The sequence below is a fragment of the Kitasatospora sp. NPDC047058 genome (assembly GCF_040643935.1).
GTDB lineage: Bacteria > Actinomycetota > Actinomycetes > Streptomycetales > Streptomycetaceae > Kitasatospora.
This window is the reverse complement of record NZ_JBEYVJ010000014.1, coordinates 1-54,655: the sequence shown is the minus strand read 5'-3', so window position 1 is coordinate 54,655 and position 54,655 is coordinate 1. Positions and strand designations below refer to the sequence as shown.

The following is a 54,655-nucleotide window of genomic DNA, read 5'->3' as shown; positions in this document are numbered from 1 at the left end:
AATCAGCGGGTCCGGGGTTCGAGTCCCTGGCGGCGCACAGACAGCCGGAAGGCCCTTCGCGAGAGCGAAGGGCCTTCCGGCGTTTCCGGCAACCGTCGCGCTGCCGTGCCACGGCGCCCCGGGGTGCACCCGGAAAGACCCGGTGCACCCCGGAACCACGCCGGCCCCCGCCGCGACCCGCTCAGTGCGGGATGGCGGCGATCAGCTCGGAGGCGCCCTGTCGCTTGAGGGCGAGGGCGGTCGCGGTGCCCAGGTCCTCCGGGCTGAGCGAACCGGCCCACTCGTGGGCGTCCAGCACCTGCTTGCCGTCCGGGGAGAAGACCCGGCCGCGCAGCGAGAGGCGGCCGTCCGGCTCGGCCTTGGCGTAGCCGGCGATCGGCGAGTTGCAGTGACCCTGGAGGACGTGCAGGAACATCCGCTCGGCACCCGCCTCGCGCCAGGTCGGGTGGTCGCCGAGGCCGGTGACCGCCTCGATGGTGGCGGTGTCGTCCTCGCGGCACTGCAGGGCGAGGATGCCGGCCCCGATCGGCGGGCACATCGACTCCAGCGACAGGACCTCGCTGATCCGCGCCTGCTCGCCGATCCGCTCCAGCCCGGACACCGCGAGCAGCAGGGCGTCGGCCTCACCGCCGGCCAGCTTGGCGAGGCGGCTGTTGGCGTTGCCGCGCATCGGCACGCACTCCAGGTGCGGGTGGGAGGCGGCGAGCTGGGCCCGGCGGCGGACCGAGGAGGTGCCGATCCGCGTGCCGGCCGGCAGCTCGTCCAGGGTGAGCCCGCCGGGGTGGACCAGGGCGTCGCGGATGTCGTCGCGGCGCAGGTAGGCGGCGAAGACGGTGCCGGCCGGCAGCGGGCGGTCGGCCGGGACGTCCTTCAGGCAGTGCACGGCGAGGTCCGCCTCGCCGGCCAGCAGGGCCGCGTCCACCTCCTTGGTGAAGGCGCCCTTGCCGCCGAGCCGCGCGAGGTCACCCATCCAGCGGTCCCCGGAGGTGGTCACGGGGACGACCTCGGTGCGCAGCTGCGGGTGCAGGGCGGCGAGTTCGGCCCGGACGCGCTCGACCTGGGCGAGCGCCATCGGCGAGGAGCGGGACACGATGCGGATCAACTCAGCGGTGGGCATGTGCCGATGATAGGCCGTCACATCTGCGCCGGTTGCCGCAGCTCACCCGCGGCGGGCCGGGAACCCGTGGGTGCGGGCGGCGATGACCACGGCGAGGACGGGCGCCAGCAGGGCGAGGACGGTCCAGGGGAAGGAGCCCGCTCCGTAGCGGTCCAGCAGGATCCCGCCGACCACGCCGCCGGCGGCCATCGCGGCGTTCCAGAGCGTGACCAGCATCGCCTGGACGGCGTCGGCCTGGTCGCCGCCCGCCCGGCCGGCGGCGGTCTGCAGCAGGGTCGGGGCGCCGCCCCAGCCGAGCCCCCAGAGGGCCACGGCGGCGTAGACCGCGGCCGGGCTCCCCGCCAGGACGGCCAGCGCCGTGGCGGCCAGGGCGATGAGCAGGACGGAGGCCACGGTCAGCGCGCGCAGCCGCCGGTGGATCCGGACGCCGGTGATCCAGATGCTGAGCAGGGAGGCGGCGCCGAAGACCAGCAGGACGACGTCGGTCGAGGCGCCCATGCCGAGCCCGTCCAGGAACGGCGCGACGTACGCGTACAGGACGGTGTGCGCCAGTACGAGGACCAGGGTGACGAAGAGGACCGGCACCACCCCGGGGACGGAGAGCGCCCGCAGCACCGGCGTGCGGCCCGCCGCCCGCTGCCCGGGCGCGTCGGCGACGGTGGCGGCGATCCAGCCGACGACGATCACTGCGAGGGCCGTCATCAGCAGGAAGACCACCCACCAGCCGAGCACCCGCCCCAGGAAGGTCCCGGCGGGCACGCCCAGCGAGAGGGCCACCGGGATGCCCGTCATCACGATCGCGATCGCCTTGCCCTGGAGGTGCTCGGGCGCCAGCCGCCGCGCGAACCCGGCCAGCAGCGCCCAGGCCAGCCCGGCCGCGACCCCGGCGACGAACCGGGCCGCCATGGTCAGCGCGTACTGGCCGGAGAGCGCGGTGACGGTGTTGGCGAGGGCGAACCCGGCCATCGCGGTGACCAGCAGCCGCTTGCGCCGCCATCCGGCGGTGGCCGAGGTCAGCGGGATGGCGGTGGCCGCCGTCCCGATCGCGTAGATGGTGACCGACTGGCCCATCGCGGACTCGCTGACGCCCAGGTCGGCGCCCATCGCGGGCAGGACGCCGGCCGGCAGGGTCTCGGTGAGTGCGGTGACGAAAACGGCGGTGGCCAGCGCCAGCAGGGCCGGCAGGGGAAGTGTCCGCGGTTCCACGGCTGTTGGACGTTCGATGGTCGACATGACCGCTATGCTCGAACCCTCACACTGATGTGAAGGTCAATCCCGGTCACGAGGTGGATTCGGATGCGCATCGGAGAGCTGTCGGAGCGGACCGGCGCGTCCCGCAGGCTGCTGCGCTACTACGAGGAGCAGGGGCTCATCATCGCCGGGCGCTGCGCCAACGGCTACCGCTTCTACGACGAGTCCTCCGTCGACCGGGTGCTGCAGATCAGGGGCCTGCTCGACTCCGGGCTGCCGACCAGGATCATCAAGCAGATCCTGCCCTGCCTGAACAAGCCCAGGGTCATCCACTTCCCGGACGCCACCCCGGAGATGATCGCCACCCTGGAGGGCGAGCTCACCGGCATGACCCGGCGCATCGAGTTCCTGACCCGCAACCGGGACGCCATCGCCGAGTACCTGGAGGCGGTCCGGACCGGGCCCTGAGGCGGGGCGCCGGCGGGCGCCGGACGGTGGGGAGGGACTGTCCGGCGCCCGCCGGGGCGGGTCAGCGGCGGAAGTAGCCGTCGAAGTTCTTCGAGAACTCCCGGCCGCCGTACTGGTCCCAGTTGACGGACCAGGTCATCAGGCCGCGCAGGTCCGGCTGGGCGCCGGCCTTCGGGACGTACGTGCCGCAGTTGGTGAGCCTGGTGAGACAGTCGAGGGCCTTGTTCACCTCGGCGGGGGCGACGTAGCCGTTGCCCGCGTTGGTGGTGGCCGGCATGCCGATGGCGACCTTGCCGGCCGGCAGCGGCGGGAAGACGTTGGCGGTGTTGCCGGCGACCGGGAAGCCCTTGAGCAGCATGTCGGTCATCGCGACGTGGAAGTCGGCGCCGCCCATCGAGTGGTACTGGTTGTCCAGGCCCATGATGGAGCCGGAGTTGTAGTCCTGGACGTGCAGCAGGGTGAGGTCGTCGCGCAGGGCGTGGATGACCGGCAGGTAGGCGCCGGCGCGCGGGTCCTGGCCGCCCCACGGGCCGGAGCCGTAGTACTGGTAGCCGAGCTGGACGAAGAAGGTCTCCGGCGCCATGGTCAGCACGAAGCCCGGGCCGTACCTGGCCTTCAGCGTCTTCAGTGCCGAGATCAGGTTGACCACGACCGGGCTGGTGGGGTTCTTGAAGTCGGTGTCGCCGGTCTGCAGGGACAGCGAGTGGCCCTCGAAGTCGATGTCGAGGCCGTCCAGGCCCCACTTGTCGATGATCGCCGAGACCGAGCTCACGAAGGCGTCGCGGGCGGCCGTGGTGGTGAGCTGGACCTGGCCGTTCTGGCCGCCGATCGAGATCAGCACCTTCTTGCCCTTGGCCCGCTTGGCGGCGATGGCGGCCTTGAAGTCGGCGTCGGACTCGACGGCCGGGCACTCGGTGGCCGGGCAGCGGTTGAACCGGATGTCGCCGGAGGTGACGGAGGTCGGCTCGCCGAAGGAGAGGTCGATGAAGTCCCAGGAGTCCGGGACGTCGGCCATCCGGGTGTAGCCGGCGCCGTTGGCGAAGCCGGCGTGCAGGTAGCCGACCAGGGAGTGGCCGCCGGCGGGCGGCGCGGTCGGGCTCGCGGTGCCGGTGGGCGTGCCGGTCGGGGTGGGCGTGGGCGTGCCGGTCGGGGTGGCCGTCGGGGTGGCGGTGGGCGACACGGTGGGTGTCGGGGTCGGCGAGGGTGCGCCCGGGCCGTCCAGCGAGAGGTCGTCCGCGTAGTAGGTGCCCTGCCCGTACCAGCCGTGGGTGTACACGGTGGCGCTGGTCTGGGTGGCGCCGGTGGTGAAGCTCAGGGCGAGCTTCTGGTACCCGCCGCCGGTGCCGGGCGTCCAGGTGCTGGTGCCACCGCTCACGCCGAGGTAGACGTACGAGCCCTTCACCCAGGCGCTGAGGCTGTACGTGGTGTTGGGGGCGACCGTGACGGTCTGGCTGCACTGGGCGGTGTCGCCGGCCGAGGCGGCCCCGGCGAGGGCGTAACCGCCGCCGTGGGACTGGCCGCTGACGACGCTGCCGGTGCCGCCGCTGCAGCTCCAGGGGTTCAGCGCGCCGCTCTCGAAACCGCCGTTGGCCAGGAACTCACCGGCCGAGGCGGCGGGTGCCAGCCCCAGGGTCAGGCCTGCCGCGGTGGCGGCGGCGACGGCCGAGGCGGTGCCGGCGGCGAGCAGCGTGCGCGGGCGGCGGCGGACGGGCGGGGCGCCGACGGACGGGACGGGTGCGGGCACGGGTGTTCTGCGCATGCGGGGGACTCCTGCGGGGGCGCGGATCGTGGGGGACGTCCGAGGGCACGGCGAAGGTCGTGCCAGTGGGGGTCGGCCCGACCGCGCACCCTGGTTGGACTAGACCACTGAAGTGGATCCGCCGGTGCGGTGTCAATGGTCCGGACCGGTACCGGACCACCCGGGGCGGCGTCCGGTTGCCGGGCGTGACACCCCGTCGAACCATGGAGAGGTGACGGCACCCGGCTACCTCCGCTACCCCCACCTGCGCGGGGGCCTGCTGACGTTCACCGCCGAGGACGACGTCTGGGTCGCGCCGCTCGACCCGGACGGCACCGTGGGCCGCGCCTGGCGGGTCAGCTGCGACCGCACCCGGGTCAGCCACCCCCGGCTCTCCCCCGACGGCCGCACCCTCGGCTGGACCGGCTGGCAGAGCCTGACCCCCGAGGTCTGGACCGCACCCGTGGACGGCGGGGAGGCCGTCCGGCTCACCTACTGGGGCAGCCAGGACACCCGGCTGCCCGGCTGGCTGCCGGACGGCGAACTGCTCGCCGTCACCTCGTTCCACGAGCCCTTCGGCCACTACACCTGGGCGCACGCCCTGCCGCCGGACGGCGCGCCCGGGCGCCGGATGCCCTGGGGGCCGGTCGGCGACGCCCAGATGGACCGGGTGCACACCGTGCTGCTCACCGGCTCCGCTCCGCACGAACCCGCCGCCTGGAAGCGCTACCGGGGCGGCGCCACCGGGCGGCTCTGGGTGGACGGCGAACGGATCCTGGACGGCCACCGGGGGCACTTCGCCTCCCCGATGCCGGTCGGCTGTGCCGAGGGCGACCGGGTCGCCTTCCTCTCCGACCACGAGGGCGTCGGCAACCTCTACTCCTGCCGCCCCGACGGCACCGGCCTGCGCCGGCACACCGACCACGCCTCCTACTACGCCCGCGAGGCCGCCACCGACGGCACCCGGATCGTCTACCAGCACGCGGGCGACCTCTGGCTGCTGGAGAGCCTGGACGCCCCCCACCCGCACCGGCTGCACGTCCCGCTCGGCGGCGCCCGGGCCGGCCGGCGGCCCTACCAGGTGGGCGCCGCGTCGCACGTCAAGGACCTCGCCTGCGACCAGACCGGCCGCGCCGGGATGATCACCGTGCGCGGCAGCCAGTACTGGCTGACCTACCGGGACGGCCCCGCCCGGGCGCTCGCCGACACCCCGGGCGTGCGCACCCGGCTCCCGGTGGTGCTCGGCCACACCGGCGAGGCCGGCTGGATCACCGACGCCGAGGGCGAGGACGCGGTGGAGGTCGTCCCGCTGCCCGGCCACGAACAGGCCCCCGCCCAGCACGGCCACCGGCTACTCGCCGCCGGCCGGCTCGGCCGCGTCCTGGAGCTCACCGCCACCCCCGACGGCGCCCACCTGGCCGCGGCCTCCTCGGACGGGCGGCTGCTGCTGGTCGCCACCGCCGACGGGGCCGTCCGGGAACTGGCCGCCTCCGGCTACGGCCCGGTCTCCGGCGCCCGCTTCTCCCCCGACTCGCGCTGGATCGCCTGGTCCCAGCCGGTGGCCGGGCGCTCGCTGCGCCGCATCCGGCTGACCCGCACCGACGCGCCCGCGCCGATCACCGAGGTCACCGACGGCCGGTTCGAGGACGAGCAGCCGGTCTTCACCCGGGACGGCCGCTACCTGGCCTTCCTCTCCTGGCGCGGCTTCGACCCGGTCCACGACGTGCACACCGGCGACCTCTCCTTCCCGCTCGGCTGCCGCCCCTACCTCGTCCCGCTCGCCGCCGGCACCCCGTCCCCCTTCGCCGCGCCGGCCGAGGACGGCGGCGCCCCGCGCGGCGACGGCGGTGGCGACGGCACCGTGCACGTCGACCCGGAGGGCATCGCCGAGCGGCTGGTCCAGTTCCCGGTGATCGCCTCCAAGTACTCGGCCACCGACGCCGTCCGCGGCGGGCTGGTCTGGTTGCGCTGGCCGATCTCCGGCACCCTCGGGCAGACGTTCACCAACCCCGACGACACCTCCGGCCGCCCCTCACTGGAGTACTTCGACCTGGCCCGGGGCTCCCGCTCCACGCTGGCCGACCGGCTGGACGGCTACGCCGTGTCCGGCGACGGCGGCTCGGTCGCGGTCTACTCGGCCGGCACCCTGCGGATCGTCCCCGTCACCTCCCCCTCCGCCGGGACGAGCGTGGACCTGCGGCGGATCACCCACACCGTGCGCCCGGCCGACGAGTGGCGCCAGGCGTACGCCGAGGCGGCCCGGATCGTCCGGGACCAGTTCTGGGACCCGGGGATGTCCGGGCTGGACTGGCCCGCGCTGGTCGCCCAGTACCGGCCGCTGCTGGACCGCGTCGCCGGCCCGGACGACTTCGCCGACCTGCTGCGCGAACTCCTCGGGGAACTGGGCACCTCGCACGCGTACGTCACCCCGTCCCGCCGCGGCGAGGGGCCCTCGCTCGCGCAGCAGCCGCTCGGGCTGCTCGGCGCCAACGCCCACCGCGACCCCGACGGACGCTGGCTGGTCGACCGGGTCCTGCCCGGCGAGTCCTCCGACCCCCGCGCCCGCGCCCCGCTCGCCACCCACCGCGTGCACGACGGCGACGAGCTGCTGGCGGTGGCGGGGCGCCCGCTGGACCCGGTCCGCGGCCCGGGCCCGCTGCTGGCCGGCACCGGCGGCACCACCGTCGAACTCACCCTGCGCAGCGGGTCCGACGGCCCGGTCCGCCGGATCGCGGTGACCCCGCTGACCGACGAACGGCCCATCCGCTACCAGGACTGGGTGGCCAAACGCCGCCACCTGGTCCGGGAGTTCAGCGACGGCCGGTGCGGCTACCTGCACATCCCGGACCTCGGCGGCTCCGGCTGGGCCCAGTTCAACCGGGACGTCCGCCGCGAGCTGGACAAGCCCGCACTGGTGCTGGACGTCCGCGGCAACGCCGGCGGGAACGTCTCGGAACTCGTCCTGGAGAAGCTCACCCGGCCGGTGCTGGCCTGGGACTTCAGCCGCGGGCGGCTGCCGGTGCGCTGGCCCCGGGACGCCCCGCGCGGGCCGGTGGTCGCGCTCGCCGACGAAGCGACCAGCTCGGACGGCGACGTCATCATCACCGCGATCAAACTGCTCGGGCTCGGCCCGGTGGTGGGCAACCGGACCTGGGGCGGGGTGGTCGGCATGACCGGGCGGCACACCCTCGGCGACGGGACGCAGATCTCGGTGCCGAAGAACGCCTCCTGGTTCACCGGCGGGCTCGGCTGGTCGGTGGAGAACCACGGCGTGGAGCCGGACGTCCACGTGCTGCGCACCCCGCAGGACTGGGCCCGGGGGCGGCACACCGAGCTGGTCACGGCGGTCCGGCTGGCGCTGGAGCTGCTGGAGGACGCGCCGGCCGCCGTCCCGCCGCCGGACGACACGCCGCGCCCGGACCTGCGGCGGCCGCCGCTGCCGCCGCGGGGGTGACCGCCCGGACACACCCTGCCCGGACACACCGCACACAGCGCCGGGACACACCGCGGGGGCGCGCCCGTGGCGGGCACGCCCCCGCGGCGGCGGTCCCGGCGCTCAGTCCCAGGGGTCGCCCTCGGCCGTCATGTCCTCCCGGGCCCGCTCCTCGGCCTCCCGCTCGGTGAGGCTCGTGGCCTCGTGCACCTCGCGGGCCTTCTCGATCTCGGGGCCGAACGCGTCGGCGGCCTCGTCGTGCGCGAGGGCGGCACGCTGGGCGGCATCGGTCATCGCGGTGGTGTTCTGTTCGTGGCTCCCGCCGAGGGAGGACCTGGCCTCCTCGCCGGCATCGTGCCCCTTGTGGCGGAACCTGTCGAAGATGCCCATGACTCCTCCTCCGGACGCATTCCGGGCTGTCCCCCACTCTCACACCGGTACCCGGCGGGCGCATCCGCACGCCCGGGCCGCGCGGCCGTCGTGACGGCCGGGTCCTTGGTCCCGGGTGGTGGCACCCGAAGGGCCGTAGCGGGCGGCGGGCGGAGGGTGGAGGCGTCCGCCGGTCCCGTTCTGTACCTTCCCCCTGGAGTCCTGCCGTGACCGTCACCCCGGCCTACCGTCCCGCCCCGGTCCCCCGCCCCGCCGCCGACGAGCACCACGGCGGGCCGCGCCGCCTGGTCGGCCCGCTCGCCGCCCTGGACGGGCGGTTGGCCGGACCGCACGACCTGCTGCTGATGCAGTGCCCCAGCTCGCTGCGGCCGCTCGGCGGCGGCGGGCTGCCGGACTGGGCGCGGCGGGTGCTGCGGGCCCACCCGTGGGTCACGGTCGGCCGGGCGCCCGCGGTGGCCGGCGGGCCGGCCGACACCCCGCATCCGGTGCGCTGCACCCGGGACGTCTCCGCCGCCCCGGAGACCTGGCTGCCGGTGATCGTGCGCGGCCCCGAGCGCGGTCAGCACCTGGACGCGCTGGCACCGCGGGCGGCGGTGGCCCGGACGCTGCGGCCCGAGCAGCTGGCCGGGCGGGAGGCACTGCTACCGCCCGGGCGGGTGGCGGCCGTCCCGGCGCTGGCCGCGCTGTCCGAGGCCGGGCGGCTGGTCACCGAGCACCGGCTGGCCTGGGGGCCGATCGGCGCGGTCGGCTACGAGCTGGGCACGGGCGTGCCGGTGACCGGGCCGCTCAGCCCGCTGCGGCTGGTGCTGCGCGCCCCGCAGCCGGTCAGCCGGCGGGACGCGCTGATGCTGCGGCGGGCGCTGAGCCGGCTGCCCGTGCCGGTGCAGGCGGAGCTGGAGACCCGGTACGGCGCGGTGCTGCTCGCCGAGTACGCGGCCGGGACGGTGCTGCTCACCCTGCTGACGCCGGAAGGGCCCCGGGAGGTCCGCGATCCGTGGTTCCCCCGGGGCCGGTAGCGTCCGTGCGGCTGCGCCGCGGGTCAGCCGCTGATGCTGGGCGCGCCGGTCTCCAGGTGTCCGGTGAACCGCTGCGACCAGGTGGCGTCGGCGTCCACCGTGACGGTGAAGTCGTACCAGCCGTTGGTGTAGGCGACGGCGTTGAAGTAGTCGGTCACGCTGCCGCCGGCCGGCACCTGGTACGTCCAGGGGCCGTCGGTCCGGTAGTTGGTCGAGGCGATGGTGAAGGTCAGCGGCGTGCTGCCGGTGTTGGCGAGCGTGAAGTAGACCGCCGGCTTCCCGGTGCCCGGCTCGACGGCGTAGGAGGCGGTGACGGCGGCGTTCCTGCCCGCCTTGGTGGCGTCGCCCTTGAAGCGGCGCAGGAAGCGGTTGGGGCCGACCACGGACAGGTCGTACGGGCCGCCGCCGAAGCCGGTGCCGCAGTTGAAGAAGTCGCTCTGGCTGCCGCCCGGGTCGACGGTGTACTGCCAGGGGCCGCCGCTGCGGTAGGCGTTGGCGTAGGCCGCGAAGTGCGCCGACTTCGTGGCGGCCGCGCCCTCGTTGGCCATCTTCAGCCAGACCTTCATCACGCCGCCGGAGCCGAACTCCAGGTGGTCCAGGTTGGCGTTCGGCTGGTAGGGCAGCGCGCGGGCCGGGCGGGTGCCGGCCTCCTGGACGGGCAGCTGGTTGTTCACCGGGGCCGGGTTGGGCAGCGGGCCGCAGGCGGACAGGCCGATGGTCTGCGAGGTGTCGGGCAGCGCCGGGAGGCCGTACACCGGGTTGGCGAAGTCGAACATGCCGGTCAGGTCGCCGCAGACGCGCCGGCGCCAGTCGGTGATGTTCGGGCAGGTGGCCGGCTTGCCGATGGCCGCCGTCCACTTCTCCAGGAAGCGCAGCACCGAGGTGTGGTCGAAGACCTCGGAGTCGACCCAGCCGCCGCGGGTCCACGGGGAGACGGCGATCATCGGGACGCGGAAGCCGAGGCCGATGTTGGTGCCGCCGTAGAACTCGCCCGGGGTGCCGGCCGGGGCGGCGGGCGGCGGGACGTGGTCGAAGAAGCCGTCGTTCTCGTCGTAGTTGAGGAAGAGGACGGTGGAGTTGAAGACGTCCGGGTCGGCGGCGAGTGCGTCGATCACGTTGTGGACGAAGTGCGCGCCGTCCGCCGGGGTGGCGTACGGGTGCTCGGAGACCTCCTGGTTGGGGACGATCCAGGAGACCTGCGGGAGGGTGCCGTTCAGCACGTCGCCCTTGATCGCGGCGACGATGTCGTCCGGCGTCCGCCCGGTCACCCGGGGGACGGAGCCCATGCCCTTGACGGCGAGCGGGCTGCCGGCCGGCGCGTCGGCGAACTGCGTGAAGTAGGCCAGGGCGTTGTCGCCGTAGTTGTCGGCCGCGTTCTGGTAGACCTTCCAGCTCACGCCGGCGTTCTCGAGCGCCTCGGCGTAGGTCTGCCAGCGCAGGCCCTTCTCGTCGCCGCCGTCGTACGCCGGGCCGCCCGCGGCGCCGGCCGGGTCGATCTGGCCGGACCAGTGGTAGGTGCGGTTGGGGCCGGTGGCGCTGATGACGGAGCAGAAGTAGGCGTCGCAGACGGTCCAGTTCTCGGCGAGCGCGTAGTGGAACGGGATGTCCTCGCGGGTGAGGTAGCCGAGCGTGCGGACGTTGCCCTTGGCGGCGACCCAGGAGTCCAGCTTGCCGCCGTTCCACGCCCGGTGCTGGTCGGACCAGCCGTGGGCGAGGTCGCCGTTGCACTGCGCGAGCCGCTCCGGGTCCGCGCCGCCGGCCGGCTTGGTGGCGCTGAACTGCCACGGGTACTGCCGGCCGAACAGGCCGTTCGGCTGGTTGAAGACGCTGTAGCCGCCGGCGATCTGGATCGCGCTGCGGTCGGCGAAGCCGCGCACGCCGCGCAGCATGCCGAAGTAGTGGTCGAAGCTGCGGTTCTCCTGCATCAGGATCACGATGTGGCGCGCGTCCGCGATGGTGCCGGTCTGCGACAGCGCCGCCGAGGGCGCGGCGGCGGGCGCACCGGGCGCCGCCCCCGCACCGGTGGTACCGGCCACGGCGAAGCCGGCTGCGGCGGCTCCGGACAGCGCGACGAACTTCCTACGACTCAGCTCGGCCATCAGCCCAGCCCGTCCCTTCACTGGCGATGTTGTGCACACAAGTTGGGGCCCATCGATCGCGCAGCATCATCCACCGGCTCGCACCGCCCCACCAGGGGCCGGGAACAGGGTTGGCGGACTGTTCGTCCCGTCGTCACCGGACGACGCCCGGCTGAACGCCGGGGCTTCAGTCCTTCACGGTGATTCCCAGGGCGTGTGCGAACTGGGGCGCCAGTTCGAGGAGTTGGGTGGGGCTGATGACGGCGCCCCGGAGGCCCTGGTGGCCGTCGGGCAGGCCGAGGCGGACGGCGCCGCGCAGGTCGGTCCTGGTGTGCCCGGCGCCGCGCAGCCGGACCTCCTCCAGGGTGGAACCGGGGAAGGAGACGTCGGTCAGCCTGGCGTCGCCGAAGTCCACGTCGCGCAGCAGGCAGTCCTCGAAGACGACGTCGCGCAGGACGGCCCCCCGCAGGTTGACCGCCTCCAGCTTGCAGCCGCGGAAGACCGTGCGGCGCAGTGCCGAGCCGTGGGCGGCGACGCCGGCCAGCACGCCGCCGGTGAACGCGGTGTCCTGCCACTCGCTCTCGCTGAGGTCACAGCCCACCCAGCGGCCGGCCTGCGCCCAGACCTCGTTGAACCGGGCCTGGCGCAGCCCGACCCCGCTGAGCGAGACGCCCGTGAAGGCGCACTCCAGGAAGGCCGCCCCGCCGGCCGACTCGTCGGTGTGCTCGCCGCCGTCGAAGTGCACGGTGTCGTAGCGCCCGTCGCTGCGCAGCGGGCCGGTGTGCGCGCTCAGCAGGTGGGCGTACGGCAGGTCGGCCAGGCGGTCGGGGACGGACAGCGGCATGGCGTGGCACCTCGCGGTCGGGCGAGCGGGGCTCGCTGGACGGGTCTCGTCCGCATGCTCGCACGCACCACCGACAGGGCCCGGCCGCCCGGGGTGGGCGGCCGGGCCGGTGTCGGTGCCGGTGTCTCCGGGATCAGCCGCGCGACCAGAGGGAGTTGACCCGGCTGCGCTCGGCCGAGTTCGGGTACGGGTTGGTGCAGGACGTGCCCGGGCCGCCGCCGGACATCAGCTCGCTGCACGGGCCGGAGTAGTGGTCCGGCAGGCCCAGCACGTGCCCGGTCTCGTGGGCGGTGACCCGGGTCGAGTTGTACTGCCGGTTCTGCTTGTAGTCCAGGAAGATGTAGCCGCGGCCGTGGCCGTCGGTGCTGGCGTACGAACCGCGCGCGTCGTTGCCCTCGTAGTAGCGGAAGTCCGCGGCCGAGCCGGACCGGAGCTGCACGTTGCCGACCGAGCTGTTCCAGATCTGGGCGCTCTGGGCTATCTGGTTGCGGAACGTCGGTGCGCTGCTCGCGTCGTACGTGACCACGACGGCCTTCACGAACGGCGCGGCGGCCTGCTTGGCCAGCGCCGACTTCATCACGGCCTCGAAGAACGCCTGGTTGTCCGCGTCCTCGGCGGCCGAGCCCGCGTACGAAGACGCGGTGTAGCCCTGGGCCGGCGCGGCGGCGGCCGTGGTGGGCAGGGCGGCCAGGCCGGCCGAGAGGGCCAGGCCGAGGGCGGCGGAGAGCGTGCGGGACAGACGGTTCATGTGGGGGCTCCTGTTCGCGGGTGCCGCGGCCGCTGTTGGGGACGGGCGCGGTGAACGGGTGAACGGGTGGACTGATGAACGGGTGAAAGGGACGGACGCGGTGGAACGGCCGGTCCGGGTGGAGCGGTGCGGAACGCGGCGGTGGTCAGCGCGCGGTCGCGGCCAGCCCGGACTGCCACAGGGAGTTGACCCGGCGGCGCTCGGCCGAGTTCGGGTACGGGTTGGTGCAGGAGGGGCCGGGGCCGCCGCCCGACATCAGCTCGCTGCACGGGCCGGAGTAGTGGTCCGGCAGGCCCAGCACGTGCCCGGTCTCGTGGGCGGTGACCCGGGTGGAGTCGTACTGCTGGTTCTGGCCGTAGTCGAGGAAGATGTAGCCCGACCCGTGGCCGTCGGTGCTGGCGTACGAGCCGTTGTCCGGGTCGTCACCCTCGTAGTACGAGAAGTCGGCGTTGGAGCCCGCCTGCAGCCGGACGTTGCTCACCGAGCTGTTCCAGATCTGGGCGGACCGGGCTATCTGGGTGCGGAAGGTCGGCGCGTTGCTCGCGTCGTACGTGACCACGACGGCCTTGAGGAACGGCGCGGCGGCCTGCTTGGCCCGGGCCGACTTCATCACGGCCTCGAAGAAGGCCTGGTTGTCGGCCTTCGCGGCGCCGCCCTTCAACGAGGGCGCCGGGGCGGTGTAGTGCTGGGCGGCCGCGCCGGTGGCGGGGGCCGCGCTCGCGGTCCCGGGCAGGGCGGCGACGCCGGCCGCGAGGGCCAGGCCGAGGGCAGCGGACAGCGTCCGCGGAATGCGGTTCATGTGGGGGCTCCGATGACACGAACGCCGCGGCCGGTGGGGGCCGGCCGCGGGTTACCGGATGAACGTCTGCTGCCCCAGAGCTTCGGTCAGCGCGGCGGCCCGGCGGATGATGTCAACCGGCGATAGCCCGGGCCAATCTCCCCCGGACGACGGGGGTCGCGAACGGGCCGCACCCGGCCCTGACCCGCCCGCGGACGGCAGCGGAACGGGCGCCGTGACGACGCCCGGAACGACGCCGAAACGACGCCCGGACGACGCCGGAACGACGCCGGAGCGGCCCGACCGTCTGTCATGTCCCTGGCGCCACACCCATTCGCCCGTTATGCTCCCGATGTGGAGCTGGACGTGAGACACCTCCGGGTGCTGTGCGCGATCGCCGACACCGGCAGCCTCCGCAAGGCTGCGCTGCAGCTCGGCATGACCCAGCCCTCCCTCACCACCCAGCTGCACCGCATCGAACGGGCCGTCGGCGGCACGCTGTTCACCCGCGAGCAGACCGGCAGCCGGCCCACCGCGCTCGGCCACTCGGTGCTGTCCCGGGCCAGGCCGGTGATCGCCGAGATGGCCGCGCTGGTCGCCGCCGCACGCCAGGAGGCCAGGGAGGCCGCCGGCGGCGAACGCGCCCGCCGGCTGCGGATCGGCAGCGTCGGCAGCCGGGCGGTCGCGGCCTGGCTGCGCCGGGTGCACGAGCGGCTGCCCGAGACGGACACCACCATCCACATCGACATCTCCGCCAACGCCCTGCTGCGGATGGTGGCCGCCGACCAGCTGGACGTCGCGTTCGTGCACGAGAGCGAGGGCTTCCCGCTCCGGGTGCCGCCGGACGCCGAGCACCGGGTGCTGATGGCCCGGGAGCCGCAGTTCGTCGCCCTCGCGGCCGGCCACCCGGCCGCCGCGCGGCCGGTGGTGGACCTCGCCGACCTGGCCGAGGACACCTGGATGGTCGACCCGACCGCCGACCACGAGTACGCGGCGATGCGCCGGGTGTTCACCGAGGCCGGGCTCAACCCCCGGGTGGTGCAGGTGCGCGACAACGCGACCGCCGCCGAGCTGGTCGCCTCCGGCGAGGCCGTCCGCCCCTGCCAGCCCACCGCCGCCCCCGGGCCCGGCACGGTCGTCCGGCCGGTGCACGGCGACCCGCTGGCCGTCCGGTTACTGCTCGCCTGGCGGCCGCGCGCCCTCAGCCCGCCCGCCCTGGACGCGCTGTACGGGGAGCTGCGCGCCGCCTACCTGGACCTCGCGCAGGTCAGCCCGGCCTACCGGGCCTGGCTCGCCCGGCACGACCAGGCGCTCCCGCACCTGCTCGGCCAGTCCCGCGGCGCGGGCTCCCCCACCGCGGGGCCCCGCGGCGAAGGCTCCGGCGGCGCAGGCGCACCCGACGCGGACCTCCTCGGCGAAGGCTCCCCCGACGAGAGCCGTCCCGGCGAGAACCGGCCCGACGAGGACCGGCCCGGCGAGGGCGTCCGGGTGGCTCAGGCCGGGCCGGCCGCCGCCCGGGCCGCGCGGGCGTGCAGGGCGACGCCCACCGCCACCGTGGCCGCGGTGACCAGGCCCGCCGCCAGGACCCCGGAGTCGCCGGCCGCCGTGCACGCCAGCACCGCGAACGCGGCGATCGGCAGCAGCGTCTGCTCCACCCCGGTCTTGACGTGCCTGGCGTGCAGCAGCCAGACGGTGAACAGGTAGAGCGCGGTCGGCACCGTGACGGTCGCGGTGGCGGCCGTGGCGGAGATGTGCGCCTTGTGCACCGCCGACTCCACCGCCACCTCCAGCCCCGCGCCGATCGCCGCCGCCGCACCGAACACCACGTAGTGGCCGTAACCCCACAGGAACGCCTGGCGGTTGGAGCGCAGGTGGTCGTGGACCGGCCGGGCGAAGTAGATCCACCAGGCCGAGAAGCAGATCAGCAGGCCCCCGACGGCGACCGGCACCAGCCGGCCCAGCCCCTCGTGCTCGTCGACCGCCGACTGCACCGCGACGGTCGCCGCCGCCACCGTCTCGCCCAGCACGATCAGGGTGAACAGGCCGTACCGCTCGGCGATGTGGTGCGGGTGCCAGGGGGTCTGCATCCGGAGCTCGGCGATCACCGGCACCGACAGCTCGGCCAGGATGCCCAGCGGGATCACGTACGGCCGGACGTCGTGCGGCAGCGCCACCACCACCACCCAGGCGATCTGGCAGACGGTGATCCCGGCCGCGTAGCGCAGCGCGACCCCGCGCGCCAGGCCCTCCTCGCTGGCCGCCGCGCGCAGCCACTGGGTGACCATCGCCAGCCGCATCACCACGTACCCGACCACCGAGAGCGTCAGGTCCTGCTCGGCGAACATCCGTGGCACGCCGGCCGCCAGGATCAGCACCCCGGCGATCTGCACCAGCGTGGTGACCCGGTACGGCACGTCGTCGCAGTCGTACGCGGAGGCGAACCAGGTGAAGTTCATCCACGCCCACCAGATCGCGAAGAACGCGAAGACGTACCCGGTGAGGCCGTCGCCGTAGTGGCCGGCGGCCAGGTCGTGGGCGAGCTCCCGGCCGGCCTGGCCGACCGCGACCACGAAGCAGAGGTCGAAGAAGAGCTCAAGCGGGGTGGCGACCCGGTGCGGCTCCTCCCGGCTGCGCGGGACCATCCGGCGCACCGGGTGGTGGTCGGGGTGGTGCGGGCGGGGAACTGCGGCGGATTCGCTGCTCATGGTCGGTCTCCGGGGTCCGGGACGGGCGGGCTGCGCCGTCCCCCGCCGCATCCTGGCAGCGGCCCGGTCCGGGCGCACGCACCGGCGCGGCCCCCGTACGGCGTGCGGGCAGCCCTCCTCCCGCGCCCGGGCGGGACACGCTCGGCCCGCTGCCCGGCCCGCTGCCGCCGGGGCGGCGAACCGCCTACCGGGCCACGCGCCGGACCGCCTACCGGACCACGCGCCGGACCGCACGTCGGCCGCCCGCGCCACCCGATGTGCCGTGCCGTCAGCGAGAGTTGACGGCCGGGTGCGCGAACCGGGTGACAGCCCGGCGGGTTTCCGGGCGCGCCCGCGCCGTACCGCGCGCAGCCCCACCGGCCCCGCTAGATTCATCCCCGGTGTGAAGGCGAGCGGGTCCGGAGCGGACCTCACGACACGGGCGGCCTGCGGGCATCGCGGAAGGTCAAGGCCGGTGGCAGGAGATCGGGGGCGGCAGAGCCGTTCCTCCCGTGTCCGCACCACCGGCCTCGTGATCACCGCGCTGCTCGCCAGCGCCTGCCGTGCCGCCGCGCCGGCCGCACAGCCGTGACCGCCCGGCCAGTCGCGCCCGCCGCGCCCGCCGCACCCGCCGCACCCGCCGACGGGGCTACTTCTCCCAGCCCACCCGGGTGTAGTCGACGCCCGCCAGGCCGAACGCACCGTAGTTGGCCAGCCCCTTGCGGACCGCCACCACGGTCGGCCGCTGGTACAGCTCGACGGTGTGGCCGAGTTCCCAGATCTTCGCGTCCGCCTCGTTGTAGAGCTTGGCCGCCTCCACCGGGTCGACCGTGCCGGCCGCCTTCTTGAGCAGCCCGTCGATCTCGGGCGTGCCGAGCTTGGAGAAGTTGCCGAACACGTTGTCGCCCTGCGGCAGCCGGAAGTTGGTGAGGCTGGTGGAGAGCGGGAACGAGTCCGTGTTGCGCCAGCTGGCGATGTCGAACTTCCCCTGGTTGACGTACTTGGTGAAGAAGTCGTTGGCCGGCACCTTGTCGATCTCCACCTTGACCCCGGCCGCCAGCCACATCGCCTGGGCGGCGGTCGCCAGGTCGACCTGGGCCTGCGGGGTGGACTCGTTGAGCACGAAGTGCAGGGTCAGCGGCCGGCCGTCCTTGGTGCGCGGCTGTCCGCTGCCGGCCTCCTTCCAACCCGCCTCGTCCAGCGCCTTCTTGGCGGCGGGCAGGTCGAACCTGGCCCACTCCCCGGAATTGTCCCGGTAGCCGGCCTGGTTGGGCATGAAGATGTGGTTGCCGAGCGGCTTGAACTCGACCGGCACGCCGTTGTTGGCGATCTTGATGAGCGCCGAGCGGTCCAGCGCCTTGCCGAGCGCCTGGCGCACCTTCCGGTCCTCGAGCGCGCCGCCGCCGCCGAACGAGAGGTGCACCTCGTCCCACGGGCTGGCCGTCCGGATCACCGCGTCCTTGGCTTCCTTGAGCTGCCCGTACGCCGTGGCGGCGCCCGCCGCGGCGACGTCGATCTCGTTGTTGAGGAACGCCTGCGTGGTCGCCGACTGCGACATCACCCGGAAGGTGATCCTGTCCGCCTTGGGCTTCGCACCCCACCAGGCCGGGTCCGGGACCAGCGTGATGGTCTGCGCCGTCTTGTCCGCCGTGCCGATCTTCAGCGCCCCGGCCGTGATCGGGATCCTCTCCACCCAGCCCTTGTTGAAGTCGTCCGCGGTGCTGATCCCGGCGGCCGGGATCAGCGGACGGAACAGGTTCTGCCAGTCCGCGTACGGCTCGGCGAAGGTCACCTTGACCTCGCCCGGGTCGGCGCCCTGCTCTACCGCCGAGATCAGCTCGTAGCCGGAGGAGTCGGCGAGGTTGTAGCCGTCCTTCTTGCCGTTGCTGGCCTCCCAGTCGGCCTTGAAGTCCAGGTAGCTCAGCGGCTTCCCGTCCGACCACTTGGCCTTCGGGTTGAGCTTGTAGGTGATCACCTGCGGGGAGGTGGAGGTGACCTTCGCCTCCAGCAGGTAGTCGGTGACCGGCTTGAAGGTGCCGGTCCCGTCGGTGGTGAACAGCTCCGGCTCCAGCGCCCGCATGATCTCGACCGCGTCGCCGTAGCGGCCGTCCACCTGGAACGGGTTCCACTGGCTGATCCACTGGTACAGCGGGAAGCGCACCTCGCCGCCGTCCTTCAGCTGCTCGGGCGCCTTGGCGTTGATGTCGATCGCGCCCTGTCCCGGGGGTTCGCTCTTGGCGGCGTTGTCGGCGGAGCCGCCGCCCGAGGTGCACGCGGTGGCCGCGAGCGCGACGGCGAGGGCGAGCGCGACGGCTCTGCCGAGGTGGCGGGCGGGCGTGCTGGAAGCGTCCATGAGGGTTCCCCCCGGTGAAGACGACGAGTGTCGGGAGTTGGGCGTCGCAAGGTGTGGCGAGTCTTGATCGTGGGCAGCCAAGTCGGTGCCGGCGGACCGAACGTAACAGCGGATCAGGACGAGTACCAGGGGGAGGAGTTGACATCTGATCCGAACGAAACGGGCCGCAACACGGCCGCAACACCGCGGCCGCGCACCGGTGGAACACTCGTGACCAGCACCTTTCCCGTACCGGCCCGAACCGGGCCGTCACCGACCGAAGGCCACCGACCGATGCCCACCAGACGCGTCGGCCCCGCCCCCGTCCCGGGCGGCCGCTGATGCTCCGCTACCTCGTCAAGCGACTCGGCTACTACGCCGTGCTGCTGGTCGCCGCCGTGTTCCTGGCGTACGCGCTGTCCGCCGCCGCCCTGCAACCGCGCACGTACTTCGAGGCCAAGGTGCCGCGGCCCGCCGCCGCCTCGGTCGAGCGGCAGCTCACCGACCTCAACCTGAACGACCACACCCCGGTCGTCGAACGCTTCGGCCACTGGGCCGGCGGCCTGCTGCTCCACGGCGACCTCGGCCGCACCATCCACGACACCCCGGTGCTGGACGACTTCCGCCGGCGGATCTGGGTCTCGCTGCGGCTGCTGCTGGTCGGCAGCCTGCTCGGGATGGTCCTCGGCGTCGCCGCCGGGGCCTGGAGCGCGGTCCGCCAGTACCGGGTGTCCGACCGGCTGCTGACCGTCCTCTCCTTCCTCCTGCTCTCCACCCCGGTCTTCCTGGTGGCGCTCTTCCTCAAGAACGGCGCCATCGCCGCCAAGGACGTCTCGGGCCACGAGGTCGTCCCGTTCACCGGGTACGAGACCCCCGGCCTGACCGGCGGCCTCGGCGCCCACCTCGCCGACTGGGCGCTGCACCTGCTGCTGCCCACCCTCTCGCTGGCGCTCGGCGGCCTCGCCACCTACAGCCGCTACCAGCGCGGCACGATGCTCGACGTCCTCGGCTCCGACTACCTGCGCACCGCCGAGGCCAAGGGCCTGACCCGCAACCGCGCCCTGCTCAAGCACGGCCTGCGGACGGCGGTCATCCCGATGTCGACGATGTTCGCCTACAGCTTCCTCGGCATCTTCACCGGCGCCGCCTTCACCGAGACGATCTTCGGCTGGCACGGCATGGGCGAGTGGTTCATCCAGTCCATCAACGAACAGGACGTCAACTCCGTCGTCGCGGTCAACCTGTTCGCCGCCGTCGTGGTGCTCGCCTCCGGCTTCCTCGCCGACACCCTGCACGCCGCCCTCGACCCGCGCGTGCGGTCCTGACCGGAGGAGACCAGCTGTGACCACCGTTGTCGCGGAGTCCTCCGCACCCGATCCCGTCCCCGGTCCCACCCCCGGTGCCGCTGCCGCGCCCGGTCCGGGCGGTGCCGCCGCGGCGACCGGCCGGGGCCGGCTCGTCCTCGCCCGGCTGCTCGCCGCCCGCGGGGCGGTGGCCGGGGCCGTGATCGTCCTGCTGCTGTTCGCCCTCGCCTTCGGCGGCCAGTACCTCACGCCCTGGGACTACGCCACCCCCGACTACGGCGCCCTGCGCCAACCCCCCTCCGGCCAGCATTGGTTCGGCACCAACGGGATCGGCCAGGACGTCTTCGCGCAGACCGTCCGCGGACTGCAGAAGTCCCTCGTCATCGGCCTGCTGGTGGCGCTCTTCTCCACCGTGCTGGCCTCGCTGTTCGGCGCCTGCGCCGGCTACTTCGGCGGCTGGACCGACCGGGTGCTGATGTTCGTGGTGGACCTCATGCTGGTCTTCCCCGCCTTCCTGGTGATCACCATCATCTCCCCCCGGCTGAAGGGCGCCGGCTGGCTCGCGTTCGTGCTGCTGCTCGCCCTGTTCAACTGGATGATCACCGCCCGGGTGGTCCGCTCGATGACCATCTCGCTGCGCGAGCGCGAGTTCGTCCGGGCCGCGCAGTTCATGGGCGTCCGGCCGCTGCGGATCATCACCCGGCACGTCCTGCCGAACGTCGCCTCCTTCCTCATCATCGACGCCACCATCGCCGTCGGCGGCGCCGTGATGAGCGAGACCGCGCTCTCCTACTTCGGCTTCGGCGTGAAGGCCCCCGACGTCTCGCTCGGCACCCTGCTCGCCGCCGGCACCTTCGACGCCCCGACCTTCCCGTGGCTGTTCTACTTCGCCGCCGGGCTGCTGGTGCTCTTCGTCCTGGCCGTCAACCTGATCGGCGACGGACTGCGCGACGCCCTCGACCCGACCGCCGAGGCGGCCCGCACCCACCGCCGCCCCCGTACTCCCCGCAGGAAGCGTGGCAGCCAGTGACCACCACCGTCGAAACCCCGCCGGCCGCCACCCCGCTGCTGGCCGTCCGCGACCTGCGGGTCGACTTCGCCGGACCGCGCGGCACGGCCGTCCCCGCCGTCCGCGGCGTCGACCTCACCCTGCGACGCGGCGAGACCCTGGGCATCGTCGGCGAGTCCGGGTCCGGAAAGTCCGTCACCGCGCTCGCCGTACTCGGCCTGCTGCCCGGGACGGCGAGCGTCCGCGGCTCGGTCGAACTGGACGGCCGGGAGCTGGTCGGCCTGCCGGGCCGGGAACTCGCCGCCGTCCGCGGCCGCCGGGTCGCCATGGTCTTCCAGGACCCGCTCTCCGCCTTCACCCCCGTCTACCGGATCGGCGACCAGATCGTCGAGGCGCTCCGGATCCACCAGCGGCTCGACCGACCCGCCGCCCGCAGGCGGGCCGCCGAACTGCTCGACCTGGTCGGCATCCCCGCCCCCGACCGGGCCCTGGACAGCTTCCCGCACGAGTTCTCCGGCGGCATGCGGCAGCGCGCGATGATCGCCATGGCCATCGCCAACGACCCCGACATCCTGCTCGCCGACGAGCCCACCACCGCACTGGACGTCACCATCCAGGCCCAGGTCCTCGACGTGCTGCGGACCGCCCGGCGGGAGACCGGAGCCGCACTCGTCCTGGTCAGCCACGACCTCGGCGTCATCGCCGGGATGGCCGACCGGGTCGCCGTGATGTACGCGGGCCGGGTGGTCGAGACGGCCGGCGTGGACGAGCTGTTCGCCGCGCCGCGGCACCCGTACACGCTCGGGCTGATCGGCGCGGTGCCCCGGCTGGACGCCCGGGGCGGGCCACTGGTCCCGATCCCCGGCACACCCGCGCCGATGGCCGCGCTGCCGGCCGGCTGCCCGTTCGCCGCCCGGTGCCCGCTGGTCGAGGAGCGCTGCCGGACGGCCGAGCCGGAGCTGCTCGGGGCGGGCGGGCCGGAGCCGGAGGGGAAGGACAGGGCGGACGGGACGGGCGGGGCCGACGGGACGGGCGGCCATCGTGCGGCGTGCGTCCGCGCCGGGGAGCTGGCCGAGCGTCGGCCGGCGCCGGCCGATGTGTACCCGGTTCCGGTGGTGCCGGCACCGGAACCGGGTGCGGCCCCGCAGGCCGCCGCCCGGCAGGAGCGCCCGCCGGTCCTCTCCGTCACCGGCCTCACCAAGACGTTCCCGCTGCTCAAGGGCACCGTCTTCAAGCGCCGGACCGGCGAGGTCCACGCGGTGGACGGCGTCGAGCTGGACATCCGGCAGGGCGAGACGCTCGGCCTGGTCGGCGAGTCCGGCTCCGGCAAGTCCACCACGCTGTTCGAACTGCTGCGGCTCGCCGCCCCCGAGTCCGGCCGGATCGAACTGCTCGGGCAGGACACCGCCGCGCTCTCCCGGGCCGACGCGCACCGGCTCCGGGCCGAGCTGCAGATCGTCTTCCAGGACCCGATGGCCAGCCTCGACCCGCGGATGCCGGTCGGCGACATCGTCGCCGAACCACTGCGCGCCCAGCGGGCGGCCAAGGACGAGATCGCCGCCCGGGTGCCCGAACTGCTGCGGCAGGTCGGCCTCGACCCGGCCCACGCCGTCCGCTACCCGCACCAGTTCTCCGGCGGGCAGCGGCAGCGGATCTCGATCGCCCGCGCGCTCGCCGTCCGCCCGAAGCTGCTCGTCCTCGACGAACCGGTCTCCGCCCTGGACGTCTCCATCCAGGCCGGCGTGCTCAACCTGCTCCAGTCGCTCAAGGCGGAGCTCGGCCTCTCCTACCTCTTCGTCTCGCACGACCTCTCGGTGATCCGGCACCTCGCCGACCGGGTCAGCGTCATGTACCTCGGCCGGACCGTCGAGGACGGCGAGGTCACCGCCGTCTTCGACCACCCCCGGCACCCCTACACCCGCGCGCTGCTCTCCGCCGTCCCGCTCCCGGACCCGGCCGCCGAACGCGCCCGCAGCCGCATCCTGCTGCCCGGCGACCCGCCCTCGCCCACCACCCGCCGCACCGGCTGCCCGTTCCGCACCCGCTGCCCCGTCCACCTCCGGCTCGGCGCCGGGGACCGCACCCGCTGCGAGACCGAGGCCCCGCCGCTCACCGGCCCGGCGGCGGGCGCGGCGGCGGATGCGACGGCGGACGTGGGGGCCGACCACCGGGCGGCCTGCCACTTCCCGGAATAGCTGGCCGGCCTCCGGAGCGGCGGTCCGGCCTCCGGAGCGGCGGTCCGGGCTCCGGAACGGCGCGCCCGGCTACGGAACGTGTCCGTCCGGTGGCGATTCGGCGAATCGACCCGACCCCGTGTAATGTTCTGCAGGTCAGCAGGCGCCGCTAGCTCAGTTGGTTAGAGCAGCTGACTCTTAATCAGCGGGTCCGGGGTTCGAGTCCCTGGCGGCGCACATGGCAAGGTCTCAGGCCGTCCACTCCGGTGGGCGGCCTGAGGCGTTTCCGGGACGGCCCGGTGCCGGCACGCGTACGTTCCAGGGGTGTGCGGCCCCGCCGGCCGCCGACCGCTGGAGGTAGCCGTCCGTGACTCCGTCCGTCCGCCGCTCGATTCCCGAGGAGCTGCTGCTCCTCTGCGCCGACCCGGTCCGCGGCCGGCTGCGCATCCCGGCCGGCTCGTTCCACCGGGTGATCGCGGGCGGCGTCGTCGCCGAGCTGGTGCTCACCGGGGCGGTCACCGTCGAGGATCGGCGGATCACCGGGTTCCAGCCGCTGGGCGGCCACGACGAGGTCGCGGCCGGTGTGCTCGCCCGGCTGGAGGCGGCGGGCAAGAGCCGGCACCGACTGGGCCTGGAGCACGTGGTCCGCAGGATCCCGCGCAAGCCCGGGGCGGCCCCCTTCCTCGACCGGCTGACCGCGGCCGGCCTGCTCACCGTCGAACAGCGCCGCTTCCTGGGGTTGCCCTACCGCCTCCACGTGGCGACGCCGCCGGGCATCGGGCAGGAGATCGCCGCCCGGGTGGCCGCCACGCTCGCGCGCGAGGGCGGCGCGGCGGTGGGCGGCGCGGCGGCGGATCCGTCGCCGGTCTCACGGGCCGCCCTGCCACCCGCCGAGCGGGCGGCGGCCGAGCGCGACCGGCAGCTGGCCGGCCTGATCGGTGCGGCACGGCTGCAGCGGCGGCTCTATCCGGGGGCGGCGGGCGCCCCGACCCGGCAGGCCGTCCGGCGGCTGGTCCGGGAGCTGCCGGTCGCCCGGGCGGTCCAGCGGGTCATCGCCTCGGACTCCGCGGGCGACGGCGGCTGACCCCGGGCGTCGGCGGCTCCGCAGGTCTCGGGCGGCGCGGGCCCCGGCGGTTCTCCGCAGGTCGCAGCGGTTCTCCGCAGGTCACAGCGGTCCTCCGCAGGTCGCAGCGGGCCGGCCGGCCTCAGCGGGTGTCGAGGATCGCCGAGGCCACCGCGTCCGGGCGGTCGAACATCACCAGGTGCCCGGCCGGGGCGGTGGTGCGGAAGTCGGCGTCGAGCAGTGCGGCCAGTCCCCGCTGGCGGCCCAGCCAGTCCTCGGTCCGGCGGTTCCGGCAGCCGTCGTCGGCGGCGAGCACCGTCACCGGCAGCCCGTCCGCCAGCGGCGCGATGGCGCGCAGCTCCGCCAGGTCGGCGGCCTGGTCCCGGTAGGCCGCGTTCTCCCGGAGCAGGGCGCGCAGGGCCCGCCCGGTCCGGTAGCAGTGCCGGACCAGCGGCGCCGGGGCGAGGTCCTCGCCCCGGACCGTGACCACCCGCGCCACCAGCCGCCGCACCGCGGGCCCGAGGAGGTACGGCACCGCGACGGCCGTCGCCCCGCCGGCGACCGCCCGGGCCGCCAGGTCGCGGAGCCCCGGCGCCGGCAGTGGGCGCGGGGCCGTCTCGGTGCTGCCGTCCACCAGCACCAGCCCGGCCGTCCGCTCCGGGTGGAGCCGGGCGAAGGCCTCGACGTGGAAGCCCGCCAGCGAATGACCCGCCACCGTGCACGGCTCGGGCAGCCCGAGCGCGTCCAGCACGCCCCGGATCCGCTCGGCCTCGGCGGCCAGCGTCGGACCGGACCGCCCGGCCGGTCCCGGCTGGCTCAGCCCGAAGCCGGGCCGGTCGAAGCGGACCACGGTGCGGTAGGGCGCGAGGAAGGGCACGACCAGGTCCCAGTCGAACCAGCTGCTGCCGAGCCCGCCGGTGAGCAGGCAGGCCGGCCCGCTGCCTTCGGTGCGGACGTGCACGGCCGTGCCGCCGATGCGCACGAACCCGGCCGCCGGGCGCGGGCCGTCCGCTGCGCCGAGCAGCAGGGAGGCGGCGAGGAGCCGAGCGTTCCGGCGGCCGGGGTGGAGGCTGCGCACCTTTCCACCCTAACCGCGGGCCAACTCAGCCCCAACCGGGCGGAAACGGACACCCGGACCGCGCCTTGCACACCCGGTCGACCCCGGCGGTACGAGACACCCCTCCGGACCGTGTATTGTTCTCCAGGTCAGCAGGCGCCGCTAGCTCAGTTGGTTAGAGCAGCTGACTCTTAATCAGCGGGTCCGGGGTTCGAGTCCCTGGCGGCGCACAGACATTGGGGAGCCTCTCGCACCAGCGAGGGGCTCTCCGATTTTTTTGCCCGTCGACGTCCGTTTTGCGTGTGATGTCGGTCTCGCTTGCCGTCGGGATGGAGCCAATCGACCCGTTCGGTGCGTTTTGGGCTGTAAACCGGAAACGGGACAAAGGTCCCCGACCTCCGTTATCCCCCCGCTGTGCAGGCCGGTACGGTCCGCCCGCAGGAAAGGCCGCCGCTTTGTTCCGAAACGCCCAGAGCGGCCGCCGCGTGCCGTCCCCCCGACTCCGCCCGGCGGAGCGCCCGAAGCGCACCGGCTGGCGCCGGCTGGTCCCGACCTGGCGGATGACCCTGCTCGGCCTCGTCACGTCCGTGCTGCTCGGCGTCGGCTTCTTCGCGCTCGGCATCGCCCTGGTGAAGGTGCCGGACGCGCACGCCGCCGCGATCGCGCAGAGCAACACCTGGCTCTACCAGGACGGCTCGGTGATCGCCCGGACCGGCCAGACCAACCGGCAGAACGTCCCGCTGGACAAGGTCTCCCCCGCCGCCCAGCACGCCGCGCTCGCCGCGGAGGACCGCAACTTCTACCACGAGGGCGCCGTCAACGTGCAGGGGCTGGTCCGCGCCGCCGTCAACACCGCCAAGGGCGAGGGCACCCAGGGCGGCTCCACGATCACCCAGCAGTACGTGAAGAACACGTACCTGAGCCAGAAGCAGTCGGTCACCCGCAAGGTGAAGGAACTCTTCATCGCGATCAAGGTGGACGCCACCGAGACCAAGGACGACGTCCTCTCCGGCTACCTCAACACCTCCTACTACGGGCGCGGCGCCTACGGCATCCAGGCCGCGGCCCAGCAGTACTTCGGAGTCGACGCCTCCGCACTCGACCCCGCCCAGGGCGCCTACCTGGCCACCCTGCTGAACGCCCCGAGCGCCTACGACGTCGCCACCGCCACCCCCGCGGGCAAGCAGAACGCGGTGAACCGCTGGAACTACGTCCTCGACGGCATGGTGAAGGAGGGCTGGCTCTCCGCCGAGGAGCGCGCCGCCACCGCCTTCCCCGAGGTCAAGGACCCGCAGGCGCAGCTCGGCCTCTCCGGCCAGGCCGGCTACCTGGTGAACGCGGCGACCGAGTACCTCACCGCGAACCGGGTGATCTCCGAGTCCGAGCTGGCCAAGGGTGGCTACACGGTCAAGCTGAGCGTCGACCCGGCGCGCCAGCAGGCCCTCCAGGACTCGGTCCAGGCGCAGCTGCACGACACCCTCAACCCGGAGAAGCGGAAGAAGGACGCGGCCGCCCAGGCCGGCGCCGTCTCCGTCGACCCGAAGACCGGTGCCGTGGTGGCCCTGTACGGCGGGGCCGACTACACCAAGCACTACATCGACAACGCGACCCGGCGGGACTACCAGGCGGGCTCCACGTTCAAGGCGATCGCGCTGGCGGCCGCGCTGGAGAACGACGCCAAGACCCAGTCCGGCCAGACCGTCACCCCGCGCACCGTCTACGACGGCACCAGCGGCCGCAAGGTCCGCGGCGGGAAGGGCACCCCGTACGCGCCGCCGAACGAGGGCGACAAGAGCTACGGCCCGATCACCCTCCAGCAGGCCACCGACTGGTCGGTGAACTCGGCGTTCGCCCAGCTCGCCCAGGACACCGGGCTGCAGAGGGTCAGGGACACCGGCATCGCGCTCGGGCTGCCCAGCAACACCCCCGGTCTCGAAGCGGTGCCGTCGATCCCGCTCGGCGCCGCCACCCCGAGCGTGCTCGACATGGCCGGCGTGTACGCCACGCTGGACAACGGCGGCAAGCAGATCACTCCGTGGCTGGTGCAGTCGGTGGACCGCGAGGGCGAGGCGGTCCAGCTGCCGGCCCACAAGACCACCCAGGCGATCAGCGAGGAGACCGCCCGCGAGGTGACCGCCATGCTGCAGGGCGTGGTGAGCGACCCCGGCGGCACCGGCTGGCGGGCGAAGGCCCTGGGCCGCCCGGTGGCCGGCAAGACCGGCACGACGGACGACCAGAAGTCGGTCTGGTTCGTCGGGTACACCCCCGAGCTGGTGACCTCGGTCGCCCTGTTCGGCCAGGACCCGGCCACCGGCGCCCAGGTCAGCCTGAGCGGTACGGGCGGGATCGACGGCGCGGCGGGCGGCCAGTACCCGGCGCAGATCTGGACCGGCTACATGAAGGCCGCGCTGAAGGGCCGGCCGGTCGGCGACTTCCCCTCGCCCTCGGGCAAGGACGACTCCTGGTCGGACGCCGGCGCGTCCGACGGGCCGGACGTCTCGTCGACCCCGTCCGGGGCGGCCTCCGCTCCGGCGACGCCGGGGGCCGGCGCGGGCTCCTCGCCGAGCGCCCCGGGCGGGTCGTCGGGCTCGTCCGGGTTTACCGGGCCGGGGTCGCCCGGCGGGGCGGCCGGGCCGCGGCCCGGTGACGGCGGGGCGACCACCGCACCCACCCAGCAGCCGACGTCCCAGCCGACCGGCCGGCCGACCGGCCGGCCCACCCGGACGCCGGCGCCCACCACCGCACCCACCACGGGACCGACCACGGCCCCGACCCCCGCGCCGCAGCCGTCGGGCGGGGCGGCCGCGGCGGGGTCCGGCTCGGTCTCGCTGTTGCCCTGACGTCGTTCTCTACAGCTGTCCTCCCGCCTCCGTGAACCTGCCATTGCGCACAGTTAGAGGCAGGACCAAATGACGGAATGGCGCCTTACAGAACCGATGACATGACTGTCACAATGCGTCGGTGCACAGCTCAAAGCCCCTGCTCGGCCGACCCTCCGGCAGAACCCTCGGTCTCACCCTCGCGCTGGTCTCCGCCGTCGCCTTCGGAGGCTCCGGCACCGCCGCCAAGCCCCTGATCGAGGCCGGCCTCTCCCCCCTGCACGTGGTCTGGCTCCGGGTCACCGGCGCCGCCGTGGTCCTGCTCCCGCTGGCCTACCGCCACCGCGACGCGGTGCTCCGGCGGCCCGGCCTGCTGCTCGGCTTCGGCCTGCTCGCCGTGGCCGGTGTCCAGGCCTGCTACTTCGCGGCCATCTCCCGCATCCCGGTCGGCGTCGCCCTGCTCATCGAGTACCTGGGGCCGCCGCTGCTGCTCGGCTACGTGAAGTTCGTCCAGCGCAAGCCGATCAGCCGGGGCGCGGCCATCGGCGCCGGCGTCGCCGTCGCCGGGCTCGCCTGCGTGGTGGAGGTCTGGAACGGGCTGAGCTTCGACGCCCTGGGCGTCCTGTTCGCCCTCGGGGCGGCCTGCTGCCAGGTCGGCTACTTCGTCCTGGCCGATGCCGGCAGCCGGGGCGACCGCCCGGTCGACCCGCTCGCCATCAGCGCCTACGGCCTGCTGATCGGCGCCGTCGTGCTCACCGCGTTCACCCACCCCTGGACCGCCGACTGGAGCCTGCTCGGCGGGAACGTCGTCATGAACGGGCACTCGCTGCCCGCGGTGATCCCGGCCGCCTGGATGGTCCTGGTCGCGACCGTGCTCGCGTACCTGACCGGCGTGATCGCGGTCAAACACCTGTCACCGGCGGTCGCCGGGGTGGTCGCCAACCTGGAGGCGGTCGTCGCCACCGTCCTGGCCTGGGTCCTGCTCGGCGAGCACCTGGGCGTCCCGCAGACGGCCGGCGGCCTGCTCGTCCTGGCCGGCGCCTTCGCGGCCCAGGCGAGCAAGCCGGCGGGCGCCGCGGAGGCGCGCGCGGTGGACGCGGGCGCGGCTGAGACGGGCGCGGCCGAGGCTGGAGCGGGCGCGGCCGAGGCGGACGCCTCCGCGGCTGACGCGGCCGAGGCGGGTGCGGCCGGGGCCGGCGTGGGGGGACGCGGGCGCGGCTGACGCGGGTGGTCCGGGGGCGCCCCCGCTCCGGGCCGGCGGCGGGCGGGTGCGGCAGGCACGTGCGGCCGCCGGTCAGCGGGCCGGGGCCGGCCGACCGGCTGCCGCGCCCGGGGTCAGTTGCCGACCCAGCCGAACCAGTCGACGTGATTGAGCGGCCACACCACGGCCGACACCGGGCCGACCACGTTGTCCACCGGCACCGCGCCGCCACCCGGGCCGCGCTGGTGGTACCGGGAGTCGGCGGAGTCGCTCCGGTGGTCGCCCTCCACCCAGACGTACCCCTGCGGCACCGTCACCGGGCCGAAGTCCAGCCCGGCGCAGGAGTCGTCCCCCGGGTGGAGGTACGGCTCGGCCACCTTGGCCCCGTTGACCGTGAGCGTGGTGCCCGAGCACTGCACCGTCTGGCCGCCCGTCGCGATGACCCGCTTGACCAGGTAGTTGTCGTCCTTCGGCGGGACCAGGCCGACGAAGCCGAGCCCGGAGCCCAACGCCCGGGTGACCGGGTTGCCGTCGATCGGCTGCGGCGGCAGCCAGCCGCCCGGGTCCTTGAAGACCACCGGCTCGCCGGGCTTCGGCTCCCAGCCGGTGAGCGGCGCGAACTTGTTCACGCCGACGCGGTCGCCGATCCGCAGGGTGTTCTCCATCGACCCGGACGGGATGGTGAACACCTGGAACAGACAGGTCTTGATCAGCAGCGCGACGACCAGCCCGACCGCCGCCATCGCGGGGATCTCGATCCACCACGGCCGGTGACGACGCCCCGGCCGCCGGACCTTCGAGCCCCCGGCCCGCGCGGGCCTGGCCGCCTTCCCCGTCCGCGCCCGCCGGGCCGCGGCACGGCCGCCGCCGGGAGCACCAGGAGCACCGGGGGTGCCGGGAGTGCTGCCCAGGGTCCCCGGAGAGCCGGGGTCGCCGGGGTCGGCGCCCGCAGCCGGGGCCGGACCGGTCCCGGCATCGCCGTGCGTATCGGGCAGGTTCACCGCCATCGTCGCTGCTCCACCTCTCCGGCTGGGGAACCTGCACGGTACGCCAACCGGGAAGCCTCGCGAAATCGGGCATTTACCCCCACCCGACAACAACACCGGGTGCAACGGGGTGGCGGGGCTGCGGTACACCCGCCCGGGTGATCTCCCGGCGGCCCGGCCCGACGGCGGCCCGGGCGGCGGCGGGGAGCGTCAGCCGGCGACGTTCTGCCCGGTCACCGCATCACTGGCGATCTTCTCGTGGTGCCGGATGACCTCGGCGATGATGAAGTTGAGGAACTTCTCCGCGAACACCGGGTCCAGGTGCGCCCCGGCGGCCAGCTCCCGCAGACGGCGGATCTGGTCGCGCTCGCGCGCCGGGTCGGCCGGGGGCAGCTTGTGCTCGGCCTTGAGCCGCCCGACCCGCTGGGTGGCCTTGAAGCGCTCGGCCAGCATGTGGACCACCGCGGCGTCGATGTTGTCGATGCTCTCGCGCAGACTGGTCAGCTCGGCCCGCACGGCATCGTCGATCCCGTCGGGAAGTCCGGCATCGGGGGTCGTGGGGTGATCCGTCATCGGGGCGGCTCCGCGGCTCTCTGGTGGGTGGGCACCCGGCCGTCCGGGGGCCGGGGACCAGGCCCGGGCAAATCTAACAGGGCACCCGGTGCAGATCCTCACCATTTGGCGCCCCCGTCCACGATCCGGACAGTGGACGGACGACCGCCCGGCCGACGGCCCCGTGGGACCGCCTCCGGCCCCCGAGCCTGCGGGAATTCCCGCCGCAATTCCCGCCGCGGCACCCCGTGGCGCTACTTGTGGCCGCCCCCGGGCCTGCCCGTAGGCTGGTGCGCGGCATGACCGGAAGTGACGAATCAGCAGTCCCTCAGTGATGGAGGTACCGATCGTGGCAACCACCCGCACCGCGCACACCGCCTGGGAAGGCAACCTGCTCGACGGCAAGGGCGAGGTGACCCTCGCGTCGTCCGGCATCGGCACGTACCCGGTGTCCTGGCCGGCCCGCGCCGAGGCGGCCAACGGCAAGACCAGCCCTGAGGAGCTCATCGCGGCCGCGCACTCCGCGTGCTTCTCGATGGCCCTCTCGCACGGCCTGGCCGGCGCCGGCAACCCTCCCGCCAAGCTGGACACCCAAGCCGATGTCACCTTCCAGCCCGGCACCGGCATCACCGGCATCCACCTGACCGTCACCGGCGACGTGCCCGGCCTCGACGAGGCCGGCTTCGTGAAGGCCGCCGAGGACGCCAAGGCGAACTGCCCGGTCAGCCAGGCCCTCACCGGCACGACCATCACCCTTACCGCCAGGCTCGCCTGACGCCCCGAACCATCGCCGCGCCGCGAGCCTGCGACGGCCCCGAGGCCGACCTGAGACTCCGTCGGCCGCGCACTCCGGACCGTCAGGCTTGACGGCGGGGCGCGCTCCCGGCGCTCGACCAGCGCCCGGGGGCGCACAGGGGAAGCACGCGCCCTTGGTGCACATCATGTGATGTACACCAAGGGCGTCTGCGCATACCGCTGCATATGATCTGAAAGCGGGCGAATCACCCTGGCGGCGGTTACCGCGCGTTGCCGTCGCGTCCTATGATCGGCCGCAGCGCCCTGTTCTTCACGCGGATCCCCGCCCGAGCGCTCCATCGTGAGCACTCCGCACCGGACTGCGAGGACCTCGACAGAGTGCGGGAGCCGACCGCCGCAGTCCCGGGTGACCGGCCGGACCAGCCTTCAGCATCAAGCGTCAGCAGCGGACGGGAGCATGCCGTGCCGGGCCAGAACGAGGGGGCCGACGCACACCACCCAGGCGTGCGGCACGAGGAACCGCAACACCACCGCCACCTCCGGTCGCCGGTCCTCCGCCCCGCCAACGGCGGTGCTGCACCCGGCGGCCACGCCAACGGCGGTACTGCGCACGGTGGTTCCGCGGAGGGCGGCCCCGCCGACGGCGCGGCCCTCGGCACCGCGCCCAGCTCCCCCGGGGCGGACGGCGCGCACGGGGCGGACGGTGCGGACGTCATCCTCTGCCCCACCTGCTCGGCACCGCTCGCCAACGGCGTGCACCGGTCCGCCGACGGGTCGGAGCTGCCGCCCGGGGGGACGGAACGGCTGCTGGCCGCCCTGAGCGCGAGCGAGTCCCGGTTCCGGGCCGCCTTCTGCGACGCCGGGATCGGCATGGCCCTGATCGACCCCGAGGACCGGATCATCGAGGTCAACCCCGCCTTCGCCACCCTGGTCGGCTGCGGGGCCGGCGAACTGGTCCGCACGCACCTCCACGACGTCATCGACCCGGAGGGCATGCCGGACCGCCTGTTCCCCGAGCTGGTCGACGGCGGGCGCGAGCGCCTGCGGGTGGAGAAGCAGCTCCGGCACCGCGAGGGCCGCACGGTCTGGAGCAAGGTCACCATCTCGCTGATCCGGGACGGCTCGGGCAACCCGCTCTACACCCTGGCGATGGTCGAGGACATCACGGAGCAGCGCCGCCTCGGCGACCGCCTGGAGTACCAGGCCCTGCACGACCCGCTGACCCGGCTGCCCAACCGGACCTTCTTCTTCGAACGCCTCGACGCCGCCTGCCTCGCGGTGGCCGGCCCGGCGGGCGGGGGCGCGGACACCGTGACGGGCGGCGCGGCCGGCGGCGTGGCAGGCGGCGTGGCGAACGGGCCGGTCGGGCCGGTCGGTGTGGGCGGGGCGGGCGGTGTGGCGGGCGCGGCCGAGGTCATCGCGCCGCCCGTGGCGGCCCCGGTCCCCGTCGGTACGGTCACCACCGGTGCGGTCACGGCGGGTACGGTCACCGCGGGTGGGGTCGCCCCGGACGGACGCCGGGTGGGCGTCTGCTACCTGGACCTCGACGGGTTCGCCGCGATCAACGAAACCCTCGGCCACCACATCGGCGACCAGCTGCTGATCGCCGTCGCCACCCGGCTCCGGCGCGGGTTCTCCGGCCACAGCACCCACCTGGTGGCCCGGATGGGCGGCGACGAATTCGCCGTCCTGGTGACCGACAGCCGGGGCAGCGACCAGCTGACCGACCTGGCCGCCCGGATCCTCGAAGCGCTGGAGCGGCCCTTCGACGTGGCCGGCCACCGACTGGTGGTGACCGCCAGCGTCGGCGTCGTCGAGCGCTCCGTGCACGAGACCACACCGACCGACCTGGTCAAGGACGCCGACGCCACCCTCTACTGGTCCAAGGCGGACGGCCGGGCCCGCTGGACCCTCTACGACCCGGACCGGGGCGCCCACCAGCTGACCCGCCAGCTGCTCGCCACCGCGCTCCGCCCGGCCCTGGAACGCGGCGAGTTCACCATCGAGTACCAGCCGCTCGTCGGCCTCGCCGACGGGGCCGTGCACGGCGCGGAGGCCCTGGTCCGCTGGCGCCACCCCCGCTACGGGACGCTCTCCCCGGACCGGTTCATCCCGCTCGCCGAGGAGTCCGGCGCGATCGTCCCGCTCGGCAAGTGGGTGCTGGAGGAGTCCTGCCGCCAGGCGCAGCGCTGGCTCACCGAGTTCCCCGGGACCGAGACCTTCGTCAGCGTAAATCTGGCCGCGCGTCAGATCTGGGACTCCGACGTGGTCGCCGACGTGGCCCACGCGCTGGAGAGCACCGGCCTGCCGGCCCGGCTGCTGCAGCTGGAGATCACCGAGAGCGCGCTGCTCGGGCCCGGCGGGCGGCCGTTGCAGGCGCTGCAGGCGCTCGCCGACATGGGCGTCCGGATCGCGATCGACGACTTCGGCACCGGCTACTCCAACCTGGCGTACCTCTCCCGGCTGCCGGTGCACGTCCTGAAGCTGGACGGCACCTTCATCGAGGGGTTCCGCGACCCGGCTCCCGCCGGCCGGGCTGAACTCCCCGGGTTCGGCTCCCGGCGGAGCAACGCCGACGAGCAGATCGTCGGCGCGATGGTGCAGCTGGCCCACACCCTCGGCCTGACCGTCACCGCCGAGGGGATCGAGAGCGCGGCGCAGGCCGAGCGGCTGCGGCTGACCGGCTGCGACACCGCCCAGGGCTGGTACTTCGCCCGCCCTGGCGAGGCCGAGCTGGTCGCGGCCATACTCCGGAAGAACCGGCCCGTCCCGGACGGTGCCCGCGGCGTCCTCGGAGCGCACCGGCCGTAACGTCCGTAGCGTCCGCCGTGGCAGGGCCCTTCCCGGCGCGGCCTGCCGTGGTGCCGCCAACCGTGGTGCCGCCTGCCGTGACGCCGCCGGACGGCGCGCGGGAGCGCGGAAGGGCCGTGCCGTCCGGCAGGTCAGGCCGTGGCGGCCGCCCCGGTGAGGCCGTACGCCCGGGCGATCAGCCCGTACGAGCGGTGCCGGGCCTCGTGGCCGTGGATGTGCGAGGTGACCATCAGCTCGTCCACGCCGGTCCGCTTGCGCAGCGCCTCCAGGCCGTCGGCGACCTCCCCGGGCGAGCCGAGGACGACGTTGCCGAGCCAGTCGTCGATGAAGTCGGCCTCCGCCGGGCTGTACGGGTAGGACTCCGCCTCCTCGGGGGTGGGGATCGGACCCGGGTTGCCGCGGCGCAGCCGCAGCATCCCGAGCGCCGCCGAGCGGGCCAGCCTGCGGGCGGTCGTCTCGTCGTCGGCCGCGACCGCGCTCACCCCGATCAGCGCGTACGGCTCGTCGAGGACGGCGGAGGGACGGAACGCCGAGCGGTACAGGTCGAGGGCCGGGACGGTGTTGGCGCTGCTGAAGTGGTGGGCGAACGCGAACGGCAGGCCGAGGCGCCCGGCCAGCTGGGCGCTGAAGCCGGACGAGCCGAGCAGCCAGACCGGCGGCCGACCGTCGCCCTTGGGGACGGCCGTGAGCCGGGCGTAGGGGTGGCCGGGCGGGAAGTCGCCGTCCAGGAAGTGGGTCAGCTCGGCGAGCTGCTGGGGGAAGTCGTCGGCCCCCTCGCCGAGGCCGCGGCGCAGGGCCCGGGCGGTGGCGGGGTCGGTGCCGGGAGCCCGGCCGAGCCCGAGGTCGATCCGGCCGGGGTGCAGGGCCTCGAGCAGGCCGAACTGCTCGGCGATCGCCAGCGGGGCGTGGTTGGGCAGCATGACCCCGCCGGAGCCGAGCCGCAGCGTCGTGGTGTGGGCGCCGAGGTGGGCCAGCAGGACGGCCGGGCTGGAGCTGGCGACGCCCGGCATCCCGTGGTGCTCGGCGACCCAGAAGCGGTGGTAGCCCCACTCCTCCGCGCTACGGGCGAGGGCCGTGGTCGCGGTGAGCGCCTCGGCCGGGGTGTAGCCGGCACCGACGGTGGCCAGGTCCAGGATGGAGAGCGGCGCGGGCGCCGTGCCGCGGGCGCCGCCCCGGATCGTCGCGCCGGTCTGCGGCTCCGGTCCGCGCTCCTGCCGGTCCTCGCTGGTCATGCCGTCCGCCCTCCTGCTGCTCCGGTGGCGTCCCGGCGGTCGCGCTCGCGGCCGCCGGGCGCGGCCGCCTCCTTGGCGGGCGGACGCTGCTGCCGACGGAGGTCAACCACGCCGCCGGTTCCGGTGTTCCCCCGGCCGTGGCCGTCCTCACGTTCCCGCGGCCCGGCCGCCGCACGGCTGTGCACCGCGCCGCCTACCGACCGTTCGGCTGACTCAGAGCCAGCGGCCGGACACACGTGGCGACTTCACGCCAGCGCGGGAAGTCGCCAGCCGCAGGGCTCGCGATCGGCGGGCGTCGTCCGGCAGGCTGGGAGACAGAGCGGGTCACCCAACCGGATCCGCCCTTCACCAGCAAGGTCATCGGGCTGGACCAGCGCCGATCGATCCCCGCGAGCCCCTGGAGCGGCACCCCGCCCCCGGGGCTCGTGCCATTGTGAGGCGCAGCACAGCCGGGGTGCTTCATGGCATGAAAAGTCGAAGCGCTAGCGTTGACCCCTGCAGCCATCTGCTCCTCCGGGCAGCCTGGAGGGAGTCGGACCTTGGACATCTCAGCGGTGATCGGATCCTCATGGATCTGTGCCCTGGCGCTCTGCGCCGTGCTGGGCGACGCCTTCCTCCCGTTCATCCCCAGCGGGACGCTGGTCATCCTGGCCGTGCTGAAGACCTCGCAGATAGACGGCGCGCCGGTCCTGCTCGGGCTCGGCGTGGCGGTGGCCTCGTTCCTCGGCGACCTGCTGCTGCTCCACCTCGCCCGGCGCGGCGCGCCTTCGGTGCAGCGACGGCTCGAACACCGCCCGAAGCTGGCGGCCAGCGTGGCCCGGGTGCAGCAGGCGCTGAACGACCGGACCACCGGGGCGGCCGCCGCGATGGTGGTGATCGCGCGGTTCGTGCCGGCCGGGCGGACCGTCCTCGACCTGGCCATCGGCCACTCCTCCGGCCAGCCCTACCGCTTCCTCCGCTGGTCGGCGCTGGCCGCACTGGTCTGGGCCGCCTACATCGTCACGCTGGGCTGGCTCAACAGCCACTGGTTCGACACCGCCTGGCTGAGCCTCGTGGTCTCCTGCGCCGCCGCGACCGCGGTCAGCACCGCCATCGCCCGGATCGTCCGCCGCAACCGCCGGCTCGTCACCATCTGACGCACCGCCCGCACAGGCCTCACCGACCTCACTGCCCGCACCGCCCGCACCGGCCTCACCGACCTCACTGCCCGCACCGCCCGCACCGGCCTCACCGACCTCACTGCCCGCACCGCCCGCACCGCCCGCAAGGGTCCGGCGGCCTTCGGCGACGGTCACAGGACGGCAACAGAAGACTGCTCTCCGCAGCCGCCGCGGACCCTTTCCGCGTATTGACTGTCAGCGGACCTCGGCACCTTGGTGACCGCTACGTCCGCATGACATGCTGATGGCGAAATACCTATTATTTGCCCGATTTGACCGGTGCGGCCCGCGGCCGTCACCACCCGGCCAGCGGCACCCAGGGGGGACCATGACCAACATCTCGCGCAGGACCGTGCTCAGTGCCACCGCCGCGACTGTGGCCCTCGGTGCTGTGACGGCGTGCTCCAGCGGCGGATCCGGGTCGGGTTCGGGGTCGGGTTCCGCACCCGCCCCGGGCGACAGCACCACCGGCAACGGGCAGACCGGCAGCGCCACTCCGGGCAAGGGCACCCCCAAGGGCACGCCGATCGGCGACGGTTCCACCGCGGACACCGGCCCCCAGCCCAACCAGCCCAAGGCGGAGAAGCTCAAGCCCGGTGAGCGGCCGCCGCAGTTCGTGGTGTTCTCCTGGGACGGGGCCGGCGGCACCGACGACAACCAGTTCCCCCGCTTCCTCAAGCTGGCCGAGGAACACAAGGCCTCGATGACGTTCTTCCTCTCCGGGATCTACACCCTCCCGAAGGGCAAGGCCGACCTGTACCACCCGCCGAAGCATTCGGTCGGCGCCTCCGACATCCCGTACCTGTCGGACGGTGCGGTCAAGACCACGCTCAAGCTGATCAGCCAGGCCTGGCTGGCCGGCCACGAGATCGGCACCCACTTCAACGGGCACTTCTGTTCGAGCCGGCCGGACGGCAACGGCGTCAACAAGTGGACCCCGGAGGACTGGCAGAGCGAGATCGACCAGGCGATATCGTTCGTCACCCAGTGGCGGACCAACACCGGCTTCACCGACGTCGACCCGCTCCCCTTCGACTACAAGAAGGAGCTCATCGGCGGCCGCACCCCGTGTCTGGAGGGGCAGAAGACCCTGCTGCCCACCGCGGCCAAGCTGGGGTGGAAGTACGACGCCAGCTCTTCGGGCGGGCAGCAGATATGGCCGCAGAAGGTGCAGGACGGCAAGGTCTGGGACTTCCCGCTGCAGAGCATCCCGTTCCCCGGGCACACCTTCCAGGTGCTCTCGATGGACTACAACATCCTGGCCAATCAGTCCGCGGGCAGCACCAAGGGCGACCCGGCCAAGTACAACGACTGGCGCACCCAGGCCCGGGACTCCTACCTGGCCGGGTTCGACCGCGCCTACAACGGCAACCGCGCACCGTTCTTCATCGGCAACCACTTCGAGCAGTGGAACGGCGGCATCTACATGGACGCCGTCGAGGAGACCCTCAAGAGCATCGCGGGCAAGCCGGACGTCCGGCTGGTGTCCTTCCGGCAGCTGGTCGACTGGCTGGAGGTGCAGGACCAGTCCACCCTCCGCAAGCTGCGCACGCTGAACGTCGGGCAGGTGCCCGCGGGCGGCTGGGAGTCCTTCCTCGGCGCCGCGGGCTGAACGGCCCGCCGGGTGGCTCCCGCCCGGCGGCGGGAGCCGTAACGGGCCGCCGGTAGCCGTGACGGACCGGCCGTCGCGGGGACGGACCGCCCGTCGCGGGGACGGCTATCCGGCGGCGGTCCCGGGAGCGAGCAGGCGCCGCACCACGGTCTCCGCGCCGGCCGGACCCCAGAGGATCGAGTAGTGGTTGGTGCCCGGCACCGGACCCGCCGGGACGCGGGCCGGGTCCAGCCCGGCCGTGGCGATCCGCTTGTCGTCGTAGAGGGCCTGCGGTTCGTCGAACAGGCCGCGTTCCGCCCACAGCAGCTCTCCGGGGCAGGGCAGCCGGTGCACCGCGGTGGCCGCGTCCTCGTCCAGCAGGACCTGCGCGCCGTCGGTCTGCACGGCCTCCAGGACGCAGGAGGAGCGCAGCTCGGGCTCGGTGCCGATGAGATCGCGCTGGGTGTACGCGTCGATGTCGTCCGACCAATCGGCCTCGAAGGCCGGGTGCTGCCGCCAGAACGCCCGGTAGGCCGCCCGGTCGGGGAAGGTCATCGACAGCCGGGCCAGGGCCGGGCCGAGCACCGCGGCCAGGGCGTCCTCCTGCCGGACGCCCTCGGGCAGCGGGAAGGTGATCGCCCCGTCGACCAGCACCACCCGGCTGACCAGCCCGGGGTGCCGCACCGCGGTCAGCGCGGTGATCCACGCGCCCATGGAGTGCCCGGCGACCACGGTCGGCCCCAGGCCGAGCGCGGTGATCAGGGTCGCCACGTCGTCGGCGTGCCGGGCCAGGCCGTACGGCCCGGCCAGGGCACGGCTGGCGCCGCGCCCGCGTAGGTCGGGCGCGAGCAGCGTGGCCCGGCCGGCGAGCCGGCGGGCGACCTCGAACCAGGCGAGGCCGTTGGCGGTGATGCCGTGCACCGCCACGACGGTCGGGGCTCCGGGCACGGAGGCGGGCCAGCGGAGCACGGCCAGGTCCCCGTCGGGCACGGGAACCGTCAACTGCTCGGGCTGCTGGAGTGACTGGCTCACGCGGGGCTACCTCCTGTGGGGTGGGAACCGGCGGCACCGGCACCGCCGACGGACCGGGCGGGGCGGGACGAACGGCCGGCTCGGGCGGAGCGGATGCGGGCGGGCAGTCGGGCCAGGCCGCCGGGCAGCAGGTAGACCACGGCGACGAAGAGGCCGCCGAGCAGGAACAGCGGCTGGGAGAGCGGGACGCGCAGGACCGCGGGAAGGCCGGCGATGGCCTCGGAGTTGGCGAGGTCGCCGAGCCGGTGACCGGCCCAGGTGTAGATGACACCGCCGAGCAACGGGCCCCAGCGGGTGCCGGATCCGCCGAGGACGACCATGACCAGCAGCGAGAGCGTGGCGTCGGAGGTGGCGGCCTGCGGCGTGGCGCCGCCGGTCAGCAGGAGGTAGACCACCCCGCCCACCGCGGCGAGCCCTCCGGCGAGCACGAAGGCGACCAACTTGTAGCCGTACGGGCGCAGTCCGAGCACCTCGACCCGGCGTTCGTTCTCCTTGACGCCCTCCCAGACCCGCCCGATCGGGGAGCCGACGGCCCAGTGGACCGCGGCCAGGGTGAGCACCAGGTACGCGACGGCGGTCCAGTAGAGGTTGGCGGTGTTCTCGATGCCCAGGAAGGCCGAGGGCAGTCGGCCGGCCGGCGCGGACCGGCCCTCCTCGCCGCCGGTGAGGCCGCCGGGGTTGCGCTGGACGAGGATCGAACCGGCCTGCGCGAAGGCCAGGGTGACCATGGAGAACCCGATGCCGGTGACGCGGAGGCTGACCGAGCCGAGCAGCAGGGCCAGCGCGACGGCACAGGCGATGCCGAAGAACGCCGCTGCGGCGAAGGGCAGTCGGAGTTCGAGCATGCCGAGGTTGGTGGCGTAGAGGCCGGTCGCGAAGTAGAGCGCGTGGCCGAAGGAGAGCAGTCCGGTACGGCCGAGCAGGAGGTCGTAGCCGGTGGCGAGGGCCCCGTAGAGCAGGCACAGGGCGATGAGTTGAAGGCTCCCCGGGCTGCCGAGCGGTCCGTCGAGCAGTCCCGGGACGGGAAGCGCACTGTATGGGGCGACAAGGAGCAGGATCAGCAGGGCGATCGGCCACCAGCGTAGCGCTCGGTGCACCCTTGTCGAGCTCTCGGTCATTGATTCACCTGTTCGAGGGATGGTGCGGGCCTCGATCGTCCGTCCACAATGTTTCCCGGCAGGGCTGGTACCAGTCCCCCCTGCCGGAGTGGCGGCAGTGCGGTCGGCTGCGGTGCCACCGGTGCTCGCGCTGGGGGTCCTGGCGCTCACGCGAGCCTCCCGGTGAGTCCGCGGGGCCGTACCAGGAGCAGGACGGCGAGCAGGACGACGACCGAGAGGTCGCCGAGTCCCGCGGTGGTGTAGTAGTTGGCGAACTGTTGGACGAGGCCGACGCAGACCGAGGCCACGGCGGCCCCGGTGACGGAACCCATGCCGCCCATCACGACGACGACGAAGGCGAAAATGAGCAGGCTCGTCCCCTGGCCGGGGTTCACCGAGCCGAAGTAGAGGCCGCCGAGGGCACCGCCGAGCGCGGCGGCGGCACCGCCGAGGGCGAAGACGAGCGTGAACGCCCTGCGGACGTCGATGCCGAGCGCCGTGACCATCGCCCGGTCCTCGACGCCGGCCCGGACGATCAGCCCGTAGCGGGTGCGGGCGAGGAACAACCGAAGAGCGAGCAGCAGCAGGCCGGCCGCGGCCACCAGGACGAAGCGGTTGACCGGGACGGTCGCACCGAGCACGTGCCAGGTGCCGGAGAGCAGCTCCGGCTGCGGGAAGGGGCGGGCGTCCGCGCCCCACACGCCCATCAGGAGGGCGGGCACGGCCAGCCCCACGCCGACGGTGGCGAGGATCTGGTCACGCGGCCGGCTGTAGAGCGGCCGGATCAGGAAGAGCTCCAGCAGGACGGCGGCGGCCGTCCCGACCACCGTGCCGAACGGTACGGCGAGCCAGAAGGGGAACCCGGCCTCGGTGCCGGCCCACCAGGTGGCATAGGCGCCGACGGAGAGCAGGGCGCCGTGCGCGAAGTTGAGCACGTCCATCAGCCCGAAGATCAACGAGAGACCGGAGGCCACCAGGAAGTACAGCGCACCCAGACCGAGCCCGGTACAGACGAGGAGGACAACGGTGCCCATCAGGGGTTCACCTCCGTGGTGACGGCAGGAGTGACCGAGGTGTCCGGCGTGACCGGGGCCCGGCCGGCGGCGGCCGGGCCCGGACCCGGCCTGCGGCCGCCGACGCCCAGCAGCAGCCGGGCGGCCTCCTCGTCGGCCAACAGCTGCGCGGTGTCGCCCTGGTGGGCGGTGCGGCCGTCGGCCAGGACGACACAGGTGCCGGCCAGGCGGCGGACGAGGGCGAGGTTCTGTTCGACCAGGAGAACGGGCACGGTCTCGGCAGCCCGGGCCAGCACGTCGGCCACCTCGGCCACGATCTTCGGCGCCAGCCCCTTGGTGGGTTCGTCGGCGATGATCAGCCGGTTGTGGTTGAGCAGGGTCCGGCCGATGGCCACCATCTGCTGCTGGCCGCCCGAGAGCGTCCCGGCCAACTGGGCGGCGCGCTGCTTGAGTTCCGGAAAGAGTTCATGAACGAGGTGGTAGGCCGGCTCCGCGTCGCGGTCGCGCTCGGCCAGGCGCAGGTTCTCGGCGACCGTGAGGCCCGCGAAGATCCCGCGGTCCTCCGGGGCGTAGCCGATGCCCTGCCGGACCACGAGATGCGTGGGCAGGGAGGAGAGTTCCGTACCGGCGAACAGGACGCTGCCGGTGCGCGGCACCAGGCCCATCACGGCCTTCACCGTGGTGGTCTTGCCGGCACCGTTGCGCCCCAGGAGCGCGGTGACCCCGGTCGGTGCCACGTCGAGGTCGACCCCGTGCAGGATGTGCAGCCCGTCGACGACCACCCGCAGATCGCGCACGGAGAGGAGGGAAGCGGACTCGGTCACAGCGCCTCGCCCAGGTAGGCCTGTTGCACGGTGGTGTCGGCCATCACCGCTTCGGGGGTGTCCAGTGCGAGCAGCGTGCCGTGGTGCATCACGGCGAGGCGGTCCGCCAGGCCGAGCAGGACGTCCATGTGGTGCTCCACCATCAGTACGGTGCGGCCGAGATCACGGTGCACCGAGCGGATGAGTTCGGTGAGGGCCGGCACCTCCTCCGCACTCACCCCGGCCATCGGCTCGTCCAGCAGGATCAGCCGGGGGTCGGAGACCAGCAGGACGGCGAGTTCGAGCTTGCGCTTCTCACCGTGGGAGAGCGCGCTCGCCAGGGTGTCGGCCCGGTGCGCGAGTTCGGTGCGCTCCAGGGTCCCGGCCGCCTGGTCCGCGTAACGGTCGGCGCGGCGCCAGATCCGGTACGAGGCCCGTGGCCCGGCCGCGGCCTGCGCGGCCAGCCGGACGTGGTCGGCCACCGTCATCCCCGGCCAGAGAGAGGAGGTCTGGAAGGTCCGGCCGAGCCCGCGGCGCGCCCTGGCGTGGACGGCCTCGGCGGTGACGTCGGCGCCGTCGAGTTCGAGGGTGCCGTGGCTCGCCGGGTGGATTCCGGAGATCAGGTTGAAGAGGGAGGTCTTTCCAGCACCGTTCGGACCGATGAAGGCGATGAACTCGCCCTCCCCCACCGAGAAGGAGACGTCCTCGACGATCGGCACGCCGCGGACCGACCAGCCCAGGCCGGTGAGCCGCAGCACCGGCGGGGCCGTGCCGGACGAGGGCCCGACACCGGCGGGCGCGGGCCCGGCGCCGATGGGCGGAGGCGTGCCCACCGCGGACGAAGCAGGACCGGCCACCGGGGTCAGCCCGCCATCGGGGTGACCGGGGGCGCCACCTCGTCCGCGGTCAGGGTCTTCTCCACGGAGGGCTTGGCGGCCGCCCCGGCGCCGGTCAGCCGGACCTGGAACATCGGCTGGAGGAGGGCGTGGTCCTCGGCGCGCACCGTGGTCCGGCCCTTCACCCCGTCGAAGCTCCAGCCCTCCAGTGACTTCACCAGCCCGGAAGTGTCGTCGGCCGAACCGTGGTTGGCCTCGATCGCGTGCACGATCATCTGGGCGGCGGTGAAGCCGTCCGGGGTGAAGATGTCGGACTTGCCGCCGGCGGCGGTGACGGCTTCGTCCATAGCCTTCTCCACCGGGGTGCCGGCGGCGCCGCCGAAGTAGTGGTTCAGGAAGGAGATCTTCTCGCCCGCCGAACCGAAGAGCGGGTAGGAGGCGGCGAGGTCGAGGCCGGTGACGATCTTGGTCTCGGCGAACACGTCCTGCTGGTTCAGCGCCGTCCACAGGGCCGACGAGGTGTCGCCGGCCCAGGCGACGAACAGCAGGTCGGGCCTGGCGGTCTTGGCCTGGGTGGCGAACGGGGTCAGGTCGGTGGCGCTCGGCGGGGCGAGCACCGCGTCCACCGTCGCGCCCTGGGCCCCGAGCACGGCCTTGACGGCGGCCACGTTGGCCTGCCCGAAGGCGTTGTCCTGAGCGAGCACGGCGACCTTCTTGCCCTTGGCGTCACCGATGAACGAGGCCGCGGTCCTGATGTCCTGGTAGGACTGCCGGCCGGAACGGAAGGTGTACTTGTTCAACCCGGTGACCTTGTCGGCGGCGGCCGGGCCGCTGATGAAGAGCACCTTGTTCTGGGCGGCGATCGGTCCGACTTGGAGGGCGACGCCCGAAGCGGTGGAGCCGGCCAGGATCTTGTGCCCCTTGCCGATCAGGTCCTTGGCGGCCGACACCGCCTTGGCCGGGTCACCCGCGTCGTCCTGCTCCTCGAACTCGACCTTGTGCCCGTCGACCGCGCCGGTGCCCTTGGTCGCGAACTTCAGGCCGGCCTTGAAGCCCTCCAGGTACTGCTTGCCGTACGCGGCCAGCGGCCCCGTCCTGGAGTACACCAGGCCGACCTTGACCGGGCTCTTGGAACCGCCGCCGTCCGCCGCGGTGGTGCCCGCCGTCCCCGCCTTGGCACAGCCGGCGGCAAGGAGCGCACAGGCCGCGATGGCGGCGAGTCTGCGAGCCGGACCGGCGGTCGGCGTGCGGGCCGGTCCTGCCGCGGCGGTCGGTCCGGCGGCCGGGCCGGCAGGGGCGCCGGAGGCGGTCCTGGTGGGGGCTGTCGAGCTGCGCATGGTGACCGACTCCTGGGGTGCTGCGGGGGGTGGATGCCGGAACCGTAGGTGGGGCAAGCAGGCGGCGACATGTGCCCGGGTGACGCATCAGCCCGCCCCGATGTGGCGGTAGCCGCCATACCGCCGGTCCGGCCGCGCCACGGTGGTCAGCCGGTGTGGCCGGTCGCCATGCGCCCGCGCCCCTGCGTGGCGGCGGCCTCCATGGCACCGGCGGCCCGCGCACGGGGACGGTGGTGGAGCGCAGGCGTCCGCAGTCCCACGCCGGCCCACGCCCGCCCACTCCCACCCCGCCCACTCCCCCTCATGAGGTGACCCCTTGGACAAGGTCCTGGACTCCGCCGCCGCAGCGGTCGGGGACATACCCGACGGAGCGCTGCTGGCCGTCGGCGGCTTCGGCCTCTGCGGCATTCCGAGCACCCTGATCGGCGCGCTGGCCGCGACGGGCACCGGCGGCCTGCGCGTGGTGTCCAACAACTGCGGGGTGGACGACTGGGGGCTCGGTCTGCTGCTGCGGGCCGGGCGGATCGCCCGGATGACGTCGTCCTACGTCGGCGAGAACAAGGAGTTCGCCCGGCAGTACCTCTCCGGCGAACTGGAGGTGGAGCTGACACCGCAGGGCACGCTCGCCGAGCGGCTGCGGGCGGGGGGCGCGGGCATCCCGGCGTTCTTCACCCCGGCCGGGGTCGGCACCCAGGTCGAGGAGGGCGGGCTGCCCTGGCGGTACGGGGCGGACGGGTCGGTGACGCTGGCCTCGCCACCGAAGGAGGTCCGGGAGTTCGGCGGCCGCCGCTACCTGCTGGAGGAGGCCATCACGGCCGACTTCGCGCTGGTCCGCGCCGAGGTGGCGGACCGGCACGGGAACTGCGTCTTCCACGCCGCCGCCCGCAACTTCAATCCGCTCTGCGCGACGGCGGGCCGGATCACCCTGGTCGAGGCGGACCGGATCGTCGAGCCGGGCGAGCTCGGCCCGGACGCCGTCCACCTCCCCGGCGTGTACGTCGACCGGGTGGTCGCCGCCGATCCCGCGGACCGCCGCATCGAACGCCGGACCGTTCGCACCGCACCCCAGGAGGCCTGACCACCATGCCCGCCGAGACCTCCGCAGCAGCGCCCACCCCGCGCACGGCGCCCACCCCCCGCACCGCACCCACCGCACCCACCCCCCACACCACGCCCGACCCCCGGAACGCACCCGACCCCCGGAACGCGCTCGCCGCGCGGGCGGCCCGCGAGCTCCGCGACGGGCAGTACGTCAACCTGGGCATCGGCCTGCCGACGCTGATCCCCGGTCACCTCCCGAGCGGCATCCGCGTGGTGCTGCACTCGGAGAACGGCATCCTGGGGGTCGGCCCGTACCCGGAGGAGGGAGGCGAGCACCCCGATCTGATCAATGCGGGCAAGGAGACCGTGACGGTCGCCGCCGGGGCCTCGTACTTCGACTCCGCGTTCTCCTTCGGCATGATCCGGGCCGGCCGGATCGACGTCTCGGTGCTGGGCGCCATGCAGGTCTCGGCCGCCGGGGACCTCGCCAACTGGACGATCCCGGGCAAGCTGGTCAAGGGCATGGGCGGCGCCATGGACCTGGTGCACGGCGCCCGGCGGCTGATCGTCGTGATGGAGCACACGGCGAAGGACGGTTCGCCGAAGATCGTCGACGAGCTCTCGCTGCCGGCGACCGGCCGAGGGGTGGTCGACCGCATCGTCACCGAGCTGGCGGTCATCGACGTCACGCCGGACGGGCTGCGCCTGGTGGAGACGGCCCCCGGGGTGGGCTTCGACGACGTCCAGGCGGCCACCGGGCCGGCCCTCCTCCGGACGGACTGACCGCCGCAGCGAGAAGCGCCGACGAGAAGAGCGGTGACGCGAAGGCCGGACCACCCGCGCGGCGATCCGGCCTTCGCGCGTTTATTCGATCCGCCCGAATGCAGGTGCGCGAATCCCCCTCAATAGCACCGGCAGCAGCCCGCATGGCCGGGAACCGTCATATCTTCATGCTTGCGCAATGATCATTTCGCAGATCGGTTGCGATCATGCCAACGCTCCGGGAAAGTTGAGGAAGCCAAGGATCCCGCACCCCGGAAGGGAGTCCGGAGAACGCGCCGGGATCCCGCATTCGAAGTAGCCGAGCGGCCATACAACACAATCGATCGTATACGTTTTACTGATTGACGGCCCGGAAACTGCCCGGCAGCGGCGCAGTTCACCGGGCGGTGTTCTGCTTCGAAGGCAAGGCTCCGGGGGGAGTGGCCGGTCCCTGCGCGCAGCACGCGGCGCGGGGCCTCAGGTCGTATACCCCCGGTCGGAGCACGCACGAACGGGCCGGCCCGCACGGCCCGCCACGGGGGGAGCCACACATGAGCAAGCCGTTGTCGCGCCGATCGGATCCGACGTCCCGCGCAATTCCGACGTCCCGAGCAGATCCGGCAGCCCGAACGGATCCGGAACCGGCGGAGGACCTGCGTTCCCTCCCGGTCCCCGAAGCCCCCTACGACTACGGCCACTTCAGCCGTCTCGCCGGACCGGCCACCACACCCGACGCCCTCGATGCCGCCCCCGCCCCCTACCGCGTCCGGTACCGCAGCCTGCTGCGGCGCGAGCCGCACCGGATCCGGGCGGCGCTGCTCCTGCTGGCGGCCCCGCTGGTGGAGGCGGTGCTGCTCGTCTGGCTGCTGCTGCCCGACCACTGGCCGGTCCGGCCGGGCGAGACGCACTCCTGGCTGCTGCTCGGCGACAAGGTGATGATCGGGACCATCGCCGTGGTCGAGCTGTTCCGGCTGGTCAACGTCGTCTCCAACACCCACGCGACGCTGGTCGCCCGCGACCCCGTCCCGGTCACGCCTGAGGCGGGCACCCGGGTGGCGTTCCTCACCACCTGCGTGCCGGGCAAGGAACCGCCGGAGATGGTGCGCACCACGCTCACCGCCGCCATGGCCGTCCGGCACGACGGACCGTACAACGTCTGGCTGCTGGACGAGGGGGACGACCCCGCCATGCGCGAGCTCTGCGCCGAGCTGGGCGCACGGCACTTCAGCCGGCGCGGGGTGGAGCAGTGGAACCAGCCCCGGGGCAGGTTCCGCGCCAGGACCAAGCACGGCAACTACAACAGCTGGCTGCAGGCCCACGGCGGGGACTACGACTTCTGGGTCTCGGTGGACACCGACCACGTCCCGCTGCCGGAGTTCTGCGAGCGGATGCTCGGCTACTTCCGCGACCCGGACGTGGCGTTCGTAGTGGGGCCGCAGGTCTACGGGAACTACCGCAGTTCGGGCTCGGCGGTCACCAAGTTCTCGGAGAGCCAGCAGTTCCTCTTCCACGCGCTGATCCAGCGGGCCGGAAACCGGTACGGCGCACCGATGTTCGTCGGCACCAACAACGCCGTCCGGATCGGCGCGTTGCAGTCGATCGGCGGGCTGTACGACTCGATCACCGAGGACATGGCGACCGGCCTGGAGTTCCACCGCCGCCGCAACCCGGCCACCGGCGCGCGCTGGAAGTCGGTCTACACGCCGGACGTGCTGGCGGTGGGCGAGGGTCCGTCGTCCTGGACGGACTTCTTCTCCCAGCAACTGCGCTGGAGCCGGGGCACCTACGAGACGCTCCTCCGGCAGTACTGGCGGGCGGCCTGGCGGCTGTCACCGGGGCGGCTGCTGAACTACACGCTGATGGTCTGCTTCTACCCGATGGCGGCGCTCACCTGGCTGCTCGGCGGGCTGTCCAGCGTGCTCTACCTGGGGTTCGGGGCATCGGGCGTCCACGTGTCGTCCGAGATCTGGATGATGCTGTACAGCGACGCGGCCGCGCTGCAGGTGCTGCTCTACACCTGGAACCGGAAGCACAACGTGAGCCCGCACGAGCCGGCCGGGTCGTCCGGGGTGGCGGGCATGGTGATGTCGGCGCTCTGCGGGCCGATCTATGCAGCATCGTTTCTGCAGGCGGCACTCCGCCTCCGCAGTCGCTTCGTGGTGACGCCGAAGGGCCACTCGGCCAGTTCCGACCGGCCGGCGACCTTCCGGATCCACCTCTTCTGGGCGCTGGTCTTCGGCGGGGCGGTCACCGCCTCCTTCTTCACCGGCCACGACCACGTCGCCATGCGCACCTGGGCCTGCCTGGCGCTCCTGCTCAGCCTGCTGCCGATGCTCGTCCTGGCCGCCGATGCCGTCCGGCGGCGCCGGGCCCGGCCGACGTCCGCCCTCTCGGTCACCGGCACCACCACGGTCACCGGCACCAGCATCAGCACCACAACGCTCACCGGCACCAGCATCAGCACCACAACGCTCACCGGCACCACCACGGCCGCCGCCGTCCCGCCGCAGAGCCGCTCCGGCTCCGTCACCACGGCACCCGTCACCGCCGCACCCGCACCCGTCACCACGGCACCCGTCACCACCGCACCGGCCGCCGCGCCCACCACACGCTGAACCGCCCGTCTCACGAGGGGACCAAGCACCGTGAAGATCCGCAACGCCGGCCGCACCAGGCGCCTCGCCCTTGGCAGCACGGTCGCGCTGACCGTGGCCGGGATGAACGCGCCGGCCGTGCTCGGCTTCGCCGACGAGCAGTACCACCAGTACGTGATCAACCGCCCCGAGTACAAGGCCGAGTACGGCCACTGGCAGACGGTCGTGCTGCCCGCGGAGTTCCGGATCAACGCCATCCACGCCAGCCTGCTCCGCACCGGCAAGATCCTGATCATCGCCGGCTCCGGCAACAACCAGCGCAACTTCGACGCGGGCACCTTCAAGAGCCTGCTGTGGGACCCGGCCAAGAACACGTACAAACTGGTCCCGACCCCGGCGGACATGTTCTGCGGCGGCCACACCGCCCTGCCGGACGGCCGGCTGCTGGTGGCCGGCGGCACCCGGCGCTACGAGGCGCTGGACGGTGCCGTGAAGAAGGCGGCCGGCACCATGCGGGTCCGCAACGAGAACCCCGACGCGGCCCGGACCCTCCCCAAGGGCACCGTCTTCACGGCGCCGAACGGCCGCGCGTACGTGTCCACGGCCGACGTGACCGTCCCGGCCGCCGTGAAGACCGGCGCCGGGGACCGGACCGTGGTCAAGGCCAGTGAGCAGCACGTGTTCGTCGAGGCGGCGGCCCCGGGCAAGGAGTCCGTCAGCACCTCCCCCGCCCAGTACGCGATCAAGGGCCTGAGCGGCGCCGAGGCCCGGAACCTCTACGGGATGGCCGACCGCCTGACCCTGGAGAAGCAGGACTTCCAGGGCATCCGCGCCGCCTTCGAGTTCAACCCGGACACCGAGATGTACGAGCAGGTCACCGACATGGCGTACGCCCGCTGGTACCCCACGCTGACCGGGCTGGGCGACGGGCGGGTGGTCACCGTGTCCGGCCTGGACGACACCGGGCAGATCCTCACCGGCAACGACAACGAGATCTACGACCCGGCGGGCAAGACCTGGTCCAAGGCGCCGGACCGCTACTTCCCCACCTACCCGTCGATCTTCCTGACCGCCTCCGGCAAGCTCTTCTACTCCGGTTCCAACGCCGGCTACGGGCCTGCCGACAAGGGTCGCGAGCCGGGGATCTGGGACCTCGGGGACAACAGCTTCCAGCCGGTCCCGGGCCTGCGCGACCCGGCCCTCACCGAGACCTCGTCCTCCGTGCTGCTGCCGCCCGCCCAGCGGCAGAGGGTGATGATCCTGGGCGGCGGGGGCGTCGGCGAGTCGCCGCTCTCCACCGCCCGCACGGACATCGCCGACCTCTCGGCCGCCGCGCCCGCCTTCACGCCGGGGCCGGACCTGCCGGCCGGCGGCACCCGCTACCTCAACAGCGTGATCCTGCCGGACGACACCGTGTTCACCACCGGCGGCTCCGCCAACTACCGGGGCAAGCACCGGAGCGACCTGCTGAAGGCGCAGTTCTACCACCCGGACGCCAACACCTTCAGCACGGCGGCCGAGCCGAGCATCGGCCGGAACTACCACTCCGAGGCGTTGCTGCTGCCCGACGGCCGGGTGGTGGTGCTCGGGTCCGACCCGCTCTTCGCCGACAAGGCCGACACCCAGCCGGGCACCTTCGAGCAGCGGATCGAGATCTACACGCCGCCGTACCTGTTCCACGGCGAGCGCCCGCAGTTGACCGACGCCCCGGCCGCGGCCCGGCTCGGCTCGACCGTCACGGTGAGGTCGCCCGCCCCGGACGGTGTGGTCACCGCCAAGCTGGTCCGGCCGAGTTCGGTCACCCACGCGACCGACGTCGAGCAGCGGTCGGTGGCCCTGGACGTCGGCGCGCGCTCGGACGGCGGGGTGGCGCTCACCCTGCCGGGCAACCCGAACCTGCTGCCGCCGGGCTGGTACATGCTGTTCGTGACGGACGGCGCCGGCACCCCGTCCGTCGCCCGCTGGATCAAGGTCACCCCCTGACCGGCAAGCCCACCCGACCGGCACACCCGCCGACCCGACCGGCCCGGCCACCCACCCGACGGGCCCAACCCGCCTACCCACCCCCCTACCCGACCGCCCTCTACGCGCCGCCGCGGGCGAGCCCCAGGGCGTACGGCAGCCAGAACTCGCCCGCCCGGGGCTCGCCCCGGCCGCACTCGCCGTCGGACTCGCCGGGGTTCTTGATCCAGAGGTAGGCGTCGACCCCGGGCCGGCCGGTCTGGGTGGTGGGCGGCTCGCCCAGCGCCCGGCCGGCCGGGTTGCACCAGGCGTCGGCGCCGAGCGGGCCGTTGCCGTTGCGGCTGGTGTCGATCACGAAGTGCTTCCCGCCCAGCGCGGCGGAGAGCTCCGCGCCGTACGCGGCGTTCCGGTCGGTGCCGTAGAAGTTGGAGACGTTGACCGCGAAGCCGTCCGCCACCGCCACGCCGGACTTGCGCAGGGCGTCGGCCAGGGCCGAAGGGTCCTGCGCCCAGCCGGGGTTGCCCGCGTCCAGGTAGACCCGGACCTGCGGGCGCTTCTTCAACTCCTGGACGGCGAAAGCCAGCAGGCCGTACCGCTCGGCGGCGGCCGCGCCCTGCACGCCGCAGCCGTCCAGGGTGTGCGCGACGGCGTCCGGCTCCAGCACCACCCACGCCTTGCGGTCGCCCAGCGCCTCCGCCAGGCCGGTGATCCAGGAACGGTAGGCCGCAGCGTCCTGCGCACCGCCGGCCGAGTACAGGCCGCAGTCGCGGTGCGGGATGTTGTACGCGACGAAGACCGGCGTGCGGTCCACGGCCGCGGCCCGGCGGCTCACCTGGTCGACGATGCCCTTGGCCGCCTGGTCGCCGAGCCACTGCGAGGAGGGCTGGGCGGCGATCTTCAGCAGGGTGTCGGCCTCGGCGGTCCGGCCCTGGGCGCGCAGGGTGACGAGCTGCCGGGCGGCGGAGGTCTGGTCGGAGACGTAGAAGGTCTGCCCGGGAGGCTGCGCGAGCCCGCCCCCGGACGTCCCCCCGGCCGCCGCACCCCCCGACGCCCCCGTCCCGGCGGCGGCCGCATCGCCCGCGCCCGCACTCACCCCCGCACCGGTGCCGCCGCCCGAACCGCCGGACGTGCTCCCCCCGTTGCACCCCGCCATGACTGCCGTCAGCCCCAGCGCCGCCGCCCCCACGGCCAGCCGGAACCCCGCTCCTCGTGCCACCCGGCGCACCTGCCGCCCCTCCCAGACCCGGTCCGGCGACCCGGTCGGCACCCAGCTTCGCACACCGGGTACCGGCCGACGGCCGGGGCCGGTGAACGGCGGGCGGCGGCGAACCGACGGAACGTCAGCTCGCCGCCGTGGCCGGTCAGGCCTGCTTGAGGTCCGGCACCCGCCAGTCGATCGGGTCGACGCCGAAGCCGTCCAGCGCCGTGTTGATCTGCGAGAACGGGCGGCTGCCGAAGAACAGCTTGGCGGAGAGCGGCGACGGGTGCGCCCCCTGGACCACCACGTGCTTCTCGGTGTCGATCAGCGGCAGCTTCTTCTTCGCGTAGTTGCCCCAGAGCACGAAGACCACCGGCTCCTCGCGCGCGCTGACCGCCTTGATCACCGCGTCGGTGAACTTCTCCCAGCCCTTGGCCTTGTGCGAGTTCGCCTCGTGCGCGCGGACCGTGAGCACCGCGTTGAGCAGCAGCACGCCCTGCTCGGCCCAGTGCATCAGGTAGCCGTTGTCCGGGGCCGGGATGCCGAGGTCGGCGTCCAGCTCCTTGAAGATGTTGCGCAGCGACGGCGGCGTCTTGGTGCCGGGCAGCACCGAGAAGCTCATGCCGTGGGCCTGGCCGTTGTCGTGGTACGGGTCCTGCCCGAGCACGAGCACCCGGACCTTGTCGTACGGGGTGGCCTCCAGCGCGGAGAACTCCTGGCCGCTCGGCGGGAACACCTCGTGCTCCGCGCGCTGGGCCGCCACGAAGGCCGCCAGCTCGGCGAAGTACGGCTTCTCCGTCTCCGCGCCCAGCACCTCGCGCCAGGACTCCGGCAGCTCCAGCCCGGCGCCCGCGGCCCCGCCCGTGCCCGCCTCGTCCACGCCCGCCTCGACCGTGTCCGTCACGACATCAACCTCCCACCGGACGGGGGCTCCCGCCGCACCGCCCCGACCCACGGGCGTACCGCGGCCCTTGCGCCGCACGCCCTCTTTCCACCCCGAACGCTACACAGGCCCACCGACACTCTTCACTCCGCCGAGGATCCCGGCGCCACCGGAGCACTCTCCGGTACCCTCGTCGGCTTCGCACCGACCATCGCCCGGTCCGCACCCGCCGGGCCCGCAGTCGCAGCCCGCCCCACCCGCACGTGCTCGACCACGTTCAGCGCCACCAGCAGCACCGCCAGCACCCCCAGCACCACGATCGCCGGCAGCGCCACCATCGCCGGGGCGAGCCCCAGCACCACCACCGCCGCCACGATCCGGGTCGTCGACATCGCCCGGAACATCATCCACCGGGTGTAGCCGAAGGTCAGCAGGTACAGCCCGCAGCCCCCGTACAGCAGCGCGACCGAGCCCGCGCCGAGCGTCTGCCGCGGGTCGGCCACCGTCTCACCGAAGCCGACCGCCACCGCGATCACCCCGGCCACCAGCGACAGGTGCCCGTACTGGAAGACCCGGCGGATCACGTCCCGGCGCGAGTCCGCGACGGTCACGGCGTGCCGCATGGCGTCCGCCGCGTAGACGAAGTACTGCCACCAGAGCCCGCAGGAGATGGTGAACGCCGCCGCCACGGCGGCCAGTTCCGCGGCGTCGACCCGGGCCGCGGCGGCGGTGGCGCCGATCCCGACGATCGACTCGCCGAGCGCCACCAGCAGGAACAGCGCGAACCGCTCCGGCATGTGCGCCGGGTGGTACGCGACGTTGGCCAGCCGGTTGCGGAACAGCACCGGCCCGGACAGGTCGCAGAGCGCCGCGAGCGCCCAGAGCACCAGCCGCGGCCCCTCCGGCAGCAGCCCGCCCGTCACCAGCAGCGGCCCGCTGACCAGCACGCCCACGCCGTACGGGCCGCGCCACACGCCCGGGACGCGGATCAGCAGCACCAGCAGCACCACCCGGGCCAGCCAGTACCCGGCGCCGAGCAGCACGCCGCGGCCCTCGTAGGCGCCGGGCACCGCCAGCGCCATGAAGAGGCCGGCCAGGCCGACCGTGAGGATGCCGAGCCGGTCCCGCGGATTGTCGACGTCCCGGATGTTGGCCTGCACCGTGGTGCCCACCCAGCACCAGTAGACCGGCACGAAGACCACCAGCGCCCGGGCGACGCCCGCCCAGTCGTGGTGGTGGTGCAGCAGGCCGGAGACCTGCGTGACGGCGAAGACGAAGACCAGGTCGAAGTAGAGCTCGGCCCAGGTGACCCGCTTCTCCTCCGCCCCTTCGCCCGCGGCAATGCCCATGTCGTCCACGGGACCGCTCATCCCGTCCGCCCCCTTCTGCGATGAGCACGAAGAAGGGCCCCGCCCCCGGCCGTCGACCGGGGGCAGGGCCCGCAACAGCAGGGCCGAGGTTAGACCAGCTCGACCAGGTCCGCGACGGAGTTGACCACCCGGCCCGGCCGGTAGGGGAAACGCTCCACGTCGGCGGCGGCGGTGAGGCCGGTGAGCACCAGGATG

General features: G+C 73.7%; 41 protein-coding genes, 2 tRNA genes and 1 pseudogene. 20 read left to right on the top strand and 24 right to left on the bottom strand.

What is annotated here, in order from left to right; translation table 11 throughout:
• Positions 1–181: 181 nt before the first annotated feature.
• Positions 182–1,117: a hydroxymethylbilane synthase gene (gene hemC, locus ABZ885_RS03830; protein ID WP_360183020.1), complete on the bottom strand. Its 936-nt coding sequence runs from the start codon at positions 1,115–1,117 to the stop codon at positions 182–184.
• A 42-nt stretch (positions 1,118–1,159) separates the two neighbouring features.
• A complete protein-coding gene (locus ABZ885_RS03825) occupies positions 1,160–2,350 on the bottom strand; it encodes an MFS transporter (protein ID WP_360183018.1) in 1,191 nt (396 codons plus the stop codon).
• Positions 2,351–2,413: 63 nt separating this feature from the next.
• On the opposite strand from ABZ885_RS03825, the gene ABZ885_RS03820 reads away from it, so the two are divergent.
• Positions 2,414–2,776, top strand: coding sequence for a MerR family transcriptional regulator (locus ABZ885_RS03820; RefSeq protein WP_360183016.1), 363 nt, complete (start codon positions 2,414–2,416; stop codon positions 2,774–2,776).
• Between the two features lie 61 nt (positions 2,777–2,837).
• On the opposite strand, the gene ABZ885_RS03815 is transcribed toward ABZ885_RS03820, so the two are convergent.
• Positions 2,838–4,535, bottom strand: a complete 1,698-nt coding sequence (locus ABZ885_RS03815) for a glycosyl hydrolase family 18 protein (RefSeq protein ID WP_360183014.1) — start codon at positions 4,533–4,535, stop codon at positions 2,838–2,840.
• 211 nt (positions 4,536–4,746) lie between these two features.
• On the opposite strand from ABZ885_RS03815, the gene ABZ885_RS03810 reads away from it, so the two are divergent.
• Positions 4,747–7,968 (top strand): S41 family peptidase, encoded by a 3,222-nt coding sequence (locus ABZ885_RS03810; RefSeq protein WP_360183012.1) that lies wholly within the window; start codon positions 4,747–4,749, stop codon positions 7,966–7,968.
• Positions 7,969–8,070: 102 nt separating this feature from the next.
• Here the strand turns inward: ABZ885_RS03810 and ABZ885_RS03805 are convergent, their stop codons facing one another.
• Positions 8,071–8,337, bottom strand: a complete 267-nt coding sequence (locus ABZ885_RS03805; RefSeq protein WP_360183011.1) for a hypothetical protein — start codon at positions 8,335–8,337, stop codon at positions 8,071–8,073.
• A 206-nt stretch (positions 8,338–8,543) separates the two neighbouring features.
• Between ABZ885_RS03805 and ABZ885_RS03800 the strand changes: the two genes are divergently transcribed.
• Positions 8,544–9,353, top strand: coding sequence for a phosphoribosyl-dephospho-CoA transferase MdcG domain-containing protein (locus ABZ885_RS03800; protein ID WP_360183010.1), 810 nt, complete (start codon positions 8,544–8,546; stop codon positions 9,351–9,353).
• Between the two features lie 23 nt (positions 9,354–9,376).
• Here ABZ885_RS03800 and ABZ885_RS03795 read toward each other — a convergent pair whose 3' ends face one another.
• From ABZ885_RS03795 to snpA (ABZ885_RS03780), 4 genes are all read right to left on the bottom strand, one after another.
• Positions 9,377–11,452, bottom strand: a complete 2,076-nt coding sequence (locus tag ABZ885_RS03795) for a phosphocholine-specific phospholipase C (protein WP_360183008.1) — start codon at positions 11,450–11,452, stop codon at positions 9,377–9,379.
• A 166-nt stretch (positions 11,453–11,618) separates the two neighbouring features.
• Positions 11,619–12,275, bottom strand: a complete 657-nt coding sequence (locus ABZ885_RS03790) for a pentapeptide repeat-containing protein (RefSeq protein ID WP_360183006.1) — start codon at positions 12,273–12,275, stop codon at positions 11,619–11,621.
• Positions 12,276–12,408: 133 nt separating this feature from the next.
• Positions 12,409–13,023, bottom strand: coding sequence for a snapalysin (gene snpA, locus ABZ885_RS03785; protein ID WP_360183004.1), 615 nt, complete (start codon positions 13,021–13,023; stop codon positions 12,409–12,411).
• Positions 13,024–13,168: 145 nt separating this feature from the next.
• The gene (gene snpA, locus ABZ885_RS03780) at positions 13,169–13,822 is read right to left on the bottom strand and encodes a snapalysin (protein ID WP_360183002.1); all 654 of its coding nucleotides are present in this window, start codon (positions 13,820–13,822) and stop codon (positions 13,169–13,171) included.
• Between the two features lie 291 nt (positions 13,823–14,113).
• Here snpA (ABZ885_RS03780) and ABZ885_RS03775 point away from each other — a divergent pair.
• A pseudogene (locus ABZ885_RS03775) lies at positions 14,114–15,106 on the top strand (LysR family transcriptional regulator); the annotation flags it as partial.
• 188 nt (positions 15,107–15,294) lie between these two features.
• On the opposite strand, the gene ABZ885_RS03770 reads toward ABZ885_RS03775, so the two are convergent.
• Positions 15,295–16,506, bottom strand: coding sequence for a low temperature requirement protein A (locus ABZ885_RS03770; protein ID WP_360183000.1), 1,212 nt, complete (start codon positions 16,504–16,506; stop codon positions 15,295–15,297).
• 628 nt (positions 16,507–17,134) lie between these two features.
• Positions 17,135–18,838 carry an ABC transporter family substrate-binding protein gene (locus ABZ885_RS03765; RefSeq protein ID WP_360182998.1) on the bottom strand — a complete coding sequence of 568 codons (1,704 nt, stop codon included), beginning with the start codon at positions 18,836–18,838 and terminating at the stop codon, positions 17,135–17,137.
• Positions 18,839–19,158: 320 nt separating this feature from the next.
• Between ABZ885_RS03765 and ABZ885_RS03760 the strand changes: the two genes are divergently transcribed.
• The 5 genes from ABZ885_RS03760 to ABZ885_RS03740 all read left to right on the top strand — a co-directional run bounded on the left by ABZ885_RS03760 (position 19,159) and on the right by ABZ885_RS03740 (position 24,388).
• Positions 19,159–20,142, top strand: coding sequence for an ABC transporter permease (locus tag ABZ885_RS03760; protein WP_360182996.1), 984 nt, complete (start codon positions 19,159–19,161; stop codon positions 20,140–20,142).
• A gap of 16 nt (positions 20,143–20,158) precedes the next feature.
• Positions 20,159–21,151 carry an ABC transporter permease gene (locus tag ABZ885_RS03755; protein ID WP_360182994.1) on the top strand — a complete coding sequence of 331 codons (993 nt, stop codon included), beginning with the start codon at positions 20,159–20,161 and terminating at the stop codon, positions 21,149–21,151.
• Positions 21,148–23,325 (top strand): ABC transporter ATP-binding protein, encoded by a 2,178-nt coding sequence (locus tag ABZ885_RS03750; RefSeq protein ID WP_360182992.1) that lies wholly within the window; start codon positions 21,148–21,150, stop codon positions 23,323–23,325. The genes ABZ885_RS03755 and ABZ885_RS03750 overlap by 4 nt, the downstream gene beginning before the upstream one ends.
• Before the next feature lie 142 nt (positions 23,326–23,467).
• Positions 23,468–23,541 (top strand) — tRNA-Lys (locus ABZ885_RS03745).
• A gap of 130 nt (positions 23,542–23,671) precedes the next feature.
• On the top strand, positions 23,672–24,388 hold the full coding sequence (locus ABZ885_RS03740; RefSeq protein ID WP_360182990.1) for a GPP34 family phosphoprotein: 717 nt from the start codon (positions 23,672–23,674) through the stop codon (positions 24,386–24,388).
• Positions 24,389–24,509: 121 nt separating this feature from the next.
• Here the strand turns inward: ABZ885_RS03740 and ABZ885_RS03735 are convergent, their stop codons facing one another.
• On the bottom strand, positions 24,510–25,391 hold the full coding sequence (locus tag ABZ885_RS03735) for an alpha/beta hydrolase (RefSeq protein WP_360183028.1): 882 nt from the start codon (positions 25,389–25,391) through the stop codon (positions 24,510–24,512).
• A gap of 189 nt (positions 25,392–25,580) precedes the next feature.
• Between ABZ885_RS03735 and ABZ885_RS03730 the strand changes: the two genes are divergently transcribed.
• From ABZ885_RS03730 to ABZ885_RS03720, 3 genes are all read left to right on the top strand, one after another.
• Positions 25,581–25,654, top strand: a tRNA-Lys gene (locus tag ABZ885_RS03730).
• Between the two features lie 255 nt (positions 25,655–25,909).
• Entirely contained in the window at positions 25,910–28,264 is a 2,355-nt protein-coding gene (locus ABZ885_RS03725) for a transglycosylase domain-containing protein (protein WP_360182988.1), read from the top strand.
• A gap of 121 nt (positions 28,265–28,385) precedes the next feature.
• Entirely contained in the window at positions 28,386–29,465 is a 1,080-nt protein-coding gene (locus ABZ885_RS03720; RefSeq protein ID WP_360182986.1) for an EamA family transporter, read from the top strand.
• A 113-nt stretch (positions 29,466–29,578) separates the two neighbouring features.
• Here ABZ885_RS03720 and lepB read toward each other — a convergent pair whose 3' ends face one another.
• Positions 29,579–30,451 (bottom strand): signal peptidase I, encoded by an 873-nt coding sequence (gene lepB / locus ABZ885_RS03715; protein WP_360182984.1) that lies wholly within the window; start codon positions 30,449–30,451, stop codon positions 29,579–29,581.
• 189 nt (positions 30,452–30,640) lie between these two features.
• On the bottom strand, positions 30,641–31,003 hold the full coding sequence (locus ABZ885_RS03710) for a chorismate mutase (protein WP_360182982.1): 363 nt from the start codon (positions 31,001–31,003) through the stop codon (positions 30,641–30,643).
• A gap of 328 nt (positions 31,004–31,331) precedes the next feature.
• On the opposite strand from ABZ885_RS03710, the gene ABZ885_RS03705 reads away from it, so the two are divergent.
• Both ABZ885_RS03705 and ABZ885_RS03700 read left to right on the top strand, forming a co-directional pair.
• Positions 31,332–31,757 carry an OsmC family protein gene (locus tag ABZ885_RS03705; protein ID WP_360182980.1) on the top strand — a complete coding sequence of 142 codons (426 nt, stop codon included), beginning with the start codon at positions 31,332–31,334 and terminating at the stop codon, positions 31,755–31,757.
• Positions 31,758–32,242: 485 nt separating this feature from the next.
• Positions 32,243–34,549, top strand: coding sequence for an EAL domain-containing protein (locus tag ABZ885_RS03700; RefSeq protein ID WP_360182978.1), 2,307 nt, complete (start codon positions 32,243–32,245; stop codon positions 34,547–34,549).
• Positions 34,550–34,680: 131 nt separating this feature from the next.
• Here the strand turns inward: ABZ885_RS03700 and ABZ885_RS03695 are convergent, their stop codons facing one another.
• A complete protein-coding gene (locus tag ABZ885_RS03695; protein ID WP_360182976.1) occupies positions 34,681–35,781 on the bottom strand; it encodes an LLM class flavin-dependent oxidoreductase in 1,101 nt (366 codons plus the stop codon).
• A gap of 539 nt (positions 35,782–36,320) precedes the next feature.
• Between ABZ885_RS03695 and ABZ885_RS03690 the strand changes: the two genes are divergently transcribed.
• Together ABZ885_RS03690 and ABZ885_RS03685 are read left to right on the top strand one after the other, a co-directional pair.
• Positions 36,321–36,917 carry a VTT domain-containing protein gene (locus ABZ885_RS03690; RefSeq protein WP_360182974.1) on the top strand — a complete coding sequence of 199 codons (597 nt, stop codon included), beginning with the start codon at positions 36,321–36,323 and terminating at the stop codon, positions 36,915–36,917.
• A 352-nt stretch (positions 36,918–37,269) separates the two neighbouring features.
• Positions 37,270–38,553 carry a hypothetical protein gene (locus ABZ885_RS03685; protein WP_360182972.1) on the top strand — a complete coding sequence of 428 codons (1,284 nt, stop codon included), beginning with the start codon at positions 37,270–37,272 and terminating at the stop codon, positions 38,551–38,553.
• Between the two features lie 105 nt (positions 38,554–38,658).
• On the opposite strand, the gene ABZ885_RS03680 is transcribed toward ABZ885_RS03685, so the two are convergent.
• From ABZ885_RS03680 to ABZ885_RS03655, 6 genes are all read right to left on the bottom strand, one after another.
• Positions 38,659–39,564, bottom strand: a complete 906-nt coding sequence (locus tag ABZ885_RS03680; protein WP_360182970.1) for an alpha/beta hydrolase — start codon at positions 39,562–39,564, stop codon at positions 38,659–38,661.
• Positions 39,561–40,682: a branched-chain amino acid ABC transporter permease gene (locus ABZ885_RS03675; protein WP_360182968.1), complete on the bottom strand. Its 1,122-nt coding sequence runs from the start codon at positions 40,680–40,682 to the stop codon at positions 39,561–39,563. The genes ABZ885_RS03680 and ABZ885_RS03675 overlap by 4 nt, the downstream gene beginning before the upstream one ends.
• A gap of 146 nt (positions 40,683–40,828) precedes the next feature.
• Entirely contained in the window at positions 40,829–41,695 is an 867-nt protein-coding gene (locus ABZ885_RS03670) for a branched-chain amino acid ABC transporter permease (RefSeq protein WP_360182966.1), read from the bottom strand.
• Positions 41,695–42,498 carry an ABC transporter ATP-binding protein gene (locus ABZ885_RS03665; RefSeq protein ID WP_360182964.1) on the bottom strand — a complete coding sequence of 268 codons (804 nt, stop codon included), beginning with the start codon at positions 42,496–42,498 and terminating at the stop codon, positions 41,695–41,697. The genes ABZ885_RS03670 and ABZ885_RS03665 overlap by 1 nt, the downstream gene beginning before the upstream one ends.
• Positions 42,495–43,235, bottom strand: a complete 741-nt coding sequence (locus ABZ885_RS03660) for an ABC transporter ATP-binding protein (RefSeq protein WP_360182962.1) — start codon at positions 43,233–43,235, stop codon at positions 42,495–42,497. The genes ABZ885_RS03665 and ABZ885_RS03660 overlap by 4 nt, the downstream gene beginning before the upstream one ends.
• A 104-nt stretch (positions 43,236–43,339) precedes the next feature.
• A complete protein-coding gene (locus ABZ885_RS03655; RefSeq protein ID WP_360182960.1) occupies positions 43,340–44,650 on the bottom strand; it encodes a substrate-binding domain-containing protein in 1,311 nt (436 codons plus the stop codon).
• A gap of 316 nt (positions 44,651–44,966) precedes the next feature.
• Here ABZ885_RS03655 and ABZ885_RS03650 point away from each other — a divergent pair, with 316 nt between their 5' ends.
• The 4 genes from ABZ885_RS03650 to ABZ885_RS03635 all read left to right on the top strand — a co-directional run bounded on the left by ABZ885_RS03650 (position 44,967) and on the right by ABZ885_RS03635 (position 51,030).
• On the top strand, positions 44,967–45,728 hold the full coding sequence (locus tag ABZ885_RS03650) for a CoA transferase subunit A (RefSeq protein WP_360182958.1): 762 nt from the start codon (positions 44,967–44,969) through the stop codon (positions 45,726–45,728).
• A 5-nt stretch (positions 45,729–45,733) separates the two neighbouring features.
• Positions 45,734–46,474 carry a 3-oxoacid CoA-transferase subunit B gene (locus ABZ885_RS03645; protein WP_360182957.1) on the top strand — a complete coding sequence of 247 codons (741 nt, stop codon included), beginning with the start codon at positions 45,734–45,736 and terminating at the stop codon, positions 46,472–46,474.
• A 530-nt stretch (positions 46,475–47,004) separates the two neighbouring features.
• Complete coding sequence (locus tag ABZ885_RS03640) at positions 47,005–49,068, top strand: cellulose synthase catalytic subunit (RefSeq protein WP_360182955.1); 2,064 nt, start codon at positions 47,005–47,007, stop codon at positions 49,066–49,068.
• Between the two features lie 102 nt (positions 49,069–49,170).
• Entirely contained in the window at positions 49,171–51,030 is a 1,860-nt protein-coding gene (locus tag ABZ885_RS03635) for a galactose oxidase-like domain-containing protein (protein ID WP_360183026.1), read from the top strand.
• Between the two features lie 100 nt (positions 51,031–51,130).
• Here the strand turns inward: ABZ885_RS03635 and ABZ885_RS03630 are convergent, their stop codons facing one another.
• The 4 genes from ABZ885_RS03630 to ABZ885_RS03615 form a co-directional block, all read right to left on the bottom strand.
• Positions 51,131–52,225, bottom strand: a complete 1,095-nt coding sequence (locus ABZ885_RS03630; protein WP_360182953.1) for a glycoside hydrolase family 6 protein — start codon at positions 52,223–52,225, stop codon at positions 51,131–51,133.
• Between the two features lie 145 nt (positions 52,226–52,370).
• Positions 52,371–53,048, bottom strand: a complete 678-nt coding sequence (locus ABZ885_RS03625) for a uracil-DNA glycosylase (protein ID WP_360183024.1) — start codon at positions 53,046–53,048, stop codon at positions 52,371–52,373.
• A gap of 185 nt (positions 53,049–53,233) precedes the next feature.
• Entirely contained in the window at positions 53,234–54,460 is a 1,227-nt protein-coding gene (locus ABZ885_RS03620) for a low temperature requirement protein A (protein WP_360182951.1), read from the bottom strand.
• An 89-nt stretch (positions 54,461–54,549) separates the two neighbouring features.
• Positions 54,550–54,655, bottom strand: a 106-nt coding sequence (locus tag ABZ885_RS03615) for an HAD hydrolase-like protein (protein ID WP_360183022.1), incomplete at its 5' end; no start/stop codon positions are given.

Excerpts from the sequence above, each read along its gene's own strand:
- ABZ885_RS03770 (WP_360183000.1), bottom strand. The coding sequence starts at position 16,506 with ATGAGCAGCGAATCCGCCGCAGTTCCCCGCCCGCACCACCCCGACCAC.
- ABZ885_RS03815 (WP_360183014.1), bottom strand. The coding sequence starts at position 4,535 with ATGCGCAGAACACCCGTGCCCGCACCCGTCCCGTCCGTCGGCGCCCCG.
- ABZ885_RS03645 (WP_360182957.1), top strand. The coding sequence starts at position 45,734 with ATGCCCGCCGAGACCTCCGCAGCAGCGCCCACCCCGCGCACGGCGCCC.
- ABZ885_RS03640 (WP_360182955.1), top strand. The coding sequence starts at position 47,005 with ATGAGCAAGCCGTTGTCGCGCCGATCGGATCCGACGTCCCGCGCAATT.
- hemC (WP_360183020.1), bottom strand. The coding sequence starts at position 1,117 with ATGCCCACCGCTGAGTTGATCCGCATCGTGTCCCGCTCCTCGCCGATG.
- ABZ885_RS03635 (WP_360183026.1), top strand. The coding sequence starts at position 49,171 with ATGAACGCGCCGGCCGTGCTCGGCTTCGCCGACGAGCAGTACCACCAG.
- ABZ885_RS03710 (WP_360182982.1), bottom strand. The coding sequence starts at position 31,003 with ATGACGGATCACCCCACGACCCCCGATGCCGGACTTCCCGACGGGATC.
- snpA (WP_360183002.1), bottom strand. The coding sequence starts at position 13,822 with ATGAACCGCATTCCGCGGACGCTGTCCGCTGCCCTCGGCCTGGCCCTC.
- ABZ885_RS03795 (WP_360183008.1), bottom strand. The coding sequence starts at position 11,452 with ATGGCCGAGCTGAGTCGTAGGAAGTTCGTCGCGCTGTCCGGAGCCGCC.
- snpA (WP_360183004.1), bottom strand. The coding sequence starts at position 13,023 with ATGAACCGTCTGTCCCGCACGCTCTCCGCCGCCCTCGGCCTGGCCCTC.
- ABZ885_RS03820 (WP_360183016.1), top strand. The coding sequence starts at position 2,414 with ATGCGCATCGGAGAGCTGTCGGAGCGGACCGGCGCGTCCCGCAGGCTG.
- ABZ885_RS03805 (WP_360183011.1), bottom strand. The coding sequence starts at position 8,337 with ATGGGCATCTTCGACAGGTTCCGCCACAAGGGGCACGATGCCGGCGAG.
- ABZ885_RS03685 (WP_360182972.1), top strand. The coding sequence starts at position 37,270 with ATGACCAACATCTCGCGCAGGACCGTGCTCAGTGCCACCGCCGCGACT.
- ABZ885_RS03620 (WP_360182951.1), bottom strand. The coding sequence starts at position 54,460 with ATGAGCGGTCCCGTGGACGACATGGGCATTGCCGCGGGCGAAGGGGCG.
- ABZ885_RS03670 (WP_360182966.1), bottom strand. The coding sequence starts at position 41,695 with ATGGGCACCGTTGTCCTCCTCGTCTGTACCGGGCTCGGTCTGGGTGCG.
- ABZ885_RS03760 (WP_360182996.1), top strand. The coding sequence starts at position 19,159 with ATGCTCCGCTACCTCGTCAAGCGACTCGGCTACTACGCCGTGCTGCTG.
- ABZ885_RS03655 (WP_360182960.1), bottom strand. The coding sequence starts at position 44,650 with ATGCGCAGCTCGACAGCCCCCACCAGGACCGCCTCCGGCGCCCCTGCC.
- ABZ885_RS03675 (WP_360182968.1), bottom strand. The coding sequence starts at position 40,682 with ATGACCGAGAGCTCGACAAGGGTGCACCGAGCGCTACGCTGGTGGCCG.
- ABZ885_RS03790 (WP_360183006.1), bottom strand. The coding sequence starts at position 12,275 with ATGCCGCTGTCCGTCCCCGACCGCCTGGCCGACCTGCCGTACGCCCAC.
- ABZ885_RS03695 (WP_360182976.1), bottom strand. The coding sequence starts at position 35,781 with ATGACCAGCGAGGACCGGCAGGAGCGCGGACCGGAGCCGCAGACCGGC.
- ABZ885_RS03825 (WP_360183018.1), bottom strand. The coding sequence starts at position 2,350 with ATGTCGACCATCGAACGTCCAACAGCCGTGGAACCGCGGACACTTCCC.
- ABZ885_RS03765 (WP_360182998.1), bottom strand. The coding sequence starts at position 18,838 with ATGGACGCTTCCAGCACGCCCGCCCGCCACCTCGGCAGAGCCGTCGCG.
- lepB (WP_360182984.1), bottom strand. The coding sequence starts at position 30,451 with ATGGCGGTGAACCTGCCCGATACGCACGGCGATGCCGGGACCGGTCCG.